This window comes from Rhodothermus marinus, from assembly GCF_009936275.1.
Classification (GTDB): domain Bacteria; phylum Bacteroidota; class Rhodothermia; order Rhodothermales; family Rhodothermaceae; genus Rhodothermus; species Rhodothermus marinus_A.
This window is the reverse complement of the sequence record NZ_AP019797.1, coordinates 111,916-166,681: the sequence shown is the minus strand read 5'-3', so window position 1 is coordinate 166,681 and position 54,766 is coordinate 111,916. Positions and strand designations below refer to the sequence as shown.

At 66.1% G+C, this 54,766-nt stretch carries 57 protein-coding genes (2 of these 57 running past the window's edge); 36 read left to right on the top strand and 21 right to left on the bottom strand.

The genetic code is table 11. The features are described 5' to 3' along the window. Positions 1–909: the 5' portion of a zinc-dependent alcohol dehydrogenase family protein gene (locus GYH26_RS00795; RefSeq protein ID WP_161540086.1), read on the bottom strand. It extends 132 nt beyond the left edge of the window; 909 of the gene's 1,041 nt are visible here — the first part of the coding sequence; the start codon lies at positions 907–909; the stop codon falls past the left edge of the window. Positions 910–1,082: 173 nt separating this feature from the next. Here GYH26_RS00795 and GYH26_RS00790 point away from each other — a divergent pair, with 173 nt between their 5' ends. Further along, entirely contained in the window at positions 1,083–2,006 is a 924-nt protein-coding gene (locus GYH26_RS00790; RefSeq protein ID WP_161540085.1) for an AraC family transcriptional regulator, read from the top strand. Continuing rightward, complete coding sequence (locus tag GYH26_RS00785) at positions 2,003–2,371, top strand: hypothetical protein (protein WP_161540084.1); 369 nt, start codon at positions 2,003–2,005, stop codon at positions 2,369–2,371. The genes GYH26_RS00790 and GYH26_RS00785 overlap by 4 nt, the downstream gene beginning before the upstream one ends. A 3-nt stretch (positions 2,372–2,374) precedes the next feature. Here GYH26_RS00785 and GYH26_RS00780 read toward each other — a convergent pair whose 3' ends face one another. Then, positions 2,375–2,905 carry a Fur family transcriptional regulator gene (locus GYH26_RS00780; protein ID WP_161540083.1) on the bottom strand — a complete coding sequence of 177 codons (531 nt, stop codon included), beginning with the start codon at positions 2,903–2,905 and terminating at the stop codon, positions 2,375–2,377. 18 nt (positions 2,906–2,923) lie between these two features. Continuing rightward, the gene (gene tmk, locus GYH26_RS00775) at positions 2,924–3,586 is read right to left on the bottom strand and encodes a dTMP kinase (protein ID WP_161540082.1); all 663 of its coding nucleotides are present in this window, start codon (positions 3,584–3,586) and stop codon (positions 2,924–2,926) included. A 205-nt stretch (positions 3,587–3,791) separates the two neighbouring features. On the opposite strand from tmk, the gene GYH26_RS00770 reads away from it, so the two are divergent. Beyond that, complete coding sequence (locus GYH26_RS00770) at positions 3,792–5,189, top strand: tetratricopeptide repeat protein (protein ID WP_161540081.1); 1,398 nt, start codon at positions 3,792–3,794, stop codon at positions 5,187–5,189. A 15-nt stretch (positions 5,190–5,204) separates the two neighbouring features. Then, positions 5,205–6,101: a DUF368 domain-containing protein gene (locus GYH26_RS00765; RefSeq protein ID WP_161540080.1), complete on the top strand. Its 897-nt coding sequence runs from the start codon at positions 5,205–5,207 to the stop codon at positions 6,099–6,101. 1 nt (position 6,102) lies between these two features. Here the strand turns inward: GYH26_RS00765 and GYH26_RS15325 are convergent, their stop codons facing one another. Next, on the bottom strand, positions 6,103–6,942 hold the full coding sequence (locus tag GYH26_RS15325; protein ID WP_262886230.1) for a choice-of-anchor B family protein: 840 nt from the start codon (positions 6,940–6,942) through the stop codon (positions 6,103–6,105). A gap of 152 nt (positions 6,943–7,094) precedes the next feature. Then, positions 7,095–7,619: a choice-of-anchor B family protein gene (locus GYH26_RS15320; protein WP_262886185.1), complete on the bottom strand. Its 525-nt coding sequence runs from the start codon at positions 7,617–7,619 to the stop codon at positions 7,095–7,097. Between the two features lie 158 nt (positions 7,620–7,777). Here GYH26_RS15320 and GYH26_RS00755 point away from each other — a divergent pair, with 158 nt between their 5' ends. Together GYH26_RS00755 and GYH26_RS00750 are read left to right on the top strand one after the other, a co-directional pair. Then, complete coding sequence (locus GYH26_RS00755; protein WP_174238456.1) at positions 7,778–8,563, top strand: SDR family oxidoreductase; 786 nt, start codon at positions 7,778–7,780, stop codon at positions 8,561–8,563. Beyond that, positions 8,550–9,185, top strand: a complete 636-nt coding sequence (locus GYH26_RS00750; RefSeq protein ID WP_161540079.1) for an OmpA/MotB family protein — start codon at positions 8,550–8,552, stop codon at positions 9,183–9,185. Before GYH26_RS00755 ends, GYH26_RS00750 begins: the two co-directional genes overlap by 14 nt. A 5-nt stretch (positions 9,186–9,190) precedes the next feature. Here the strand turns inward: GYH26_RS00750 and pgeF are convergent, their stop codons facing one another. Continuing rightward, positions 9,191–9,970: a peptidoglycan editing factor PgeF gene (gene pgeF, locus GYH26_RS00745; RefSeq protein WP_161540078.1), complete on the bottom strand. Its 780-nt coding sequence runs from the start codon at positions 9,968–9,970 to the stop codon at positions 9,191–9,193. A 90-nt stretch (positions 9,971–10,060) separates the two neighbouring features. Here pgeF and tenA point away from each other — a divergent pair, with 90 nt between their 5' ends. From tenA to GYH26_RS00725, 4 genes are all read left to right on the top strand, one after another. Further along, on the top strand, positions 10,061–10,771 hold the full coding sequence (gene tenA, locus GYH26_RS00740) for a thiaminase II (protein WP_161540077.1): 711 nt from the start codon (positions 10,061–10,063) through the stop codon (positions 10,769–10,771). 66 nt (positions 10,772–10,837) lie between these two features. Next, positions 10,838–11,038, top strand: coding sequence for a hypothetical protein (locus GYH26_RS00735; RefSeq protein ID WP_014065871.1), 201 nt, complete (start codon positions 10,838–10,840; stop codon positions 11,036–11,038). A gap of 35 nt (positions 11,039–11,073) precedes the next feature. Continuing rightward, the gene (locus GYH26_RS00730) at positions 11,074–11,847 is read left to right on the top strand and encodes a transporter (RefSeq protein WP_014065870.1); all 774 of its coding nucleotides are present in this window, start codon (positions 11,074–11,076) and stop codon (positions 11,845–11,847) included. Then, complete coding sequence (locus GYH26_RS00725; RefSeq protein ID WP_161540076.1) at positions 11,847–12,740, top strand: shikimate dehydrogenase; 894 nt, start codon at positions 11,847–11,849, stop codon at positions 12,738–12,740. The genes GYH26_RS00730 and GYH26_RS00725 overlap by 1 nt, the downstream gene beginning before the upstream one ends. Here the strand turns inward: GYH26_RS00725 and GYH26_RS00720 are convergent. From GYH26_RS00720 to folP, 3 genes are read right to left on the bottom strand one after another with little or no spacing between them, the layout of a single operon-like run. Next, entirely contained in the window at positions 12,731–13,414 is a 684-nt protein-coding gene (locus tag GYH26_RS00720; protein WP_014065868.1) for a protein-L-isoaspartate(D-aspartate) O-methyltransferase, read from the bottom strand. The genes GYH26_RS00725 and GYH26_RS00720 overlap by 10 nt on opposite strands. After that, positions 13,411–14,220: a diadenylate cyclase CdaA gene (gene cdaA, locus GYH26_RS00715; RefSeq protein ID WP_161540075.1), complete on the bottom strand. Its 810-nt coding sequence runs from the start codon at positions 14,218–14,220 to the stop codon at positions 13,411–13,413. The genes GYH26_RS00720 and cdaA overlap by 4 nt, the downstream gene beginning before the upstream one ends. Before the next feature lie 15 nt (positions 14,221–14,235). Beyond that, positions 14,236–15,171: a dihydropteroate synthase gene (folP, locus tag GYH26_RS00710; protein ID WP_161540074.1), complete on the bottom strand. Its 936-nt coding sequence runs from the start codon at positions 15,169–15,171 to the stop codon at positions 14,236–14,238. A gap of 103 nt (positions 15,172–15,274) precedes the next feature. Between folP and GYH26_RS00705 the strand changes: the two genes are divergently transcribed. Beyond that, positions 15,275–16,843 carry a GH3 family domain-containing protein gene (locus GYH26_RS00705; RefSeq protein WP_161540073.1) on the top strand — a complete coding sequence of 523 codons (1,569 nt, stop codon included), beginning with the start codon at positions 15,275–15,277 and terminating at the stop codon, positions 16,841–16,843. Positions 16,844–17,016: 173 nt separating this feature from the next. Beyond that, positions 17,017–17,856: a sigma-70 family RNA polymerase sigma factor gene (locus GYH26_RS00700; protein ID WP_012842663.1), complete on the top strand. Its 840-nt coding sequence runs from the start codon at positions 17,017–17,019 to the stop codon at positions 17,854–17,856. A gap of 58 nt (positions 17,857–17,914) precedes the next feature. Here the strand turns inward: GYH26_RS00700 and GYH26_RS00695 are convergent, their stop codons facing one another. The 6 genes from GYH26_RS00695 to GYH26_RS00670 form a co-directional block, all read right to left on the bottom strand. Beyond that, positions 17,915–20,812, bottom strand: coding sequence for a hypothetical protein (locus tag GYH26_RS00695; protein WP_242006508.1), 2,898 nt, complete (start codon positions 20,810–20,812; stop codon positions 17,915–17,917). Between the two features lie 11 nt (positions 20,813–20,823). Continuing rightward, complete coding sequence (locus tag GYH26_RS00690) at positions 20,824–21,480, bottom strand: potassium channel family protein (RefSeq protein ID WP_012842659.1); 657 nt, start codon at positions 21,478–21,480, stop codon at positions 20,824–20,826. Then, positions 21,477–22,901, bottom strand: coding sequence for a TrkH family potassium uptake protein (locus GYH26_RS00685; RefSeq protein ID WP_014065862.1), 1,425 nt, complete (start codon positions 22,899–22,901; stop codon positions 21,477–21,479). The genes GYH26_RS00690 and GYH26_RS00685 overlap by 4 nt, the downstream gene beginning before the upstream one ends. Positions 22,902–22,975: 74 nt before the next feature. Further along, a complete protein-coding gene (locus GYH26_RS00680) occupies positions 22,976–24,274 on the bottom strand; it encodes a hypothetical protein (protein ID WP_242006506.1) in 1,299 nt (432 codons plus the stop codon). Between the two features lie 85 nt (positions 24,275–24,359). Next, a complete protein-coding gene (locus GYH26_RS00675) occupies positions 24,360–25,550 on the bottom strand; it encodes a KamA family radical SAM protein (RefSeq protein ID WP_014065860.1) in 1,191 nt (396 codons plus the stop codon). A 34-nt stretch (positions 25,551–25,584) separates the two neighbouring features. Next, on the bottom strand, positions 25,585–26,577 hold the full coding sequence (locus GYH26_RS00670) for a D-alanine--D-alanine ligase family protein (protein ID WP_231465967.1): 993 nt from the start codon (positions 26,575–26,577) through the stop codon (positions 25,585–25,587). 177 nt (positions 26,578–26,754) lie between these two features. On the opposite strand from GYH26_RS00670, the gene GYH26_RS00665 reads away from it, so the two are divergent. The 4 genes from GYH26_RS00665 (at position 26,755) to GYH26_RS00650 (ending at position 31,048) form a co-directional block, all read left to right on the top strand. Further along, positions 26,755–28,170, top strand: a complete 1,416-nt coding sequence (locus GYH26_RS00665) for an OmpP1/FadL family transporter (RefSeq protein WP_161540070.1) — start codon at positions 26,755–26,757, stop codon at positions 28,168–28,170. A gap of 27 nt (positions 28,171–28,197) precedes the next feature. Next, positions 28,198–29,379: an SGNH/GDSL hydrolase family protein gene (locus tag GYH26_RS00660; RefSeq protein WP_161540069.1), complete on the top strand. Its 1,182-nt coding sequence runs from the start codon at positions 28,198–28,200 to the stop codon at positions 29,377–29,379. Positions 29,380–29,536: 157 nt separating this feature from the next. Next, positions 29,537–30,478, top strand: coding sequence for an L-lactate dehydrogenase (locus tag GYH26_RS00655; protein ID WP_161540068.1), 942 nt, complete (start codon positions 29,537–29,539; stop codon positions 30,476–30,478). A 75-nt stretch (positions 30,479–30,553) separates the two neighbouring features. Beyond that, on the top strand, positions 30,554–31,048 hold the full coding sequence (locus GYH26_RS00650) for an LA_3696 family protein (protein WP_161540067.1): 495 nt from the start codon (positions 30,554–30,556) through the stop codon (positions 31,046–31,048). Between the two features lie 3 nt (positions 31,049–31,051). Here the strand turns inward: GYH26_RS00650 and GYH26_RS00645 are convergent, their stop codons facing one another. After that, on the bottom strand, positions 31,052–32,116 hold the full coding sequence (locus tag GYH26_RS00645) for a DUF1028 domain-containing protein (RefSeq protein WP_161540066.1): 1,065 nt from the start codon (positions 32,114–32,116) through the stop codon (positions 31,052–31,054). A 136-nt stretch (positions 32,117–32,252) separates the two neighbouring features. Between GYH26_RS00645 and GYH26_RS00640 the strand changes: the two genes are divergently transcribed. From GYH26_RS00640 to GYH26_RS00605, 8 genes are all read left to right on the top strand, one after another. Beyond that, a complete protein-coding gene (locus GYH26_RS00640; RefSeq protein ID WP_054686054.1) occupies positions 32,253–32,930 on the top strand; it encodes a DUF4159 domain-containing protein in 678 nt (225 codons plus the stop codon). 10 nt (positions 32,931–32,940) lie between these two features. Continuing rightward, positions 32,941–33,267 carry a DUF4359 domain-containing protein gene (locus tag GYH26_RS00635; protein ID WP_012842648.1) on the top strand — a complete coding sequence of 109 codons (327 nt, stop codon included), beginning with the start codon at positions 32,941–32,943 and terminating at the stop codon, positions 33,265–33,267. A 90-nt stretch (positions 33,268–33,357) separates the two neighbouring features. After that, positions 33,358–34,665: a serine hydroxymethyltransferase gene (gene glyA / locus GYH26_RS00630; protein WP_161540065.1), complete on the top strand. Its 1,308-nt coding sequence runs from the start codon at positions 33,358–33,360 to the stop codon at positions 34,663–34,665. An 86-nt stretch (positions 34,666–34,751) separates the two neighbouring features. Continuing rightward, the gene (locus GYH26_RS00625) at positions 34,752–35,360 is read left to right on the top strand and encodes an orotate phosphoribosyltransferase (protein WP_014065851.1); all 609 of its coding nucleotides are present in this window, start codon (positions 34,752–34,754) and stop codon (positions 35,358–35,360) included. Between the two features lie 131 nt (positions 35,361–35,491). Further along, positions 35,492–36,271, top strand: coding sequence for a twin-arginine translocase subunit TatC (gene tatC, locus GYH26_RS00620; protein WP_043760399.1), 780 nt, complete (start codon positions 35,492–35,494; stop codon positions 36,269–36,271). A 6-nt stretch (positions 36,272–36,277) separates the two neighbouring features. Continuing rightward, positions 36,278–37,939 (top strand): S41 family peptidase, encoded by a 1,662-nt coding sequence (locus GYH26_RS00615; RefSeq protein ID WP_161540064.1) that lies wholly within the window; start codon positions 36,278–36,280, stop codon positions 37,937–37,939. After that, positions 37,939–38,769: a sulfite exporter TauE/SafE family protein gene (locus tag GYH26_RS00610; RefSeq protein WP_161540063.1), complete on the top strand. Its 831-nt coding sequence runs from the start codon at positions 37,939–37,941 to the stop codon at positions 38,767–38,769. The genes GYH26_RS00615 and GYH26_RS00610 overlap by 1 nt, the downstream gene beginning before the upstream one ends. Positions 38,770–38,883: 114 nt before the next feature. Next, a complete protein-coding gene (locus GYH26_RS00605) occupies positions 38,884–39,147 on the top strand; it encodes a GlsB/YeaQ/YmgE family stress response membrane protein (protein WP_161540062.1) in 264 nt (87 codons plus the stop codon). Between the two features lie 2 nt (positions 39,148–39,149). On the opposite strand, the gene GYH26_RS00600 is transcribed toward GYH26_RS00605, so the two are convergent. From GYH26_RS00600 to GYH26_RS00590, 3 genes are read right to left on the bottom strand one after another with little or no spacing between them, the layout of a single operon-like run. Continuing rightward, positions 39,150–40,142, bottom strand: coding sequence for a zinc-dependent alcohol dehydrogenase family protein (locus tag GYH26_RS00600; RefSeq protein WP_161542337.1), 993 nt, complete (start codon positions 40,140–40,142; stop codon positions 39,150–39,152). Between the two features lie 32 nt (positions 40,143–40,174). After that, the gene (locus GYH26_RS00595) at positions 40,175–41,764 is read right to left on the bottom strand and encodes a trehalase family glycosidase (protein ID WP_161540061.1); all 1,590 of its coding nucleotides are present in this window, start codon (positions 41,762–41,764) and stop codon (positions 40,175–40,177) included. A 25-nt stretch (positions 41,765–41,789) separates the two neighbouring features. Beyond that, positions 41,790–43,268: a S10 family peptidase gene (locus tag GYH26_RS00590; protein WP_161540060.1), complete on the bottom strand. Its 1,479-nt coding sequence runs from the start codon at positions 43,266–43,268 to the stop codon at positions 41,790–41,792. Between the two features lie 267 nt (positions 43,269–43,535). Here GYH26_RS00590 and GYH26_RS00585 point away from each other — a divergent pair, with 267 nt between their 5' ends. The 3 genes from GYH26_RS00585 (at position 43,536) to GYH26_RS00575 (ending at position 45,154) form a co-directional block, all read left to right on the top strand. Then, entirely contained in the window at positions 43,536–43,766 is a 231-nt protein-coding gene (locus tag GYH26_RS00585) for a cold-shock protein (RefSeq protein ID WP_012842637.1), read from the top strand. Between the two features lie 163 nt (positions 43,767–43,929). Then, positions 43,930–44,616 carry a type 1 glutamine amidotransferase domain-containing protein gene (locus GYH26_RS00580; RefSeq protein WP_161540059.1) on the top strand — a complete coding sequence of 229 codons (687 nt, stop codon included), beginning with the start codon at positions 43,930–43,932 and terminating at the stop codon, positions 44,614–44,616. Between the two features lie 145 nt (positions 44,617–44,761). Next, a complete protein-coding gene (locus tag GYH26_RS00575; RefSeq protein WP_161540058.1) occupies positions 44,762–45,154 on the top strand; it encodes a hypothetical protein in 393 nt (130 codons plus the stop codon). Here GYH26_RS00575 and GYH26_RS00570 read toward each other — a convergent pair. Then, a complete protein-coding gene (locus GYH26_RS00570) occupies positions 45,151–45,579 on the bottom strand; it encodes a septal ring lytic transglycosylase RlpA family protein (RefSeq protein ID WP_161540057.1) in 429 nt (142 codons plus the stop codon). The genes GYH26_RS00575 and GYH26_RS00570 overlap by 4 nt on opposite strands. A 126-nt stretch (positions 45,580–45,705) precedes the next feature. Between GYH26_RS00570 and GYH26_RS00565 the strand changes: the two genes are divergently transcribed. From GYH26_RS00565 to GYH26_RS15105, 4 genes are all read left to right on the top strand, one after another. Next, on the top strand, positions 45,706–46,356 hold the full coding sequence (locus GYH26_RS00565; protein ID WP_161540056.1) for a CBS and ACT domain-containing protein: 651 nt from the start codon (positions 45,706–45,708) through the stop codon (positions 46,354–46,356). Beyond that, positions 46,323–47,459, top strand: a complete 1,137-nt coding sequence (locus GYH26_RS00560; protein WP_161540055.1) for an acetoin utilization protein AcuC — start codon at positions 46,323–46,325, stop codon at positions 47,457–47,459. Before GYH26_RS00565 ends, GYH26_RS00560 begins: the two co-directional genes overlap by 34 nt. A 15-nt stretch (positions 47,460–47,474) precedes the next feature. After that, positions 47,475–48,359: an ROK family protein gene (locus GYH26_RS00555; protein ID WP_161540054.1), complete on the top strand. Its 885-nt coding sequence runs from the start codon at positions 47,475–47,477 to the stop codon at positions 48,357–48,359. Positions 48,360–48,425: 66 nt separating this feature from the next. After that, on the top strand, positions 48,426–48,638 hold the full coding sequence (locus tag GYH26_RS15105) for a hypothetical protein (RefSeq protein WP_206751734.1): 213 nt from the start codon (positions 48,426–48,428) through the stop codon (positions 48,636–48,638). 33 nt (positions 48,639–48,671) lie between these two features. On the opposite strand, the gene GYH26_RS00550 is transcribed toward GYH26_RS15105, so the two are convergent. Beyond that, complete coding sequence (locus GYH26_RS00550) at positions 48,672–49,499, bottom strand: glycoside hydrolase family 16 protein (protein ID WP_161540053.1); 828 nt, start codon at positions 49,497–49,499, stop codon at positions 48,672–48,674. A 110-nt stretch (positions 49,500–49,609) separates the two neighbouring features. Between GYH26_RS00550 and GYH26_RS00545 the strand changes: the two genes are divergently transcribed. The 5 genes in view from GYH26_RS00545 to bioA are tightly spaced (at most 19 nt apart) and all read left to right on the top strand, a layout consistent with a single transcriptional unit that may run on beyond the window. Further along, positions 49,610–50,545, top strand: coding sequence for a biotin--[acetyl-CoA-carboxylase] ligase (locus tag GYH26_RS00545; protein WP_161542336.1), 936 nt, complete (start codon positions 49,610–49,612; stop codon positions 50,543–50,545). 19 nt (positions 50,546–50,564) lie between these two features. After that, entirely contained in the window at positions 50,565–51,599 is a 1,035-nt protein-coding gene (gene bioB / locus GYH26_RS00540; protein ID WP_161540052.1) for a biotin synthase BioB, read from the top strand. Beyond that, positions 51,565–52,743, top strand: a complete 1,179-nt coding sequence (gene bioF / locus GYH26_RS00535; RefSeq protein ID WP_161540051.1) for an 8-amino-7-oxononanoate synthase — start codon at positions 51,565–51,567, stop codon at positions 52,741–52,743. Before bioB ends, bioF begins: the two co-directional genes overlap by 35 nt. Then, positions 52,733–53,764 (top strand): 3-oxoacyl-ACP synthase III family protein, encoded by a 1,032-nt coding sequence (locus GYH26_RS00530; RefSeq protein WP_161540050.1) that lies wholly within the window; start codon positions 52,733–52,735, stop codon positions 53,762–53,764. Before bioF ends, GYH26_RS00530 begins: the two co-directional genes overlap by 11 nt. 14 nt (positions 53,765–53,778) lie before the next feature. Beyond that, positions 53,779–54,766, top strand: partial view of an adenosylmethionine--8-amino-7-oxononanoate transaminase gene (gene bioA / locus GYH26_RS00525; protein ID WP_174238060.1) — the 5' portion only. 401 nt of this gene lie beyond the right edge of the window; the window shows 988 of its 1,389 coding nt (coding positions 1–988); it begins with the start codon at positions 53,779–53,781; its stop codon lies off the right edge, out of view.

The window sequence follows — 54,766 nt, the reverse complement described above, 5'->3', positions numbered from 1 at the left end:
AAGCTCCGGCATGTAGGCGCGCGTGGGGGCCGGCCCGCCGGCCACGATCACGTTCTTGAAAAAGGTGACCCCGGCTGGGATGCCTTCGTGGTGCGGCACGCCCACGCGTCCGATGGCCCCACCCGGCCGCGCAATCCGTACGGCCGTTTCCACCGCTTCCTCCGTACCCACGCACTCCAGCACCGAATGCGCTCCGAAACCGCCGGTGAGTTCCAGCACCCGTTCGACGGCCGCCTCGCCACGCTCGGTCACCACGTCCGTGGCCCCGAAGGCCCGTCCCAGTTCCAGCCGGTCGGGATGATGCCCCAGCAGGATGATGCGCTCGGCGCCCAGGCGTCGGGCCGCCAGCACGCCGCAGAGTCCCACGGCGCCGTCGCCGATCACCGCGGCGATCTTGCCCGGCCCCACCCGCGCCGTCACGGCGGCGTGGTGGCCGGTGCCCATCACATCGGTGAGTGTGAGCAGGTGCGGCAGCAGCTCACGGTCGCCCTCGGAGACGGGCACCCTGTAGAGCGTGCCGTCCGCCAGCGGAATGCGCACCGCCTCGGCCTGCGCCCCGCCCACCCCCGGCGAATAGCCGAAGAAGCCTACGTGGACGCAGGCTGTGGTCAGCCCTTCGTGGCAGAACTCGCAGGAGCCGTCCGAAATGACGAACGGCATGAGCACCACGTCGCCCGGCTTCACCGTGCGCACCTCCTTGCCCACCGCTTCCACCACGCCCACGGCCTCGTGACCCATGGGCCGCCCTTCTTCGGGGACAGGATCGTAGCCCCGGTAAGGCCAGAGGTCCGAGCCGCAGATGCAGGCGACCAGCACCCGGATGATCGCGTCCGTCGGTTCGAGGATCTTCGGATCGGGCACCTGCTCCAGTCGAACGTCTTTCGGTCCATACAGAACGGTTGCACGCATAGTGCTATACCACTGGATTTGGAGGCTTCAGCCTTCTCATCCGCATTTTAAGAAAAACCTGCTCCATCCATTTGAATGATCCTCCGGGATTCTTGGACGATTGTCCACGCTGGAAGCCGCAGGCAGGTTGGTGCGTACAGAGGGGAAACCGGGTATTTCAATCGGAGGCAGCCATGCTGGAGCATGAGCGCGAGGCGCTGCAGGAGCAGGCCTACCGGGAGGAACTCGTCGAACGAATCGGCCGGATCGTGCCGGAAGACGGCGGCCGCGAGCCGATTCCGGGCGTCAGCTTTTTCCGGGCCTCCGCCCCCACTGAGCTGTTTCACCGCGTCTGGGAACCGGCCTTCTGTGTGATCGCTCAGGGCGCCAAGGAAGTGATTGTGGGCCGCCGGACCTATCGTTACGACCCCTATCACTATCTGATCGCCACGATGGAGCTACCGGCGGCCAGCCACGTCGTGGAAGCCTCGCCCGAAGCGCCCTACCTGAGCCTGCGGCTGGCGCTCGATCCCCGCACGATCAGTGCGGTCATGATGGAGGCGGGCTACGTGCCCTCGCCGGAAGGTCCCGAAGTGTCGGCCTTCGACGTGAGCCCGCTCCGGCCGCCCCTGCTGGAAGCCGTCGTGCGCCTGGTCCGGCTGGCCGAAACGCCCGACGAAGCACCCGTGCTGCTTCCGCTCATCACGCGTGAGATCATCTTCCGACTGCTGCAGGACGAACAGGGCGCACGGCTGCGTCATCTGGTGCTGCTCAACGGCCAGTACCATCGCATGGCCCGGGCCATTGCGCTGATTCGCGAACGCTTCGACCGACCGCTGGACATCCAGCGACTGGCACGGGAGCTGGGCCTCAGCACCTCGGCCCTCTACCAGCACTTCAAGGCGGCCACCGGCATGAGTCCGCTCCAGTTTCAGAAGCGATTGCGTCTGCAGGAAGCGCGGCGACTCATGCTCATGGAAGGACTCGACGCCTCCTCGGCCGGCTACCGCGTGGGCTACAACGATCCGGCCCACTTCACCCGGGACTACAAGAGGCTGTTCGGCCGACCGCCCCGGCAGGATGTCCGCCTGCACGCCCGAAGCGTCCCGGCCGTATGATCAGCACGGTGGTGCTGCTGAGCCTGGATCCGCCGGACTTCGTGGTGCTGGACGTGCGGGGGCGCCTGCACAGCACGACGGTGCAGGCAGCGGCCGAGCCGGCCGCCCAACTCCCGGAATTGAACTGCCAGCGCACGGGCCATCAGATCACCTGCACGCTGACGCACCTGCCGGCCACCGTTACGCGGATCGAGGTGACGTCCGGGGTTCGGCGACTCCTTGAGCTGGATGCGCGGACCACTACGTTCACGCTGGCCGAACAGGATCTGGCCGAGGTGCTGGGACAGCGGGAGTTTCGCGTGACGCTTTACGACACGCAGGGACGGCAGCTACGCGAGTTCGTCCGCAACACGGCGTTTCTCTGAGGCCTACGCGGACTCCTTCGCACCGGCACGCGCCTCGGGCTTTCTGGCCGTAGCCAGCGCCTCACGGCCGGCGGCCGGGCGATTCGGGCAGTTCTCGCGGCGGCAGTGGCCGTAGAAGTTCAGGGCGTGATGGCGGATGTCGAACTGATAGATTTCCGCCACCATCTCCTGGATGCTCTGAATGCGCGGATCGCAGAATTCGAACAGCTCGCCACAGTCGAGGCAGATGAGGTGGTCGTGCTGCCAGTAGCTGTAGGCACGCTCGTACTTGGCCTGATTGGTGCCGAACTGGTGCTTGACCACCAGATCGCATTCGAGCAACAGTTCGAGCGTGTTGTAAACGGTGGCCCGGCTCACCCGCGCGCCCTTCTGCTGGAGCCGCAGGTAGAGTTCGTCGGCATCGACGTGGTCACTCGTCGAATAAATCTCCTCGAGCACGGCAAAGCGCTCCGGCGTCTGCCGCTGGCCGCGCTGTTTCAGAAACGCCCGGAAGATGTTTTTGACCTCTTCGAGCTGTTGTTGGGAAACAGACATGATCCGTCCTCCTGAAGCTCAACCGCTACGGTCGGTAGAAGAACCGACGCCAGGAGGGCGTGTTCCGGTTGGCGGCAGCAGCCGCTGCACGTCGTTCCAGATCGTTTCATGAAGCGTCTCGATGCTGGCCGTCGCGTCCAATCGCAGGATGCGGTCGGGTTCCTCGGCGGCCAGTTGGGCATAAGCCGCGCGCACGCGCTCGAAGAACGCCGGGTCTGCCTGTTCCATGCGGTCCGGGTTGCTCTCCTGGTTTCGGCGGGCCAGCGCCACCTCCAGCGGCACGTCCAGCCAGTAGGTGCGGTCGGGGATAAGCCCATCGGTTACCCGCCGATTGAAGTTCCGGAGCCAGGCCAGTTCCGCCACACCGCGGCCGCCGCCTTGATAGGCCGTGGTCGAGTCGTAAAAGCGGTCGCACAGCACGATGTAGCCGGCCTGAAGGGCCGGACGGATCCGTTCCACCACCAGTTGCCGCCGGGCCGCCGAAAACAACAGCAGTTCGGCGAAAGGGTCGATGTCCAGCGCCGGGTCGAGCAGAAGCCCGCGGATGCGCTCCGACAGTTCGGTACCGCCCGGTTCGCGCACCAGCAACGTCCGGTAGCCGGCCGTCTCCAGCCGCTGGGCCAGCAGCCGGGCCTGGGTGCTTTTGCCGCACCCGTCGATGCCTTCGAAGCTGATCAGCATGGGCGCGCGGCTTAGCTTTTGCAGGATTGCAGACGATACTAAAGACCGCTACCGCCCGGCGCGAAGTTCTTGCAAATTGTTTCGATGACGATTAAACTGAAAGTCAGGACCTGCCCTGCGCGAACATTTTCGGGCGGATCGCTTTAATAGCCTGGCCGGGAGATCTCAAGCCGGCAGCCCGGAATTCTCAAAGCCTTTGGCGCCTATGAGCTTCTTTGAATTCGGTTTCGATGACGCCGACGACGCGCTGGATCCCAGCCACATTGAGCAGCTGGTGGCGGCCTACGAAGCGCAGGGTTCGTCGGCGTATTTCGATTCGGATACACTGGAAGAGATTGCCACCTACTACTACGAGCGAGGGCGCTTCGAGGACGCGCTGGGCGTGATCGACCGTCTGCTGGCGCTCCATCCCACGGCCTCGGACGCCTGGATGCGCCGGGGAATTCTGCTCAGCCATCTGGGGCGGCATGAAGAAGCGCTGCAGGCCTACGATCGGGCGCTTTCGCTCAATCCCACCGATACGGAGACGCTCGTCAACTTGGGCATCACGCTGGACAATCTGGGCCGCTTCGAGGAGGCGCTTCAGGCCTACGAGCAGGCCCTGCAGATCGACCCGCTGAACGACGAGATTTACTACAATCTGGGCATCACGCTGGAGCGCATGGATCGCCTGGAAGAGGCGGTCCAGGCCCTGGAGGAGGCGGCCCGGCTCAATCCCGATCATCCCGAAGTCTGGTACGAACTGGGCTTCTGTTACGACCGGCTCGGTGACGACGAGCGCAGCCTAGCCTGTTACGATCGGCACCTGGAGCTGGACCCCTATTCAGCCGATGCCTGGTACAACCGGGGCATCGTGCTCAACCGCATGGGCCGCTACCGGGAGGCCGTCGAATCGTACGACTACGCCATCGCCATTCAGGAGGACTTCGGCTCGGCCTGGTACAACCGGGGCAATGCGCTGACCAATCTCGGAGATCTCCGAGGCGCCATCGAAAGCTACGAAAAGGTTCTGGAAATCGAGGGCGGCGACCCGGCCACCTACTACAATATCGCGCTGGCCTACGAAGAGCTGCAGGAGTACGAGACGGCCATCCGGTACTTCCAGCTTGCTCTGGAAGAAGACCCGGCCTATGCGGAGGCCTGGTACGGGCTGGGCTGCTGCTACGATGCGCTGGAGCGCTTCGAGGAGGCCATCGCCTGCATGGAACGGGCCGTCACGCTGCAGCCGGAGACCAGCGAGTTCTGGTACGCCAAAGCCGACTGTGAATACAACGCCCGGCGCCTGCAGGACGCGCTCCAGTCCTACCACCGGGTGATCGAGCTCGATCCGCAGAACCGCGATGCCTGGCTCGACTACGCCGAGACGCTCCTCGAAGCCGGCTACGTCGAGGAGTCGCTACAGGCCTATCGCCAGGCGCTGACGCTCAACCCGGACGCCCGCGCTTACATCCGCCAGGCCCGGGCGCTGCTGGCACTGGGGCGCTCGGAAGAGGGGATTCGCTCGCTGAAGATGGCGCTCCGGCTGGATCCGTCGGCCAAGGACGAGCTGCCGGAGTTCTACCGGGATGCTTCGATCCGACGGCAGCTCGGTCTGGACGGCTAAACCCGGTCCGGCCGCATGCGTTCGCCCGTGCGCACCGCACTTCGTTCGTTTCTGGCCGGGCTGCTGATGGGCGCGGCCGACGTCGTCCCCGGCGTCAGCGGCGGCACAATGGCGCTGGTGGTGGGCATTTATGAGCAGCTCGTGGCGGCTGTGCACCAGGTCTTTCAGGCGCTCTTGCTGGCCGTCCGTGGACGCCTGGCCGACGCCTGGCAGCTCTTCCGACGCATTCCCTGGGGGTTTCTCGTGCCGCTCGTGCTGGGCATCGGCACGGCCATCCTCAGCACAGCGCGGCTGATTCTGCACCTGCTGGCCGCCTATCCGGTGCAGATGCGGGGGTTGTTCTTCGGGCTGATCACCGGATCGCTTCTGCTTCCCTGGTTGCGCCTTGAGCAACGCACGCTGCGCGAAGGGCTGCTGGCGCTCGGCGGCGCCGTGGTGGCCTTCCTGCTCGTGGGCATTCCGCCCCGCGTGGTGTCCGATCCGGCACTCTGGCAGGTCTTCGGGGCGGCCGCCGTGGCCATCTGCGCCATGATTCTGCCCGGCGTCAGCGGCGCCTTCCTGCTGCTCGTGCTGGGCTTCTACGAACCCACGTTGCAGGCGCTCACCCGACACCACCTGCCCTACCTGCTGGTCTTCGCACTGGGTGCGGCCACCGGACTGGGACTGTTTTCGCGCCTGCTGCACTACCTGATCCGCCACCATCACGACGCCACCATGGCCGTGCTGGTGGGTCTGATGGCCGGCTCGCTCCGGGCGCTCTGGCCCTGGATCGACGAAATGCGCCGTCTCCGGTTGCCCGACGGGTCCGATCCGGTAGGAAGCGTGCTGTTGCTGGCGCTGGGCGGCCTGCTGTTCGTCGGCGCCCTGACCTGGTGGGAGCGGCGGCGCCAGCCCCACTCTGTAGCCCGCTGACTCAGCGCACCCGCACCACCGGACGCACGTCGGTGAATGTTTCGCCCTCGGCCCGGATCAGATACAGTCCGGGTGCCAGCGCGCCCTGCAGTACAAGCCATACCGGCTGCGTCGGCTCCACGACGCCACGATACACCTCCTGCACCGTGCGCCCCAGCAGATCCAGCAACCGCACCCGCACCTGCTGCGGCCGGTCCACTCGGAGCCAGAGCCGCGTGGTCGTCCGCCACGGATGCGGCGTCGGCGCCGAAAGGCCCACGCGTGACGCCTCGGGGATCAGATCAGAGGCCGTGGTCGTCATCGCCGGCCGGAGCACGAACAGTCCTTCTCCGATGCTGCTGACCAGCACGACGTCGTCGGGCAGATATGGGTACACGCCCCAGGCGCCGGCAAACTTGACTGGATCGCCCCAGGGATACGTGTCGAAGAATCCGATCTCCACCGGATGCTCCCGGTCCGAGATGTCCAGCACCCGGAGTCCGGCGGTGTAATTGGCCTGGAAGAGCAGATCGCCCCGCACGAACAGGTTGTGGTCGATGACCGACGTGGCGGCCAGGTATTCGGCCGCCAGACGGGGATGGTCCAGATCGGCCAGATCGAAGATCAGCGTGCGCGTTCGGGGTACCAGCCCTCTTAGTTCGTCCAGCTCATCGCCCAGATAGAAGTAGCGCTGGGCTTCGTCGAGCCACCCCTGATGCGCATAGCCAACGTCCGGGTACCGGATGGCCGCAATCTCCCGCACGTTCGCCTTGTCCGTCACGTCCAGAATGCCCACGCCCGTTTCATCGGCCCCGATGCAGATCTCGCGGCCCTGGTAGTCGGGATCCGGTCCCTGATACACCACGCATTGCGCATCGTGCGTGTAGCCCGGCCCTACCAGCCCTCCCAGCGACGACTTGAAGCACCCGGCAAAGCGCGGATGCAGCGGATCCTACACGTCCACGGCGTGATAGCCGTAGTCGCAGTGCTGCTAGGCGAAGCCGGTCGCTTCGTTCACCACCACGTTGTGGGCGGTACCGAAGCCGTGATAATGCGCCACCGGTCCAGCCGGGCCGGCGTCTGCGAAAGCGTCCGGAGCTGGCGCAGATCGAACACCTGCAGCCCATGGCCCGGGTTGTTGTCGCTCACCACGAGTGCATAGGGGCCATAGGTCTTGATGTCGCGCCAGAGGCTGGCGCCTTCGTGCGCCGTGCGAGCCGGTCGGGTCTTGTGCGCGTGGTCATGGGACGGCTCGGGCAGAAACGCCACCAGGCGCAGCCGCACCGGATCGGTCACCTCCACCACCGCCACCCCGTTGCTCAACCCCACCAGGGCGTAACGGCGGTCGGTTTCCGGGTCCACCCAGCCCCAGATGTCGTTGGCTTCGACCGCCGTCGTATCATCCTGCGAAAAGTCGCCGTCGATGGCGGCCAGCGGCAGAAAAGACAGCAGCGTAACGCTGTTGCAGGAAAAGCCGGCGGCCCGCCCGTCCACGCACGCCACCGCCTGTCCGGTCACGGGTAACAGCGGGCTCTGCACGGTCTGCGCCAAAGCCGCGAGCGGCAACAACAACCCGAGCAGCCCTGTGATCGCTTGACGGCATATGTAGCCAATTTACGAAATTTGCATGGACTTTCTTGCAGAAAAATTCAGGCTTGTTAGCTTTTTGGAAAAACCAGACCGGCACACACAGTATCATGGACTTACGAGACCGCATTGTCTTCATCACAGGGGCTTCTTCTGGCCTCGGCGCGGCCTGCGCCGAGGCGTTTGCGCGGATCGGCGCCCGGTTACTGCTCTGCGCCCGACGGCTGGACCGGCTGGAGCAACTGGCCAAACACCTGCGGCGCACGTACAACGCCGACGTGCACATTTTCGCGGTGGACGTGCGTGATGCGGCGGCCGTTCAGCAGGCCATCGACAACCTTCCCGAAAACTGGCAGGCCATCGAGGTGTTGGTCAACAATGCCGGGCTCGCACGGGCGCTCGATCCGGTCTATGCCAATAAAATCGAAGACATCGACCTGATGGTCGATACGAACGTCAAGGGCCTGCTCAACGTCACGCGGGCCGTGGTGCCGGGCATGCTGGCGCGCGGACGCGGGCACGTGATCAACATCGGATCGATTGCCGGGCACGAGGTCTATCCGGGCGGAACGGTCTACTGCGCCACCAAGCATGCCGTGGGGGCCATTACACGCGGCCTCAAGCTGGATCTGCACGGCACGCCGATCCGCGTCTCGACGGTCGATCCGGGCATGGTGGGCGAGACGGAATTCAGTCTGGTGCGCTTCGACGGCGACGCCGAGCGGGCCGCCCGCGTCTACGAAGGCACCCGACCGCTCACGCCCGCCGACGTGGCCGAGGCCGTGGTCTGGTGCGCCACCCGCCCGCCCCATGTCAACGTTGCCGAGATTATCTTGATGCCCACGGATCAATCCTCGGCCACCCTGATTGCCCGACGCACGCATGAAGCCTCGTAGCTACGGCGTCCTGCTCCTCTGCGGCCTGCTGGTGGGCGGTTGTGCCACGCAACGGGCGCTGGTGGAGCAGCAGGCGGCCCATATCGCGCAACTACAGGATTCGCTGGCCGTACTGCGCGACTCGCTCGCCTTCTACGACTACATCGACTCGGGCCGCTACGACCAGGACATGCGCTCGCTCCGCGAAACGGTGGACCGGCTGCGCTACGAGCTGGCCGTCTGCCGAGACGGCGGCCTGCGCGTGGCCGTCGAGCTGGCCGATGATCTGTTCGCACCCGCCAGTGCCACGCTGACCGAGCGGGGACGCCGGCGTCTGGACGCGCTGGCCGAGCGGCTTGCCCGCTTTCCGGAGCACCGCTTCCGCATCGAAGGCTATACGGACAACGTACCCATCGGCGATCGCCTGAAGGAACGCTTCCCGAGCAACTGGGAGCTGGCGGCCGCGCGGGCTGCCGCCGTGGCCCGGTATTTCATCGAAGCGCACGGTCTCGATCCCGAACGCTTCGAGGTGGTTTCTTACGGTCCCACCCGTCCGATCGGCCCGAACGACACGCCCGAAGGCCGCCGACTCAATCGCCGCGTGGTCATCCGGGCGATTCCTCCGCTCGAAGAGGCGCCGTAGCATCGCTATGCCCGACGTCCGATGAAGCCCAGCATACGGCCGGTCCGTCCGCCTTCGGCCCGGTAGGAGAAAAAGTCGGCCGTGCAGGCGGCCGTGTCGTGCGGCGCCACTTCGATCTGCGTCTCCGGAACGCCTTCCTGCACCAGCCGCCGCACGATGGCCTGCTTCAGATCGACGTGCGGGCGGGGCCACTCCGGCCGCCGGCGTACCACCTCGGGCTCGAACCGGGCGGCCACCTCTTCGCCGACCTCGAAATGCGCCGGCCCGATACAGGGGCTCACGTACACGTGGAGCGCCTCCGGCTGCGCACCCAGCTCCCGCATGGCCGCGATGGTCGTCGCCACGATGCCGCCGACCACCCCCCGCCAGCCGGCATGGCAGGCACCCAGCACCCGACGCTGCGGGTCGCACAGCAGCACGGCGGCACAATCGGCGGCCGTGATACCCAGCACCAGATCGGCGGCCGCCGTCACCAGCCCGTCGTAACCTGGATACAGGCCCGGCGCCTCCACCACACGCACCTTCGCCCCGTGCACCTGGCCGGCCAGCGCCAGCCGCTCCACGTCGAAGCCCACGGCCTCGGCCAGTCGTCGGCGATTTTCCAGCACGTGCTCCGGCCGGTCGCCTGTGCTGAGCCCGAGGTTCAGCGTGGCGAACGGCGGTGCGCTGACCCCGCCGTGACGCAGGCTGAAGCCCGCGATCAGCTCGGGGAACTCTTCCGCAAAAGTCGGCCGAAGCCAGCGAACCGCTTCGGTGGTCTGAATGGTCGATCGTATATCTCCCATAATGTTACCGCCTCGTTTCAGCCGCAGGGTTGCCTCTGCAGCAGCGCGATGGTATAAACACCCGGAGAAGATCCGCATTTTTGAGAAACCATGCCCGACGAAATCAAGCTGCCCGAGTTTCCGCTGGCGCCACCGTCGAGTCTGTTTGCCCGACTGCGCCAGGCCGTGGCCGAAGACTGGCTGGCCTACACGCAACATCCTTTTGTGCAGCAACTGGGCAAAGGGACGCTGCCCGAAGCGGCCTTCCGGCACTACCTGGTTCAGGATTATCGGTTTCTTATTCACTTTGCGCGGGCCTGGGCACTGGCGCTTGTCAAGGCCGACACACTCGAAGACATGCGCCATGCGGCCGATACGATCTCGGCGCTGCTGCACGACGAGATGAAGCTGCATGTGCGCTACTGCGCCCGCTGGGGTCTGAGCGAAGCCGAACTGGAAGACGCGCCCGAAGCGCGGGCCAACCTCGCCTACACGCGCTACGTGCTCGAACGCGGCTTTTCGGGCGATGTGCTCGACCTGCAGGTAGCCCTGGCCCCCTGCATCGTGGGCTATGCCGAGATCGGCCGGGCCCTGCATGCCCAGTTTGCCGAAACGCTGCCGCAGAATCCCTATCGGGACTGGATCGAAACCTACGCCGGTGAGGCCTACCAGCAGGTGGCCCGAAATGCCATCCTGCAACTGGACCGCCTGGCGGCCCGTCGGCTGACCGAGGCGCGCTTCCCTGAGCTGGTCGAGACCTTCCGCCAGGCCACCCGGCTCGAAGTCGCCTTCTGGGACATGGGTCTGACGCAGAGCTTCTGACCCCGCTTGCAAAAAAGTCCGCCTCGACGTATGCTTGCTGCAAGGTCAACCTATCCGGATGAAATCATGGCCGGTTTCGGACAGCTCCTGCGCAACTGGGTGGTTTACACCCTGGTCTTTCTCATTTTCGGCGGCATCGGCGCCGGCGTGACCAACCTGCTCTTCGAGTGGATCGTCGGAAGCTCGTTCGATCCGGTCCTCTACGCCGTGATTTTCGGCGGAACGGGCTGGATCGCCTGCCGCCAGATGGAACGACGCGTATCCTGAGCTGCTAACCCGTCAACCAACGTAGAAGTAAAGCCATGCCGTACCTCAGACTACGTGCATACGGGCTGATTACGGCCCTGCTGTGCCTTGCTGGCTCGGTTCAGGCCCAGACGCCGCCGCTTACCGCGGATCGGCCCGGCATTGGAATCGGAACCGGAGTGGTGCTACCCGAGACCTTCCAGATCGAAGGCGGATTTGCCTACGACCGGGCGCCCCGCTTCAACGGCTATAGCTTCGGCCAGGTGCTGTTGCGCTACGGCCTGAATCCCCTCGTGGAGCTACGAGCGGGACTCCAGTCTTACCGGATCGAAGACTACCCGCGCAACGTGGAACTGAAAGGCTTTCAGGATCCGACGGTGGGCTTCAAAGTGGCGCTCCACGACCGCAGCGGTCTGTACGTGCCCTCGGCGGCGGCGCTGTTCGAGGTGCGCCTGCCCGTAGGCGACCGGGTCTTTCGGGCGGCATCGGTGCAGCCCACCGCCACGCTGGCCCTCGACTGGCCGCTGTTACCGGGCTTCAGCATTTCGGCCAACGGCACGTTCACGAGCTACTGGGTGGACAGTCGGCGTTTCGACGAAGGGCTGATGACCGCCACGCTGAACGTCACGCTCTCGGAGACGCTGCCTTCGGGCGCGTACTTCGGCTACGCGCAGCTGTTCGTGCCGGGCCGCAATCAGCACTATCTGGAAGGCGGCCTGACGCTGCTGCTCACGCCGGACATTCAGTTCGATGTGAACGGCGGGGTTGGTCTGCACGAGCGGGAGACCTATTTTATCGGGGCCGGACTGGTTCGACGCTTCCGCTTCTGATGGCACCGGGCACCGACGTTTCGATCCGGGCAACCACACGCCCTGTGGCCCTGCTGGGCGATCCGGTGGCGCATTCCTTCTCGCCGCTCATTCATAACACGGGATTTCGAACGCAGGGCCTGGACTACGTCTACCTGGCCTGCCGCGTCCCTAAAGACGCTCTGCCCGAAGCGATCGCGGGCCTGCGGGCGCTCGGCTTCGCCGGGGCCAACGTGACGATCCCGCACAAAGAAACCGTGCGGCCGCTGCTGGATCGGCGCACGCCCCGGGCCGAGGCCATCGGCGCCGTCAACACGATCGTCTGCCGCGCGGACGGCTCGGGTGCCGTGGCGCTCATCGGCGACAACACGGACGTGGAAGGCTTTCTGGAGCCGTTGCAGCCACTGGCCGATCGCCTGACGGGTGCGGAGATGGTGGTGCTGGGCGCCGGTGGCGCAGCGCGGGCCGTGGTGTATGCACTGCTCACGGAATTCCGACCGACGCGGCTGACGATCGTTGCGCGCACGCCCGCACGGGGCGAAGCGCTGGCCGCCGACTTTGCCACGTACGACACGCATGGGGCGTTGCAGGTGGCGGCTCCGGACCAGGCGGCACCGGCCATCCGAAGCGCCCGCCTGATCGTCAACGCCACGCCGGTGGGGATGCATCCGCACGTCGCGGCCTCGCCCTGGCCCCACGCCGAAGACTTCGGCCCCGAGCAGATCGTCTACGACCTCGTGTACAATCCCGTGCGGACCCGCCTGCTGCGCGAGGCGGCCACGCGGGGTGCCACCCCGATCGACGGGCTGACCATGCTCATCGGACAGGCGGCGGCCGCCTACCGTCAGTGGACCGGCCATGAACTTCCCCGCGAGGCGGTGCAGGCCGCCCTGAAGCCCCTGTTTCAGGACTGACGCCGCCGCGCCTCGTCGCGCTCGCGCACGAGCGGCACGAACCGGAAGACGTGCAGCGTTTCGGTCTCGTACGTGCCGGGTCCGGTGCAGCGCACGCGCACCATGCGTTGCTGGTGGCTGCCGCCGACCGGAATGACCAGGCGGCCGCCGGGACGATCGCCCTCGGGCACCCGGAGCTGCGCGCACAGAGCCTCCGGGATTTCCGTCGCGCCGGCCGTCACCACGATCCCGTCGAACGGGGCGAAGGCCGGCCAGCCCTGCGAGCCGTCGCCACAGCGGGCCACCACCCGGTAGCCCAACGCCTCCAGGCGGGCAAGGGCCCGCTCCAGCAGCGACCGATGCCGCTCAATCGTGAACACGCGGGCCCCCAGCGCGCACAGGATGGCCGCCTGGTAGCCGCTGCCCGTGCCGATCTCCAGCACGCGATCGCCCGGCCGTACTTCCAGGAGCTGGGTTTGATAGGCTACGGTGAAGGGTTGCGAGATGGTCTGCTTCAGGCCGATCGGCAACGCCACATCGTCGTAGGCACGGGCGCGCAGGGCGGGTTCCACGAACAGATGACGGGGCACCCGGGCGATGGCCTCCAGTACGCGCTCGTCCTGAATGCCCTTCTCCCGCAGCGCCTCCACCAGACGCAGACGCCGCCGTCGGTACAGGGGATCGTCCTCGATCATGACTGCAGGTTCACCGACGTTTCTTCTTCGGCCTCGACGGCCGGACGCGCCTCCAGCGCCTCGATCAGCAGCGTGCGCAACTCGGCGGCCGTCAGGTTGGAGATCAATTCACCCTGCTGGGCCACGGAAATCGTCCCGGTCTCCTCCGACACCACAACCACAAAGGCGTCGGTCTGCTCGGTCAGCCCCACCGCCGCCCGGTGCCGCAGTCCCAGGTGCGGGCTCAACTTCATGCTCGTCGAAACGGGAAGAATGCAGCGGGCCGCCGCAATCACCTGGTTGCGAATGATGACGGCCCCATCGTGCAGCGGGTTTTTGTCGTAGAAAATCGTAAGCAGCAGTTCGCGCGAGATCCGGGCATTCAGGATGGTACCCGTCTCGATGTAATGCCGAAGGCCGGTGGAGCGCTCAAACGCGATCAGCCCCCCGATGCGTAATCGGCTCATCTCGGCCACGGCCGCGCAGACCTCGTTGATCACCTCTTCCCGGACCGGTGCCGCCACAAAACGCCGCAGGAGAGGCGTCTGCGCCACCATGACGAGCAGCCGCCGAATTTCGGGCTGAAACAGGATAATCACCGCCAGCACGGCCACCTCGCTGAGCGCGCTGAAAAAGCGGCGCAGCATGGTCATGTCGAGCGCCGTCACGATCACCTGCAGCAGGTAGATGGCCATGACGCCCAGAAAGATCTGCACGGCCAGCGTGCCGCGCATGAGCTGGTAGAGCTTGTAGAGCACGTAGGCCACCAGGGCGATCTCCAGGAGATCGACCAGGCGAATCGGGATGATCCAGTGAACGAGCGTCACGGCGTGTGCAGGTTTTCAGACGGCGTGCAGTTCAGTACGCGGTTGCGCCAGCGTGGCCGCCAGCAGCCGCAGCATTTCGACGGTGGACCGGACGTCGTGCGCCCGCACCAGCGTGGCCCCGCGCAGCACGGCCACAGCCGTCACACCCAGCGTCCCGTAGAGCCGCCCCTCGGGCGGGACAGGCCGCTCGGGCGTGCCCAGCACCTGACCGATCGTGCTTTTGCGGGAGACGCCCACCAGCACAGGATAGCCCAGACTCAGGAGCACATCGACGTTGTTGATCAACTGCAGGTTTTCGGCCGCCGTCTTGCCGAAGCCAAAGCCCGGATCGAGCACCACCTGACGCACGCCGGCGGCGTGGGCTCGGGCAATCGACGCGGCCAGCGATTGCCGAACTTCGGCCACCACGTCGTCGTAGTGCAACTCGTGCGGCATCTCGCCCGGACGCCCCACCGAGTGCATGAGCACAAGCGGCGCGCCGTAGCGGGCGGCCACCTCGGCCATCTCCGGATAGAGCCGAAGCCCGGTCTGATCGTTGATCAGGTGCGCACCGGCTTCCAGCGCATCACGCGCCACCTCGGGCTTGTAAGTATCGACCGAAATGATCGCCTCGGGAAAACGCTGCGCGATCGCCTCGATCACCGGAAGCACGCGCCGCCGCTCTTCGTCGGGCGAGACCGGCTCGGCACCCCGGCCGTAGGCGCGCCCGCGCGGCCGTGTCGATTCACCCCCCACATCGATGATCGCCGCCCCTTCTTCGAGCATGGTTTCCACCCGTTTCAGGGCGGCATCCACCGTCTGATACCGGCCGCCGTCCCAGAACGAGTCGGGCGTCACGTTCAGAATGCCCATCACATGCGCCCCGCCGGGCAGGCCGGGCCGACAGTCCAGCAGCCGCCCCCGGCAGTTCAGCACGAATCGGTTCGTATCGAAGGCTTCAGGTTGCCACATGTCGCCTCAGCGTTCGGGGAACACGGAATATAGTACGGCGTAGCGCGCCTCGCGCGATTTTTTTCGCGAAAAGTCCGCCGGACGTTCCGACCGGAAGCGCCCCATGTCGCTGGCCCGCCTTCTACCTCGCCTGCTGCTACGCCGTCACCGTCGTTTCCTGCAGGATCCGGCGGGCACGCAGGCCCGACTGCTGCGCCGCCTGCTCGAGCGGGCCGCTCACACCGAATGGGGACGGCGTTACGGCTTTGCCGAACTGGCCCGCGCCCGCGACGTGGTCCGCGCCTATCAGGCACGCGTGCCGCTGCATACCTACGACGACTTTCGGGACGATGTGGCCCGCATGCGGCGCGGCGAAGCGGACATCTGCTGGCCGGGACGCATCCGTCACTTTGCCGTCTCCAGCGGCACCGCCTCCGAGGGCACGCTCACCCCCGTCAGCCGCGAAATGCTCCGGGCCGATCGTCGCTTCAGCATCGAGGTGGGCCTGAACTACCTGCTGCAGTCCGGCCGCCCGGACTTCCTCAAAGGACGTCATCTGACGCTGCCGGGCCGCGCCGACGAAGACCCGCGCCATCCGGGCACCTGGGCTGGCGAGATCAGCGGACTGGTGGCGCGCTATGCGCCATGGTACGTGCGCCTGTGCTACCAGGCCGTGCCCGACCGGGTGCTGATGCTGCCCAACTGGGAAGAAAAGTTGCGGGCCATCGCCCGGCACACCGTGCAGCAGGACATCCGCCTGGTGGTCATGGCGCCCACCTGGGGGCTGGTCCTTTTCAAACTGCTGCTCGAAGAAGCGAGCCGGCAACGGGGCCGTCCGGTGGCGACCGTCCGCGAGGTCTGGCCCAACCTGCAGGTGTTCATTTCGGGCGGCGTGGCGCTCAGCTCCTACCGCACGCTGCTGGAGGAACTGATCGGCGAGCCCGCGCCGGACTTCGTCGAGACCTACGGCGCCTCGGAAGGCTTCTTTGCCTTTCAGTCGACGCTCGACGATCCGGCCATGCTGCTGCACCTGGACAACGGGATCTTCTACGAATTCGTCCCGCTGGAAGCACGCCACCGGCCCGATCCGCCCCGCCACACGATCGCGACCGTCGAGCCCGGCGTGCGCTACGCGCTCTACGTGACCACGTGCAGCGGGCTCTGGAGCTACGCCATGCGCGACGTGGTGCGCTTTACACAGACCGATCCGCCCAAGCTGGTGGTGGCCGGACGCACCGGCGAAATGCTCGATCTGTACGGCGAGGCCGTTTTCGGCGACGAAGCCCGCGCCGCCCTCGAAGAAGCCTGCCGACAGACCGGCGCCCGCGTGCGCGACTACCACATCGCTCCGCGCCCGGCCACGCGCGACCGGCTCCCGACGCACCAGTGGCTGATCGAGTTCGAGCAACCGCCCGCCGACCTGTCGGCCTTTGCGGCGGCCATCGACGCCCACCTGCAACGCATCAACCGACACTACCAGATTCGTCGCGAGGCCCGGGCGTTCGACCGGCCGGAAATCGTCGCACTGCCCGCCGGCGCCTTCCTCGAATGGATGCGGCGGCATCGGAAGCGGCTCAGCGGCCAGAGCAAGATCCCGCGCATGCGGCCGGATCGGCATCTGGCCGATGCGCTTCTGGGGCAATGTGCGAATTTTGCGTCTTCGGCGGAAACCTTGCCGGATTCTTCCGCATAAGGATAGGCGCTTTGCAAAAGGCAAATAACCCGATCACAATGGATTGGGAACAAGCGGTTGGCGCCTGCGTGAAGGGGCTGCTGTGTGGACGGAGGGGTGCCTGCCGTCATGCATACAGCCTTCCACCAACCGGCCACTCGTAAAGACCTGTCACCAAACCCAGGAGAAGGGCTATGTACGTCCCGCGCCAGCAACGCATGCTGGATCAGTACCTCCAGGAGATCGGGAAAATCCCGTTATTGACGCCCGAGGAGGAGGTCGAACTGGCACGGCGCATCAAGCAGGGCGACGAAGAAGCGTTGCACAAGCTCACCCGTGCCAACCTGCGCTTCGTCGTCTCCGTCGCCAAGAAGTACCAGGGACAGGGCCTGAGCCTGGCCGACCTGATCAACGAGGGCAACTACGGCCTGATCAAGGCGGCCCAGCGCTTCGACGAGACGCGCGGCTTCAAGTTCATTTCCTACGCGGTCTGGTGGATTCGCCAGGCCATCCTGCAAGCCCTGGCCGAGCAGAGCCGCGTGGTGCGCCTGCCGCTGAACCGCATCGGCACGATCTCCAAGATCCGCAAGGTCAGCGCGCGGCTGGCGCAGGAACATGAGCGCGCCCCCAGCGCCGAAGAGCTCGCCGAAGAGCTCAACATCGACGTCGAAAAAATCCGCGAGGCGCTGCAGCACACGGGCCGTGCCCTTTCAATGGACGCGCCCTTCACCGACGACGACGACAACAGCCTGCTCGACGTCCTGCCCAACGAGGAAGACACCTCGCCGGACGAAGGGCTCATGGAGGAGTCGCTCAAGATCGACATCGAGCGGGCTCTTTCCACGCTGCATCCGCGCGAGGCCGAAATCATCCGCCTGTATTTCGGCATCGGCCGCGAGCATCCGCTCACGCTGGAAGAAATCGGCCAGCGTTTCGGCCTGACGCGCGAGCGGGTGCGTCAGATCAAGGAAAAGGCGCTCCGCAAACTCCGCCAGAAACACCGCCGCGAAGAGCTGCAGATTCACGTGGGCTGAGCTTTTCGCGATCTCGCATCCAGAAAGGCGTCCGGTGTGGACGCCTTTTTTGTTGGCGTCAGAAAGGCACGGCGGCACGGATGCGGTAGTAAAGCTCGCGGCGGGCGCCGGGCTCGTCGGGGCGAAGCGGGTGGGCCCATCCCAGCGCGTGCGTGAGCACCAGCGGTCCAAGGTGCAGCGCATTTTTCAGTTCGATGCCCGTGCCCAGTCGCTCCGTGTTCATCCCCTCGCGCACGATCGCGCCGTCGGCAAAGGCGGCCAGTGCCGTCGCGCCCAGTCGCACCAGCCCCAGAATCCGGGTCTGCAGGTCCGGCATCAGCGGCATGCGGTACTCGACCGACCCGAACAGCACGGTGCGGCCGGCCGCCAGGCGTCGGTAGCCGCGCACGCGCTCATGGAAGGCCGGTGCAAATACCTCGGGCTCGATGCCCGGCAGGAGCAGATGCACCGCGTCGGTGCGAGAAAGGCCAAGGTAGTCCTGGGGCAGACTACGGCCACGTTGGAGTTGCAGGCGCCCGTAGGTCAGCAGCCGGTGCCGCCCCATCACCGGCCAGAGGCGATAGGCGGCCACGTCCAGCCGCGCGAACTGCAGATCGGCCCCGAGAACGGGCACGGCGCCCAGCAGCCGGAAGCGCACGCCTTCGCCGTCGAGCGGGTGCACGGCGTTGTAGCGATAGGGCCGCCGTCGTTCCAGACGGAGCTTGAGCGTCACGTCCAGTTGCCGACCGGACGCCGGAGGCGGCAGCAGTCCACGCAATCGCTCAGGATGGCGCGGCCAGAGCGGCCGCCGATCCCGATAGCGCAGGCGCAGACTCCCCCATTGCCGACCATACGGCGGAGCCGAGAACGCTCGTCCGAGTACCAGCTCCCCTCCCGTCTGCACCTCCACGAGGGTCCCGTTATCGTAGGGCACCGCGGCACCGGGTAGCCGATAGACGGCCCCGCCCACCGTTCCCCAACCACGCCGCGACAGATAGCTCACGCTCCCGAAGCTGTAACGGGGTTGCGTGGCCGAAAGCATTCCGCCCGCCGCGATCGCGTGGTACCCGAGCGGCTCCAGCCAGAGCGTGAAGCCTCCCACGCCAGCACCCATCGGCCCCAGGTAGTAGGGCAGCGCCAGCGAGGCCACGTGCGTCAGGTTGGCCCACGACCGATAGGGCTCCGGAGACGACACCGGGACCGAACGCACCGCCAGCGTGTCGAGCATCCGACGCGAAGGGGCCACGTACGCCATCCATGCCCGATAGGGCTCGGGCACCTCGACGGGCCGCTCTACCGCCCGCCGCCGGGCGTCCACCAGCCGCACCGCCTCGCCGTACTTCGAAAGCGTGACGACCACGGCCAGCCGCCCCTCCGGAAAGCCAGGCGAAGGCGGCAGCCAGTCGAGCACGCGCGCCCCGGTCACCAGCCGTGTAACGCGCACCACCTTCCCCGAGGCCGTGTCCAGCACGAACACGTTCGGCACGCCATCCCGCAACGACGTGAAGGCCAGGTGGCGCCCCTCGGGGCTCCAGACCGGCCCCCGGTCATCGTGTCGGCCGTCGGTCAGCACAACCAGGCTGTCCGTCTCGGGATACCACAGCACCAGATCCCGGCGTCTTCCCTCGACAAAACGATCCAAGACGAGCGCCCGGCCGTCGGGACGCCACCACACCGTACCGATCCGCACCGAAGCCGGGAAGGCTTTCGTCCACCGAACCGTCCCCGCCTCAAGATCCAGCACCTGCAGGTGCGCGGTGCCGTCGGCGACCGCCACAAAGGCCAGACGCCGGCCGTCCGGCGCGAACGTCGGCGCGAAAGCCCGCGCGCCCCGGGTAAGCTGCTGGTGCGTGCGCCCGTCGGCCGATGCCAGCCAGAGGTCGTACACGACCCCACCCTTCGGACCCCGTTCCCGCCGGGCAAAGGCAAGCCACCGGCCGTCCGGACTCCAGGCGACGGGCGGACGGATGTCGCCCTCGGCCACGGCGCGCCAGCGCCCCGGGCGCCCCACGTAGAGCGTGCGCACGGGGCGTTCCATGGACGGCAGGCCCAGTACGGCCCAGTGCGTCGTGTCGGGACTCAGCGCCAGGTCGTCCACGTAAGCGACAGGCACCGCCAGCGTATCGCCCCGGAGCGAGTCGGGCGTCTCCATCTGGGCGGCCATCGTATTGTAGAGCACGTTCACGTGCCGCCGCCAGCGTTCGTAGAACGAGCGGTACGAAGTGCCCGTGACGTCGCGAAACGCCGTGTAAAAATCATGGACGGGCAGCAGGCCGAGCCGTCGGGAGCGATGCGTCAGGATGCGGCGCAGCGTCGAATCGCCCTGTTGCCAGGCCAGCCAGCGCGTCTGGGCGTGCCCCACGGCGTACATCAGGCGACCGTTCCAGCGGGAGCGGCCGTCCTCATACGAGAGCGCGTCGTCCAGTACAGCCGTGCGCAGCCAGCGCTCGCCCCGCTGGGCGTCCCAGGTTTCCGTCGTGTACTGGGCCAGCCCTTCGGTCCAGAAGCGCGGCAGCGGCCGTCCGAGCAGCAGGTTCAGCCACGCAGGCCGGGTGCGCACGGCCTGGTAGTGAAACAGATGGGCCAGCTCGTGCGGCACCACCCGCTCAAGCCAGGGCGTGGTGCCCGTCCAGGCGTCCACGTCGTGCCCGTAGACCCAGATGCAACTGTAGCCCGCGCCCAGCGGTACGGCTAGGCCGTTGGCGATGTCGTCGGCGTCGGAAAGGTACAGCCGGGGCTTGCCCTGCAGCGCGAACCCGAACCAGGCCGCCAGTGCCGCATGGCTCGCCTCGGCAATGGCGGCCACCCGCAGGGCTACCGAGTCCAGCGGGGCCGGATAGACGATGCGGAAATGCGCGCTTTCGAGCTGGCGCCAGGTGTGCCCGCCCGGTCCGCCGCCCAGCAGCTCGAAGCATTGCGCCCGCACCGTTCCGGCCAGCAGGCCGAGCAGCAAACAGACGCTGAGGCGACGGACCATCGCGCAGGTGTTCATTTCAGGCGGGCCACCCGCTCCAGGTCTTCTTCCTTGCCGGCCACGAAGAGCGTGTCGGTGTCGCGCAGCGGCACGTCGGGATCCGGTGGAATGTGAATCTGATCGCTGAGCACATCGCGCACGGCCACGACCGACAACCCGTAGCGCTGGCGCAGTTCGAGCTGGCGCAGCGTCTTGCCCTCCCATTCGTCGGGCACAGCCATCTCCTGAATGCCGAAGCCCGTTCCGATACGGAAGTAGTTGAGCAGTGCCCGGCCGGAAAGGCGGCTGGCCAGGTTCAGCGCCGACTCGCGCTCCGGAAAGATCGTCTCGGTCACGCCCAGACGGTTCATCACGCGGGCGTGGTCACGCGAGATCACCTTCACGTAGATCTCCCCGACGCCCAGATCGCGCAGCACGAGCGTCGAGAGCACGCTGGCCGTGATGTCGTCGCCCGTCGAGATAATGCCCACGTCCACTTCACGAACGCCCAGCCGCTCGAGCGTCTCCAGATCGCGGCCGTCGCAGACCACCGCCCGCGTCACATGCGGGGCGATGCGATCGACCGCCCGCTCGTCCAGATCGATGGCCAGCACCTCGTTTCCCTCGGCGTAGAGCGCCTCGGCCACACTGGCGCCGAAGTTGCCGAGTCCGATGACGACAAAGCGTTTCATCCGACCACCACGTCTTCGTAAGCGTACCGAAACTGAGGCGTGCGGTGCCGCCGGATCGTCAACGCCGCGGCGAACGTCAGCGGTCCCACCCGCCCGATGAACATCAGCAGGATGATGATCCAGCGCCCGGCCGTCGAAAGCGACGGCGTCACGCCCATGGAAAGCCCCACCGTTCCGAAGGCGCTGTAGGCTTCGAACAGGTATTTCAGAAAGCCACCCGGCGCCGTCACGCCGTGTTCGATCTCGGTGGCCGTCAGCACGAAGCTGCCCAGCATGAGCACGGCCACGGCCACCACGAACAGCCCGACCGCCCGCTGCACGACCTCGTGCGGCACCGAGCGGCTCCAGCAGCTCGGGATCTCCTGTCCCCGAAGTCTGGAGATGGCCAGCAGCACGAGCAGCGCAATCGTGGTCGTCTTGATGCCACCGGCCGTCGAACCCGGCGAGCCCCCTACGAACATCAGCAGAATGGTCAGAAAACTGGTCTGCTCGGTGGCCGCGCCATAGTCGATCGTGTTGAAGCCGGCCGTGCGTGCCGTCACGCTCATGAACAGACCGTTGAGCAGTTTCGCCGGCAGGGGCAACGCGGCCAGCGTGGCCTTCCACTCGAAGAACACGAAAAACACCCACCCCACGCCGAGCAGCAGGGCCGTCGTGGTCAGCACAAGGCGCGAGTGCAGCGACAGCCGGAAGCGCCGCCACTCCCGGATCGACCGCCGCCACAGGTACAGCTCTTCGAGCGTCAGAAAGCCCACCCCCCCGACCACGATCAGCACCATGACGACCACCAGCACGACGGGATTCGTACGAAAGCCGACGAGCGAATCGGAAAACGTCGAAAAGCCCGCGTTGCAGAACGCGCTGATCGCATGAAAAACCGCCGGCCAGAAGGCGCCACGCCAGCCCAGCTCGGGCAGGAAACCCAGGTAGAGCAGCAGCGCACCCGCTGCTTCGATCAGAAACGTGAAGCGCACCACGTCGCGGGCCAGTTGCCGGTAATCGACGTGCGGCGCGGCCTCGACGGCACTGGCGGCCAGCGCCTGCTGGCGCAGCGACAGCCGCCGCCCCAGCGCCACGATGAGCACCGTAGTGAACGTGATGATGCCCAGCCCGCCGAGCTGAATAAGCAGCAGGATGAAGGCCTGGCCCCAGACCGTGAAGTACGTGGCCGTATCGACCACGATCAGCCCCGTCACGCAGACAGCACTGGTAGCCGTGAACAGGGCATCCAGCCACGAAAGTGGCGCACCGGTATAGAGGCCAGGCAGCGTTTTGAGACCCAGCGTGCCCAGCAGGATCAGCAGCAGAAACGATCCGACGAACAACTGCGGAGGCGAAAGGCGACGCCAGAAGCTTTCACGCGGGGGGTGTTTCGCCAGCAGGGCGGACGAATGCCGGGCCGACCACTTCAGACCGAACATGGATGTTTTTCTGTCGGATCAGGCTTGCCCCAGGGCGAACCGGAAAGCCACACACCGGAATCCGCCATGATGCGCTACTCCAGAATGGTACAGGTGCCCGTCTCGTAGGCTTCGCGGAGCGCTTCGGTGGCGTCGGCCCGGAACTGCTCGGGGCTCTGGTGGCGCTCCTGCAGCACGGCCACGCCGATGCTCACGCCACCTTCGAGCCAGCCGCCGGCCTCGGCCAGCTGCGCCTGCAGTCGGGCCGCCCAGGCCTCGACCTCGGGCACCGGCGCCCGGTAAAACACGCCGTAGGTCAGTTCGCCGAACCGTTCCACACGCTGGTCCGGGGCGCTCTCCTGAATGGCCGCCTTCAGGGCCTGCTCGGCGGCCGCCAGCGCGACCGGTCCCTCGGCGGCAATCGCATCGGCCCGGTTCAGGTGCACCAGGGCCAGCGCCAGCGGCTCGCCCCGACTCCGCGCCCAGCTCATCTCCTCGGCAATGATCTCGCGGCGCGGACGGTAGGCCCGCGCTTTGGCCGCCTTGCGCGGCTGCTGGAGTTCCAGGATGGTAGCCAGCAGGCGCCCGAACTCCAGCAGGAGCGTCGAGGCCGAAAGCCGATCGAACCGTCCCGGCTCCGGCGCATCGGCCACCAGGAAGTAGAGTGCGCCTTCCCGCGTGAAGGGAATGGGCGAAAGCGCCACCTCCGCCACACGTGGCGGTGTCTTGGTGTAGTAGCCGAGCGCTTCGTACAGCTCGCCGGTAACCTCTCGCACCGTGACGGGCCGGTCCACCATGCTGGGCGCCAGCAGCGGCACCGGTGCCGTGAATGTCCAGCTGGGCGGCACCCCGCCCATCTCGCTGCTGATTCCCAGCACCCGGTATTCGAGCGAGACGTCCTCCTGCACCAGCAGCGCCACGGTCTGCGCCTCCAGAGCCGCCCGCAATGCGTCCAGACAGGGCGTCAGCACCGGATCGCGCACCTCTTCGGAAACCGGCGGCTCCGACTGCTCGGATTGCGATGCCGCCTCCGCCGACGGCGCCTTTGCCGCAGTTTCCGGGGGTTCAGAAACCCCCGCCTCGGATTCGGCCGACGCTGAAACGGCGGCTTCCGAGGTCGTCGGGGCAGCGGGTGTTTCAGAGGGACGGGTTCGCGGCCGCGGACGAATCTCCAGAATACCCAGCGATTGCAGTTCCTCTTCAGGCGAAGAAGGGGGTGGCGGGATGACCACCGGTGGGCGTTTCCGACGACGGCGACGCAGCCAGCCCACCAGCGCAATCGCCAGCAACACCAGCAGCAGGGCCGCTCCGGCCACGTAGAGCCACGGCTGGGACAGCGTAAATCCCAGCAGCAATTCGACAATGGAAAGCAGCCAGAGCATTGCCCGAATCATCGTTACACGCCCTTCTGAAGGCGACATAAAGGAAAATACAACAGTCGCTACAAATTATGCAATTTATTTCTACCAATCCCCACGGTCAATGTGCCCCGGTATGCAGCGGCTGCTCCACGTCGATCGTATCGACTGCATCCGGCCAGGGGATTTCGGGCAGACGAAACGGCAGCGCTTCGTTCGGCGGAATCGGGTTGGGTTCGGCCCAGAGCACCCCGCGCGGCGTTTCGACGATTACGTAGTCGCCGGCCCGTCCGCGCACGTACGAACCGTCGAGCGGCACCTTGCCGTAAGGGGTGTCGAGCACGTACTTCGGGATGGCAAAGCCCGTCGTGCGTCCCTGCAGCGCCCGCATGATGGCCATGCCCTTTTCGATGGGCGTGCGGAAGTGGGCGGTGCCGCCGATGAGCTGCGCCTGGTAGAGGTAGTAAGGCCGCACCCGCATGCGGACCAGCCCCTCGCAGAGCGCCTTCATCGTGGCGACGTCGTCGTTGATCCCGCGCAGCAGCACGGTCTGATTGCCCACCGGAATCCCGGCGCGTAGCAGGCGATCGATCGCCTCGGCGGCATCGGGCGTCAGTTCTTTCGGATGGTTGAAATGCGTGTTGATCCACAGCGGATGATAGCGTTCCAGCAGGCGACACAGCTCGGGCGTAATCCGATAGGGCAGCTTGACCGGCATCCGGGTGCCGATGCGGATGATCTCGACGTGGGGAATCGCCCGGAGCCGATCCAGAATCCAGGCCAGGTGCGTCTCGCTCAGCGTCAGCGGATCGCCCCCCGTCAGCAACACGTCCCGGATTTCCGGATGCGCCGCAATGTAGTCGATGGCCGCCTGCAGCTCCGCCTTCCGCATCATGAAGGTGGCATCGCCCACCATGCGCTTGCGCAGGCAGTAGCGGCAGTAGATGGCGCATTCGCTGGTGACGCAGAAGGCCACCCGGTCCCGGTAGTTGTGGATCAGGTTCTTGACGGGCGAGTGGGCCACCTCTTCGAGCGGATCCATCACGCCGATCAGGTCCGGCGCCAGCTCCTCCAGGCGGGGCACCACCTGGCGCCGGACGGGACAGTTCGGATCCTCCGGATCCATCAGGCTGGCATAGTAAGGCGTGATGTTCCAGCGAAAGACGCCGCGTGTGGCTTCGATCGCCCGGCGCTCTTCGTCGGTGAGATGGATCCAACGGGACAGTTCCTCGGCCGTATGGATGCGATGGCGCATCTGCCACCGCCAGTCGCGCCACTCGGGGTGGGAGGAATCAAAAGGAGGACAGGCCATACGTGATCGTCCCCGCAGTTTCGATGCCGTGTCTTCAGGCCAGGCCCAGACGCCGGAGCCCGCGTTGCAGGATCTCGGCCAGAAAGTCCACGTAGGGCCGCTGCATCAATTCCGCAAGGATGGCAAACGTTCCGTCGGGCGCAAACGTCGGGAGCGGATTGATCTCCAGAAACCACGGTTTGCCCTCGCGATCGACGCGGAAGTCCAGTCGGGCAAAGTCGCGGCACTGGAGCTTTTCGTAGACGCGCACGGCCAGTTGTTGCAGGCAGCGCTCCAGCTCGTCGGTCAACGGCACGTAGGGCGCCGCTTCGAGCGCGGCCGCCGGCTTCATGCCGCGATGCTCCAGCGCGTGCAGCCCGATGCCCGTGGTGGCCTCCACCGCCCGCTGCAGCACCGGCAGCGGTTCGGGCGGATTGTTGCCGATGACGGCCACGGTAAACTCGCTCCCTTCGATGAACGGCTCCACAATCACCTCCTGGCGGTAGGTCGCCGTCAGCCGGGCCACCTGCTCGCGCAGCGCCTCCAGCGAATGCACCTTGGAGGCGGCCGTGATCCCCTTCGAGGAGCCTTCGTACCGGGGTTTCACGAACAACGGAAACGGCCCGGGCAGATCGTGCGGATCGATGGCCTCGGGGCCGGCATAGGTCCGGTACGGCGGCGTGGGCACCCCGGCGGCCGCGACCAGATCTTTGGTCCAGGCCTTGTCGAGGCTGAGCGAGAGCGTCAGCGGATCGGAGCCGATGTAGGGGATCCCGGCCATTTCGAACAGCATGGGCGCGTAGGCTTCGCGGTTGCGGCCACGGGCCCCTTCGGCGATGCTGATGCCACAGTCGATCCGCAGATCCGGTAGTTCGACCAGCAGATCGTAAGCCGTACCGATCCGGACGGGCCTGTGTCCCAGTTTGCGGATGGCCGCCGCCAGCACATCGACCGTCTCCGGCGGCTCGTTTTCGGCGTCGGCGTCTGGCGGCTCGCCGACCTCCCAGGGATAGTCGTCGAACAGATCGTAGACGATACCGATCCGCATGAGCCCGTTGGAATGCATGGTCTGTGTATTCAAAAACGCCACACTACGCCCCGGTTGATTTTTGGCTCCCGACCGATGGGGGATAAAATTGCACCGTTCGCCCTCTCCCCTTTGAATTCTTTGCAGGAATTTTTTATTGTTAGCACTAAACAAACGTTCACCTGCTCTGAAAGCACCATGCGCATCGCAACAGGGGCTGTGCTTCCGCGTCTTCGGAAGCGTTTTCTCGTCGGACTCTGCAGTCTGCTGCTGAGCCTGCCCGCGCTGGGACAGGGCTTTTCGCTGAATCCGCCGGGCACCTGCACGCTCGGGCGCGGCGGCACCGGCGTGGCTCAGCCATGTACGGACGGCTCGGCCGTGGCGCTCAATCCGGCCGGGCTGGCGCTGGTCAACCGGCTGGCCGTGGCCTCCGGTGCCACGCTCTATCTGAGCCACGGCAGCTTCACGGACGACTACACCGAGCAAGAAACGCGCCTGGAAGAGCACCCGGTGCTGGTGCCACACCTGTTTGCGGCCGTGCAGGCCGCGCCGGGTCTGTCCGTGGGCTTCGGCGCCTACATGCCCTACGGAATGGAACTCCGGTGGCCGCGCACCTTCGAAGGGAGCTTCGTCAGCTACCGGACGCGCGTGCAGACCACCTACCTGCAGCCCACGCTGGCCTACCGGTTCTCCGACCGGGTCATGGTAGGCGCCGGACCGGTGCTGGCCGTCAGTACCGTCGCGCTCTGGCAACAACTCGATCTGTCTCAGCAGGAAGCGTTGCCCGGCGTGCCCTTCGCCGCGCTGGGCATTCCGGTCGGGACCTCGTTCGCCAACGTGAAGATGGAAAGCGACGAGGCATACGGCCTCGGCGGACACGTCGGAATGCTCCTTCAGGTGACCGAGCAGTTCCGGATCGGGCTCCGCTATCTGAGCGCCATCAAGCTGAACTACACGGGCACGATCCGCTTCAGCCCGCTTTCGACCGGGATCATCATTCCGGCGACGGTCGAGCTGAGCGGCCAGACGATCCCGGCCGGTACGCCGCTCGACGTGGTGCTGGCCAGCCTGGGCCTTTTTGGACCGCAGGGCCCGCTGGCCGACCTTGACGCGGAAACCGAACTCACCATGCCGGCCCAGTTCGCCGCCGGCTTCAGCTGGCAGGCCACGCCGGACCTGACGCTCCTGTTCGACTACCAGTGGACGGGCTGGGGCGAATTCGAACGCCTTGTGATTGAACCGGAAGGAAGCGATCCGATCGTACGGATCCAGGACTACCGGAACACCCACACGCTCCGGACCGGCCTGCTCTTTCAGGCCAGTTCGATCCTGGAGGTGCGTCTGGGCTACACCCATGCTCAGGGCGCCGCGCCGTCGAAGACGGTCACGCCGCTGCTGCCCGATGCCAACCGCAACCTGGTCACGCTGGGCACGGGCTGGCGACTGGGTCGCGGCGTGATGCTGGACCTGGCCTACCAGTACGTCCGGCAGGACGACCGGCGCGGCCGCGTCGTCGATCCCGCGCCGGGCACCGAGCCCACACCGGCGCTCAACAGCGGTCTCTACCAGATTCGCGCCCATGTGGCTTCGGTGACCGTCAGCGTTTCGCTTTAACCCCGGACCATTCAGGAAACCATCACCATGAATCGCAACCGCTGGCATATGACGCTTCGACCGCTGCGCTGGGGGCTGCTCGGCCTGCTGCTGCTCGCCCTCGGCTGTCATGACGAAGGGCTGCTGCCCCCCGAACCCACCGGTGGCGCGCTGTTCGCCCGCTATGTGGCCATCGGCAACAGCATCACGGCCGGCTACCAGTCCGGCGGCATCAACGCCACGCTCCAGCAGCAGGCCTATCCTGTATTGCTGGCAAAGGCGATGGGCACGCCCTTCAACCTGCCGCTGCTCCGGGATCCGGGCTGCCCGCCCCCGCTGGTCAACATCCTGACGGGCGAGCGTCTGGGCGGCCTGCCCGGTGACTTCTGCGCCTACCGACAGGTGCCACCGCCGCGCATCATCAACAACGTGGCCGTGCCCGGGGCCAAGGTGATCGACGTGCTGACCAACCTGGGCGAGGGGACTTCAGCCAACACACTGACCCTGCTTCTGCTGGGCGGCCGCACCCAGCTCGAGGCTGCCGCCGAGGCGCGCCCGACCTTCGTTTCGGTCTGGATCGGCAACAACGACGTACTCGGTGCGGCTATTGCCGGTAACCCGGCGCTTATCACGCCGGTCAACACCTTCCAGCAGCGCTACACGCAGATGCTGAACGAGCTCCAGGCGATGGGCGTGCAGGGCGGCCTGCTCATCGGCGTGGCGAACGTGACGGTCATTCCGCACCTCTCGCCGGGCATCGCCTACGCGCAGGCCGAGCAGGCCGGCGCCTTTCCGCCTACGTTCGACGTGGCCGACAACTGCGCCACCACGGGGGCGACAGCCCTGGTGCCCTTCTCGTACGCCTTCGGCGAACTGCTGGCCGCTGCCATGCAGGGCCAGGCCGTTACGCTCGACTGTGTGAACGACCCGCGAATGCTCTCGCCCGAAGAGACGGCCACCATCGTCCAGACCGTTGAGCAGTACAACAACTTTATCAGACAGCAGGCCGACCAGCTGGGCTGGGCCTACCTGGATCCGAACGTCAAACTGCTCGAACTCAAAAACCAGGGGCAGATTCCGATCTTTCCGAACGTGAACAGCAGCGAGCCGTTCGGTCCCTACTTCAGCCTGGACGGCGTGCACCCGAGCTCAGCCGCCCACCGGCTGGTGGCGCAGGAGGCTGCCGCAGCCATCAACGCCGTCTACGGCACCAATCTGCAGGTGCAGTAAGGACAGCAAGCCGGACGCGTGGGAATTCCCCCGGTCTCCAGTGAGGCCGGGGGTTTTGTTTACGGTAGCGGTTCTTCAACTGGAGCGTTTCAATTGACGAAAGGGCACGTCCGTAACTTGAAGGCGAACGACTTTCGAAAAGCAACCTGTTGTTGCCATGCTGCAGCGTCGCGTTGTCGGCCTTGTCGGTACCGGTCACGTCGGGGTGGCCGCTGCCTATGCGCTGTTCATCAAAGGACTGGCCAGCGAGTTGATCCTGATCGACAAAGACACCCGCCGCGCCGAGGGCGAGGCAATGGACCTGATGCACGGCCAGTCGCTCGTGGGAAGCATGACCGTACGGGCGGGCACCTATGCCGATCTGAAAGAAGCCCAGATCGTGATCATCAGTGCAGGGGTGGCGCAGCGCCCCGGCGAAAGTCGCCTGGCCCTGCTCAACCGCAACGCCGAGGTCTTCCGCGAAATCATCGGCGAGCTGGACCGCCACGCGCCAAATGCCATTCTGATCGTGGCCACCAACCCGGTGGACATCCTCACCTACGTGGCCCAGGAACTCAGCCGGCGCCCCGCCGAGCACATCATCGGGACGGGCACGCTGCTCGATACGGCCCGCTTCCGGGCGCTGCTGGGCCAGTACTACGGCGTCGATCCGCGCTCGGTCCATGCCTACATTCTGGGCGAGCACGGCGACTCGGAGGTGGCCATCTGGAGCCAGGTGGCTATCGGCGGCCAGCGCATTCTGGATCGCACCGTGCTGGGACGCCCCTTCGATCGGGAGCGCATGCAGCAGATCTTCGAGGAGGCCCGCCGCGCGGCCTACGCCATCATCGAGCGTAAGGGGTACACGAACACGGCCATCGGCGTGGTCATCGCTCGCCTGGTCGAGGCGATCCTGGACGACGAAAAAAGCGTGCTGCCCGTGAGCGTGCGTCTGAACGGCGAGTACGGCATTCGGGACGTGTGCCTGAGCATTCCCTGCGTGATCGGCCTGCAGGGCATCGAAGGCCGGGTGCTCCCCGAGCTGGCTCCGGACGAACTGGAAGGCCTGCGCCGCTCGGCCGAAATCCTCCAGCAGTCGCTGCGTGCGCTTTCGCTGTAGCGGTCCACCGCAAACTGGGAACCTTCGAAGAAAAGCGCGAATTTTTGAAAAAGCAATCCACGCCGTCATGAACGCATGGCGATTCTGACCATACCGAAAGTTCTGCGCGAAAAACTCGGCGACGACGGCGTCGAGGCGCTCATCACGCTTTTGAACGAAGCGGCCCATCACGAACGCAACAACCTGCTGGGCATTCTGGAAGAACGTTTTGAACGGCGGGTGACCGAGGAAGGCAAACGGCTGGACAATCGGATCACAGAGGAGACAGCGAAGCTGGATCACCGGATTACGGAAGAAATTGCAAAGCTGGATAGCCGGATCACGGAGGAGACGTCTCGGCTGAAGTTGTTAATTGCCGAGACGGAAAAACGGCTGGATCAACGCATCACCGAAGAAGTAGCCAAACTCCAGCAGCAGATCGCGGCCGTAGACAACCGTATCACCTCAGAAATGGCAAAGATGGGAGAACGCATTGCGGGCGTCCGGGCGGACCTGATCCGGTGGATGTTCATCTTCTGGGTCGGTCAGATCGGCACCCTCATCGCCCTTCTGTTCGCCTTTCTCAGGTAAGCCCTACTGGCGACGGGGCACCCAGCGGCCCTCGCGGTAGACCTTCCGGATGTGCTCCAGCATGACGCGGTCGATCTTGAGCGTGTCGCCGGCCGCCAGGTCCACGGCTTCGACGGCCGGAATGCGCATGTCGTAGTTCTCCCACCCCATGAAATCGATCAGAATGCGCTGGAAGGTGGTATCGACCACGCCGTTGATAGGGCCGTCGTAGAAGCCCCGATCCTTCCAGATCTGCTGGAGCTCCCGGGCGATTTCCGGCGTGACGGGGATCAGGTCCTCAGGTCGCCCGGGCGTAAAGTACAGCTTGTTCAGTTCGTAGAGCCGGATCAGTTCGTCGATGGGCCGGGGGTGGTCGTAGACGGAGATGTCGATGTAGTTGTCGAGGCCGTCGTAGCCGGCCCCTTCGCGCACGACAAGCAGCGCGGCGCTCTGCTGTCCGCGCCGATCGCCACCGGCTTCCTGGCCGGCCTTGAGGGCGGCCAGCAGGCGCTCGGCCAGCGGTCCTTCCGTTTCCTCGAAAGCCCGCGCCATGGCCACCACCGTCTCTTCCGAGACCAGGATGTTGCCCTGGGCCGTGTAGCCGTAGCCCGTCACCACGTGGCCGGGCGTGGCGGCGGCCGGTTCGCCCGTGCGCTGGCCGACACGTCCGCCGGCCCACGGGAAGCACTCGGTGCCCGTCCAGCTGGCCGCGTTTCCGTGCGCGTCCACGATCCCCACCTGTCGGAGCTGGCGCCCTTCATCCTGGCGAAGCACGATGCGCAATGCCTCCTCGGCCGTGGCGCCGTTCGCCATAAGTTCAAGTCCTTTCAGCGCATAATCCAGCTCTGCGTAGCTCTGCGTGGCCACGGCCCCGACGCCCGCCCGCGCCCACGGTACGATCGGCCGTACGTTGGGAAACTTCGACTGCACGGCCACGCCCAGTTCGCCCGTGGCCGGATCGTACCCGACGATGGAAAATGTGGCCACCAGAGGCGTCCGATCTCCGGCCGAATGCATCGGTACGAAAATCAACGCAAGGCCGCCCAGCAACACCCCAAGGGCGCGCAGACCGCTCAGTTTTCGCATCATGGCGCTATTTTTGCTTTAAAAACAGGGTGTTAGGCGATCGCCCTGAAAAGATCGTGGTTCGGCCGCAAAAAGTCCAGCCCCAAACTTTGGCGGCGCCGTCGCGTTCGTGCCGTGAACACAAATCCTGACAGATGCCATGACGCGCACGCTGTTGTTGCTGGGATTTCTGCTCGGTCTGGCGCTGCCCCTTCGGGCACAGGAGGACTATACGTTCCGCATTGCGGCCGTCAAGTACGGAGGCGGGGGCGACTGGTATCAGGCTGTCTCGCCGCTACCCAACCTGCTGCGCTTTGTGCGCGAGCACACGAACATCGACGTGGCCCCGCAGGCCGACGTGGTCGAACTGAGCAGTGATCGCATCTTCAGCTACCCCTTCCTGTTTCTGACCGGTCATGGCAACATCGTGCTCACCGACGACGAGGCCCGACGGCTCCGCCGCTATCTGGAAAACGGCGGCTTTCTTTACATCGACGACGACTACGGGCTCGATCCCTACATCCGGCGCGAGATGAAGAAAGTCTTTCCCGAGCAGGAATTTGTCGAGCTGCCCTTCAGCCATCCCATCTACCACATCCACTTTGATTTCCCCAACGGCCTGCCCAAGATTCACGAGCACGACGGCAAGCCGCCGCAGGGGTTCGGTCTGTTCCACAATGGACAACTGGTCGTCTTTTACACCTACGAAACGAACATCAGCGACGGCTGGGAGGCGCCCTCGGTGCACGGTGACCCCCCCGAAAAGCGTGAGGCGGCCCTGCGCATGGGCACGAACATCCTGGTCTATGCGCTGACGCGAATCAAACCACCAACCTGAGGAGGCGGCTATGCGGATCGGACTGGTGTTGCTGCTGACGGTGGCCGGGGTGCTGTACCTGTACAACCCGAAGCCCCGGGCGTTTGAGGAATACGTGCGGAATCGGGCGGCCGAGCACCTGCAGCAGGAGCTGGGAAGCTCGGCCGTCGGCCGGGCCTTTGCCGACGCGGGCGCCGATCTGGCCGCCGTGCTGGCCCGAAAGGCTGCCCGACGCGACAACTACTACCTGTGGAGCATCTACACGGTCGATCCCGACGGCGACGACGGCGAAAAGGACTACTGGCGCTTTCTGGGGATCGGCGGCCAGTTCTTCCTGATCGAGCGCCCTGTACGCTGACATAACTTTTCGCACAGCGCCTGTCAAACCGGCCCGGTGTTTTTTCGTATTTTGCCGGAGGACACTCTGGACGATTTAACAAAACAAGCCATGTCGGTACTGGAAATTCAGGATCCGGAGGTCTTTCAGGCCATTCAGAAGGAAGTCGAGCGCCAGAACAACGGGCTGGAGCTGATCGCTTCGGAAAACTTCGTCTCGCGGGCCGTGCTGGAGGCGATGGGTTCGCCGCTGACGAACAAGTACGCCGAGGGGCTACCCGGTAAGCGTTACTACGGCGGCTGCGAATACGTGGACATCGTCGAGGAGCTGGCTCGCGAGCGGGCGCGCAAGCTGTTTCGCTGCGAATGGGTCAACGTGCAACCGCACTCGGGCGCGCAGGCCAACGCGGCCGTGTACCTGGCCACGCTCAAGCCCGGCGACACGTTTCTGGGACTCGACCTGGCACACGGCGGCCACCTGACGCACGGAAGCCCGGTCAACTTCTCGGGCATCCTCTACCATGCCGAATACTACGGCGTGGAAAAGGACGGTCCGCTGGCCGGCCGCATCGACATGGACAAGGTGCGCGACAAAGCGCGCAAAGTCCGGCCCAAGCTGATCTCGATCGGCGCAAGCGCCTACCCGCGTGACTTCGACTACAAGGCTTTTCGGGAGATCGCCGACGAGGTGGGCGCCCTGCTGTGGATGGACATGGCGCACACGGCCGGCCTGATCGCGGCAGGGGTATTGAACGATCCGATGCCCTATGCGCACATCGTCACCACCACCACGCACAAGACGCTGCGCGGGCCGCGTGGCGGCATGATCCTGATCGGCCGCGACTTCGACAACCCCTTCGGCATCACGGCGCCCAAGAGCGGCCGTATCAAAAAAATGAGCGAACTGCTCGACTCGGCCGTCTTTCCCGGCACGCAGGGCGGCCCGCTCATGCACGTGATCGCGGCAAAGGCGGTGGCCTTCGGCGAGGCGCTCAAGCCGGAGTTCAAGGAATACGCCCGGCAGGTGGTGCGCAACGCCAAGGCGATGGCCGAAGCTTTTCTGGAGCGCGGCTACAACCTGGTCTCCGGCGGCACCGACAACCACCTGGTGCTGATCGACCTGCGCAACAAGGGTCTGACCGGCAAGGAAGCCGAAGCGCTGCTGGGCGAGGCGGGCATCACGGTGAACAAAAATATGGTGCCCTACGACGACAAGAGCCCCTTCGTCACCAGCGGCATCCGGATCGGCACGCCGGCCATGACCACGCGCGGCTTCAAGGAGGAAGAGTTTCGCCAGGTGGTGGACTGGATCGATCAAGTGCTCTCGCATCCCGGCGATGAGGCCCTGCGTCGCCGCATTCGTCAGGAAGTGGAAGCCCTGTGCCGCCAGTTCCCGCTGTACGACTTCGTGGTGGCCTGAGCAGGAACGCGCCGGCCGGTTTGTGGTTTTCAGCGTGATCAAATGGTTTGAGACGGGCCCGGCAGGGCCCCGATTCCATCACGGCCATGGCAGAGCGTACCCTGAGCCCGTCGGCCTATGCCGACCTGGTCGATCTCGGACGCCGGCTCTACGCGCGGGCGCTGGTGCGTCGTGAGCAGGAGCCCATCACCGATCCGCGCGGCCAGCCTATCGGATGGCTGCTGGACACCCGGATCCCGATGCTGGAAGGCGACACGTTCCGGGAAGTCGGCCGGGTGCTGGCCGAACGGGTGCGCGCGCGGGGCGTCCGCCAGGTTGCCGGCTTCGGCTTCGGCGCTTACGCGCTGGTCTGCGCCATCCTGTCGGCGCCGCCCCCGCCCGGTGCGCCGGAGTTGCGGGGCGGCTTCATCCGCGAGCAGCGCAAGCCCTACGGCCGCCACCGGCTGGTCGAAGGCCCGCTGAGCCGCGAGGAGCCCGTCGTACTGGTGGACGACATCCTGAACAGCGGCCGCAGTGCCGCCCGGGCCGTGGCGTTGCTGCGGAACGACGGCTTCGAGGTGTGCGGCGTGCTGACGCTGTTCAACTTCACCTGGAGCAGCGGCCGGAGTCGCCTGGAGGCCGAAGGGCTCTGGGTCGATTCGCTGCTGGACCTGAATCTGCGGGACGGACCCCGAAGCGCATCGGACTCGCTGTAGGTCCGCTGCGCGCTGTGCTGGAGTAAGCCATGAAACTGTTCGGATCGCGTAGTTCATCGCCAGCCACTACTTCTCCCCTGCCCCCTGCTCAGGGTGACGGTGCGCCCGCGGGGGCTGCACCGGAGGCCGACATGGCCGAAATGTCCTTTCTGGATCATCTGGAGGAGCTGCGCTGGCGGCTGATCAAAGGGCTGGCGGGTGTGCTGGCCTCGACGATCCTCTGCAGTTTCTTCAGCAAGTGGATCATCGACAACATTCTGCTGGGACCCACTCGCCCCGACTTTTTCATGTACCGGGTGTTTCACCTGGACGCCAAGCCGCTGGAACTGCTCAACCGCACGATCACCGGCCAGTTCTTTGCCCACATCGGTACCATTCTGTTCGTGGGCGTCATCATCGGCTCGCCCGTGCTCATCTATCAGATCTGGAAGTTCATCGAGCCCGGCCTGTATCCGCACGAAAAGCAGGGCATGCGCTTCGCCGCCGCCTTCGCCACGGGCTTTTTCATCCTGGGCGTGCTGTTCGGCTACCTGGTCATCACCCCCCTGGCCCTGCAGTTCTTCGCCAACTACACGATCTCCGAGCAGATCGTCAACCAGTTCGACATCACGAAGTACTTCAACATGGTCACGATATGGGCCTTCGGAGTGGGCCTGCTGTTCGAGTTGCCGGTAATCGTGTACTTCCTGGCTAAAATGGGCCTGATCACGGGCGATATGCTTCGCAAGGGCCGCCGCTACGCGCTGATCATCGCCCTGGTACTGGGTGCCCTGTTTACCCCGCCCGATCCGATTTCGCAGGTGCTTGTCGCCGTTCCGCTTTTGTTACTTTATGAATTGTCGATACATATAGCGACGATCGTAACCCGGCGCCGGGAAGAAGAACTGCGCCGTGCCCTGTACGGACCCTGAACCGCCATGAAGACGCCGCGACACAACCTGACGCCCCTGCTGCTGGTCCTGCTTCTGGGGCTGGGCATCGGGTTTGTTGCGCCTCGTAGCGACACATTTTTTGCGCTGCAGAAGCACTTCCGGATCTTCGGCGCACTCTACGAGACGCTGGTCACCGACTACATCGATCCGATCGATCCCGGCCGCCTCATGCGCAAGGGAATCGATGCCATGCTGGCCGAACTGGACCCGTACACCACGTTTTTCGACGAGGCGGATCGGGGTGAGATCGAACTGCTGACACGCGGTCGCTACGGCGGCGTCGGGCTGAACGTGGGTATTCGCAACGGCCGGCTCACGGTGCTGGCTCCCATCGAAGGAACGGCGGGTTATCGCCAGGGCATTCGCACGGGCGACATCATCACGCACATCGACGGCCAGCCCACCGACGGCCTGTCGCTGGAGACGGTGCGCCAGATGCTGCGCGGCCAGCCGGGCACCACGGTCACGCTGACCGTCGAGCGCGAAGGGGAGCCGCTGCCGCTCCAGTTCGTGCTGACGCGCGAAGAGGTCCAGCTCAAAAACGTCACGTACGTCGGTTTTCTGAACGACGACACGACGGAAGGACTGGGCTACATCCGGCTGGAACGGTTCGCGCTGGGCGCCGGCGACGAGGTGCGCCGGGCCATCGAACAGCTTCAGGCGGCGGGTCCGCTACGTGGTCTGGTGCTGGACCTGCGGGACAACCCCGGCGGCCTGCTGGAGGCGGCCGTCGAAGTGGCCGGGCTGTTCGTGCCGCAGGGCGCGCCGATCGTCTCGACGCGGGGCCGCACGCCGGACCGCACGCGGGTCTATCGCAACGAGTCGGCGCCGCTCTATCCCGATCTGCCGCTGGTGGTGCTGGTCAATGAGTTCAGCGCTTCGGCCAGTGAAATCGTAGCCGGCGCCATCCAGGATCTGGACCGTGGTCTGATCGTCGGGACGAACACCTACGGCAAGGGGCTCGTGCAGATCATCCGTCCGCTTCCGTACAACACGGCGCTCAAGCTGACCACCGCCGCCTACTACACGCCCAGTGGCCGTAGCATCCAGGCCATCGACTACAGCCGACACGACGGCCATGGCCAGCTCGTGCCCGACTCGCTGCGGCGCACCTACTACACGCGCAACGGCCGCGTCGTGCGCGACGGCCACGGCATCGAGCCCGACGTGGTGGTCGCACCACCGGAGCCCGGTCCGCTCGAAGCCGCGTTGCGTCGCCAGGCTGCCTTCTTCTTCTTTGCCAACTACTACGTGGCCCGGCATCCGGAGCCGCCCACGCCGGACGTCCGGGTGGACGATCGCATCCTGCAGGAATTCCGGGCCTGGCTGCACAGCCGGAACTTCGACTACCAGATCGCCGCCGAACACACGCTGGCCTCGCTGCAGACGCAACTGGAAGCGGCCGACTACATGCAGGCACTGGCGGCGTTGCAGAACGTCCGTGACGCGCTGACACAGGCAAAAAAGGCAGCGTTCGAGCGCGAAGTCGAAGCGTTGCGTCGCCAGATTCGCCAGGAGCTGCTGGCCCGCTACCTCTCGCCGGAGCAACGCACGCGCTACCTGCTGGCCGACGATCCGGTCGTGCAGCGGGCGGCCGAACTGCTTCGTGACACCCGGACCTACGCGGCCCTGCTGTCCCCGAACTGATGCAACCCACCTACCTGTTGCTTCTGCTGGGCATCGGGCTGCTGGGCGGCTTCCTGGCGGGCCTGATCGGCGTCGGCGGCGGGATCGTCTTTGCCCCTGTACTTTTCTTTTACTTCCAGGCCGTCGGCGTCCCGGCGTCGGTGGTCACCCCGTTGACGCTGGGTACCAGTCTGTTCTGCACGCTGCTGGCCTCGCTCAGCAGCGCCTGGTTTCAGTACCGGCGACAGGCCGTCGTCCCCGCCGTGGCGCTCGGCGCCGGGCTGTTCAGCGCGCTGGCCATTACGCTCACCACGCGCTACGTCACCACCCAGCCCTGGTACAACGGAACGGCCTTCCGGCTGGTCTTCGGACTCGTACTGCTGGCGGTCGCGCTGCGTATGCTGCGCGGTGAGGCGCAAAATCCGGGCACCACGACCACCTTTCGTCTGCGCTGGCCTGTGCTGGCGGGCGCCGGGACGGTGGCCGGCGCCGTGGCTGCTGCGGCCGGCGTGGGTGGCGGCATCATCCTCGTGCCCCTCTATCATCGGCTGCTGGGCCTTCCCATGCACCGGGCGGTCGGCACCTCCAGCGCCACGATCGTGCTGATCTCGCTGGTGGGGATTTTCAGCTATGCACTCGCCTCACCTGCTGCCCCGATCGGCATGCCCACGCTGGGCCATGTGGATGTGCTGCACGGGCTGCTGCTGGCCGTGCCTGCCACCATCAGCGCCCGCTTCGGCGTGCAGACCGCCCATCGTCTCCGCACCGTCTGGCTCCGCCGCATCTTCGCCGTGCTGGCCATCTTCATCGCCGGCCGCCTGCTGCTGCAGGCTTTGAGCCAGATCTGGTAAGCCATCTTCTGGCGCTGCGCCAGAACTAACTACTGGAAAATCCAATGCTGCTACCTGCTTCCCAGCCTTTCCGGCTAATCTTAAAGCAGGTTTCACCTTCACGTCGAAATTCCGATGGGCATTTTATCCTGGATTGTGATGGGATTGCTGGCGGGCGCGCTGGCGCAATGGATCATGCCGGGCAAAGACCCGGGCGGCATCATCGTAACCATTCTCATTGGCATTGTCGGGGCCCTGATCGGCGGCTTCCTGGCCGGGCTGCTGGGTATCGGAGAAGGACGTGCCGTCGATTTCGACCTGGGTAGTCTGATTCTGGCCGTAATCGGAGCGTTGATTTTGCTCTGGCTTTATCGCAAGGTTGCAGGCCGTCCCGCCTGACCCTATCCCATCACCAGCACGGCGGCGCCCTGGAGCTGGCCTTCGCGGAGTCGCCGAAGCGCCTCGTTGGCCTCCTCCAGCGGGAAGCAGGTCACCTCGGTACGTACGGGAATGGTGGGCGCCAGCTTCAGGAATTCCTCGCCATCCTGGCGCGTCAGGTTGGCCACCGAGCGAATAACGCGCTCCTCCCAGAGGAGCCGATAGGGAAACGAGGGGATGTCGCTCATGTGGATCCCGCCGCACACCACCACGCCGCCCTTATCCACCGAGCGCAACGCCTCGACCACCAGCGCCCCTACCGGTGCGAAGATCAACGCGGCATCGAGTGGTTCCGGCGGACGCTCCGTCGAGGCACCGGCCCAGACGGCTCCCAGTTTTCGGGCAAAATCCTGCGCGGCCGTGTCGCCGGGCCGGGTGAAGGCGTAGACCTGCTGGCCGCGGGCCACGGCCACCTGGATGATCAGATGCGCGGCCGCGCCAAAGCCGTACAGACCCAGGCGCTCGACGTGCGGTCCGGCCAGCCGATAGGTGCGGTAGCCGATCAGTCCGGCACACAGCAGCGGTGCCGCGTGCGGCGCGTCGTACACGTCGTCGGGGAGTGGATAGCAGTAGTCGGCAAGAGCCGTGGTGAACTCGGCAAAGCCACCGTCGCGCGTGTAGCCGGTGAAGCGGGCATTCGGACACAGGTTCTCCTGGCCGCGACGGCAGTAGCGGCACGTTCCGCATGTTTCGGCCAGCCAGGGCACGCCCACGCGGTCGCCCTCCCGAAAGCGGGTCACGCCTTCCCCCAATCGCACCACCCGCCCCACAATCTGGTGGCCCGGGATCAGCGGCAGCTTGGGCTCGGGCAACTCGCCATCCACGATGTGCAGATCGGTGCGGCACACGCCGCACGCTTCCACCCGAAGCAACACTTCGCCCGGGCCGGGTGCGGGCACGGGCAGTTCGCGAAGCACGAGCGGGCGTCCGGGGGCCTCCAGCACCATGGCCCGCATGGTAGCAGGCAGCGCACGCGTCATGACCGTCCTCAATCCATCTGGGCCAGCAGTTCTGCAAAGACGGCGTTTGTCCAGCCGAAGCCGATCTCGTTCGACGTATAGCCGTAGCGCAACGCCACGTCGGAGCGGCGCTGCACCACGTCGTACTTCTCCAGGATCACGCCGGTTCGCTCGAAGTCTTCCACCACCATCAAAACGAACTTGGCCGTGAGCCGATCGGCCGCTTCGTCGTAGCCATAGCGACGGAGGCCTTCGACGGCAATCAGGTAGAGCGGGGCCCAGCCGTAGGGCGCATCCCACTGGCTCCCGCTGATGTGCGTGCTGGTGAGCAGGCCGCCGGGCGCCTCCAGCAAATACAGGTTGGCCGCCACGCGGGCCGCCTGCTCGGGCGAGGCCATGCCCACCCAGAGCGGATAGAACGTGGTGGCAAACACGTAATCGCTGCGACGCCCCGTCCGGAAGTTGTAGTCGAAGTACAGGCCGCGCTCGGGGTCCCACAGGTAGCGATCGACCCGTTCGCGCCGCACCTCGGCCCGGGCACGCCATGCGGCGGCGGCCGCCGTGTCGTCCAGGATTTCGTGAATGCGGGCCAGGTCCGTCTCCATCCGGTACAGCAGGGCGTTCAGCCCCACCGGCGCATAGTGGATGATGTCCACACTGAACGGGCCGAAGCGATTGGACGGATCGAAGCCCGACTCGCGCATCGAGCGGTCGCCCTTGTAGAAAAGCGGCGTCAGCGAATCGGCCTCGGCCACGTAGTAGAGCGATTCGTCGTAGGCCGTTACCTCGTGCGTGCGGTAGTATTCGCGGACGCGGTCGTAGTGCGTGCGCCCCTGCGCGTCGCGCTCGCCGGCCACCACTTCGGGTGCCGGCCCTTCGCCCAGATCGTAGTAGCGGGAAAGTCCCGTCTCGCCGGCCAGATGGGGCGGCGTGGTCCAGTAGGCGTAGTAGCGCTCGATGAGCGGGGCGGCCGCGGCCAGCCAGTCGCGGTCCTGCGTGTGTTCGTAAACGGCCAGCACCATGGCGCTCAGGAACGGCGGCTGTGAGCGCGTCAGGTAGTAGGTACGGTTGGCGTTGAGCACCTTGCCGTAGTGGCGCACCTGATAGAGATGGTTGTCCGTCATGGCCTTCGCCAGGTCGATGCGCCCGTCACGCAACAACCCCACCACGATGAAATAGCTGTCCCAGCCGTACATCTCGTTGAAACGGCCGCCCGGCACCACGTACGGTTCCGGCAGATAGAGCAAGCCGTGCGGGTGGATTTCATCCAGATGGGCCACCGGATCCTCGGGCAACACGCGCAGCACGATCTGCTGCAGCACCGAGTCGGGCAATTCCTGCTGAAGCCGATGCCACACCGCCGCCGAGTCTTCCGTGGCGGCGATATAGAGCGGCCAGGGCGTGCCGGGTTCGTGTTCGATCTTGGGATCCTGCACGGCCGCCAGCAGGTCACGGTGCGAGCGCGTCAACACGTCCCAGCTCTGGCGGATGTAAGCACGCACCGCTTCGATGCGCTCGGACGATGGCAGCGGCACATGGCAGGCGGCTCGGTCCTGCGCCCGAAGCGTCGGGATCAGGCCGAGTAGCAGAACGGGTAGCCAGACGGCTCGAAATCGCATGGCTTGCTCCGGATTGGTTTGCGCCTCAGTAACGCGCCGGCGTCCGGGCGGCCTCCAGGGCTTTCTGGATGAAGGCGCGCAGGTCGTCGTTGGCCGTAGCCAGATCTTCGTCGCGCAGGTACATCATGTGACCGCTGCGGTAGCCCTTGAAGAAGAGCCGGTCGCGCAGTTTGCCGCTCGGATCGAGCTGCCACAGCGTGTACCTGGCCGAGAAGTAGTCGGTCCCCCCGTCGAAGTAGCCGGCCTGCACCAGCACGTGCAGATAAGGGTTCTGTGCCATGGCGCGTCGGAGCTGCTCGCCGGTTTCGTCGCCCTCCCGGTTCCAGGGGCGCACCGGCCCGAAGATCCAGTATTCCAGGTCGGTGCGGAAGCCCAGCACCTCACGCAGGTAGTAGTTGATGGCCGGCGTGAAGGCGTGATTCCAGGCGCTGAGCGCCGGATCATGGTCGAAGCGCTCGCCACCGGCCTGGCGATCGATGCCCCGGTAGCGCGAGTCCAGCCGGCCGATGGTGAGCCCTTCGTCGCGTAGCAGTTCCTTCCAGAAGACGTTGCGCGGCACGGCCAGGTTGTACTGGAGCACCACCGCCTCGGAAAGGCCCGCGTAGGTAGCCACGCGACGGGCGATCTCACGCCGACGTTCCGGTTCCAGAAAGCCGCCCCGCACCAGCGCGGGCAGGTACTCCTCCACGGTGAACGTCTCCACCTCCGGAAGCAGGTCTTCCAGGTCACGCTGCTGGAGCTCGGGTACCAGCTTCCGGTGATACCAGGCAGCCGCGGCGTAGTACGGCAGAAGCAACGCCTGGCCTACCGGACCGTCCCGCTCGATGCCCAGACCGGTGGGCGAGACCAGAATGACGCCGTTCAGGTACATCCAGTGGCGTTCCTGCAACGCGCCGGCCAGCCCGGCCACGCGGGTCGTGCCATAGCTTTCGCCGATCAGGAACTTGGGCGAGCGCCAGCGCCCGTGCCGACTCACCCAGGCGGCAATCCAGTCGGCCAGGTAGGTGACGTCTTCGTTGACCCCGAAGAATTGCCGCCGGTCCACCGTGTCACTCAGAATGCGCGAAAAGCCTGTGTTGACGGGGTCCACATAGACGATGTCGGCCACATCCAGAATGGAATACGGGTTTTCCTCAATGCCGTAAGGCTGAATCGGGAAGCCCTCCGGGTCGATGCGCACGCGGCGCGGACCGGTGTAGCCGATGTGCATCCAGACCGAAGCCGAGCCGGGTCCGCCGTTGAACGAGAAGATCAGAGGCCTTCGGGAGCGGTCCTGCACGTCCTCCCGCTCGTAATACACGTAGAACATCGTGGCGATCGGCCGCCCCCATGCGTCCCATACCGGTTGCATGCCGGCCTCGGCCCGATAGGGAATGCGCTGGCCCTTCACGGTGACCGTGTGGCGGGTAACCACGGTGGTATCGATCGGCGGTCGCCGGAGCTGCGCCTCGGCCGCCACGGCTACCAGCCATCCTATCAGAATAAAAATGGCTATGCGCTGCATGGTCTCTGGACTTTGCTCGTGTGATGCCGACAATATCCAGCGCCTGAATTTTTCCTGCAATGCGCTGGCCGGGAAAATCCCTGTCACATTCGCCTGCAATTTTTTTTGCTCATCCCGGAACCCCCGCTTCGGCCATCCGTTGAGGCTATCGTTAACGTTACTTTACACGACGTCACCTCCTGCGGTCTGGCCGCTTCCGGGTTGCTCTTCACGGGTACTGCGGGTTTCGGTTTGCGCTGCGCGAGGCGACACAACACCAAAGGTATCATGGCTCAACGAGGACGCGTCAAGTGGTTCAACATCGACAAAGGCTACGGCTTTATCGAACCCAATGACGGCAGCAAGGACGTATTCGTCCACCGCAACAACGTGCCCGGCCTTGGCTGGGACGAAGGGCTTCGCGAAGGCGAAGAGGTTTCCTACGAGGTCGAGCGCACGCCCAAAGGGCTCAGCGCGATGAACGTCGAACGTCTCTCGCGGTCGTCCGAACTGTTCTAACCACGCCATCAACGCGTGACGATAAACGCCCGGTCTGCACAGGCCGGGCGTTTTTTTGTTCAGACCGATCTGTTGCAGGTTCGTCAAAAACCCGTCCGAACCTGTGCCCGCCTCCCCCATTGATGTACCATGCATGGTTGAACAAATAAAACGGGAGGCAATTATGGGACGCGTTCTGTTCGTCGTCACGAATCATAGCGAACTGGGTAACACAGGGCAGAAGACGGGCTATTATCTGTCGGAGGTGGCCCACCCGTTCCACGTGCTGCACGAGGCCGGCTATGAGATCGACTTCGTCAGCCCGAAGGGCGGCAAGGCCCCCATGGACCCGAAGAGCTACAAGCTGGACGACCCGATCAACAAGGCCTTCTGGGAAATGCACGGCAAGCGGCTGGATGAGACGCTGGCGCCCGAGCAGGTCGATCCGTCCCGTTACGTGGCAATCTTCTACGCGGGCGGCCACGGCACGATGTGGGATTTTCCCGAAAGTGAAGCGATCGCCCGTATTGCCGCCAGCATCTACGAGCGGGGCGGCGCCATCGGGGCCGTGTGCCACGGGCCGTCCGGCCTGATCCCGATCAAGCTGTCCAACGGGCGGCCGCTCGTCGAAGGACGCCGGATCAACTCGTTCACGAACGAAGAGGAGCAGGCCGTACAGCTGGACAAGGTCGTGCCCTTCCTGCTGGAGACGCGTCTGAAGGAGCTGGGGGCCATCCACGTGTCGGTGAAGAACTTCGCCGCCCACGTGGAGGTGGACGATCGGATCGTGACGGGCCAGAACCCGGCCTCGGCCGAAGGGGTGGGCCGCGCGCTTGTCGAGGTCCTGAATCGCCTGAGCGTGCCGGCCTGAGGGCCGCACGCCTGACCCGGCAGCCGGCCGGATGTCCCGCCGGGGCATCCGGCCTTTTTGATTAAAAGCCGGGCAAGGCGAATCCCGCGACCGGGGCCGGCGTTCGCCTACCGCAACGCTTTAGAAAAAAACCGCACCGCCGGCCATGGAAGGTCCTGCGTTCGTGCCTGCCTACAACCGTCCGAAAAAGCCGGGCATCTGGATGAACTTCGACGACACGGTGTCCATCTACTACGTGGTGGGCCCTGACGATACGTTCGAAGACGCCGCGCAGGCGCTCTTCCGGCTGCTGCGCGAAGCCCAGGAGCGCTTTCCCGACTGGCCGCGCCTGCTCTTTCTGGACATCGTCGGGCACGAAGGCGACCGGGCCGGCTTCGACGACGACTTTTTCGAGTTTCAGCAGGACTTTCTGTTCTCGACACTGGCGCCGTTCGTGACCGCGCTCGACACGCCGCTGACCGGTCCGCTGCTCAATCCGGCCCCTCAGCGCAACGACCTCCCGGACCGCCTCGTCATCCGCACCCCGGGAGCGAATTAATCCACGGCCGTCTCCGGCAACCACTCGATCCGCACGGGCACCGTCCCACTGCGCACCATCCCCAGGGCACGGGCGGCGGCATACGACACGTCAATAATCCGACCCGGGACGTGCGGTCCCCGATCGTTGATGCGCACCACCACAGAGCGGCCATTTCGGAGATTGGTCACGCGCACGCGTGCGCCAAAAGGCAACGTGGGATGCGCGGCCGTCAGCGCCTCGGGATCAAACGCCTCGCCACTGGCCGTTCGCTGCCCGGCCCATCGCGCACCATAGTAACTGGCCCGACCTTCTGCCACGTAAAGCGCTACCTGCAGCGTATCCGGTCCCGGCCCGCGCCGCGCTTCCGGAGTCGGCACGCGTCCGGCCACCAGCGCCAGCAAGCCGATCCAGAGTCCCCAGAAAAGCAGCCGTCCGTGCTGCATAGCGCTCCGCCGTGCTTAGCGTTTCGAGCGTCCTACGTCGTGCCGACTTTCAGGATTCAGGCTTGCGCTTCCGCGTCGCAGGTCGTAAGCTTGGGTGCCGGCCTTCTGCTTTTGCCTGAACGAGCCATGCTGGTGCAGGACGTCATGCAGCGTCCGGTGCAGACCATCGCACCGGACGCCACGCTCGCGGCCGCCTATCGGCTGATGCAGGAGCGTGCCATCCGCCACCTGCCCGTCGTCGACGAAGGGCGTCTGGTGGGCATCGTCACCGACCGGGATCTGCGCCTGGCCACCAGTGCGCTGCACCCCCATCCGTTTCCACCGGATGCCCGGGTCGCCTCGGTCATGCAGCGCCGCGTGGTCACCGCCGCGCCGCTCGATCCGGTGGAAGAAGCGGCCCGTCTGATGCGCATGCGCCGCATCGGTTGCCTGCCCGTACTCGACGGCGACGAACTGGTGGGCATCGTTACCGTAACCGACCTGCTCGAGGCGCTTTTGCGCCTGAGCGGCGCCGACCGCCCCAGCGGCCGGATCGAAGTGCGCCTGGCACACACGCCCGGTCGCCTGGCCGCCCTGGCCTCGGCCGTGGCCGCCCACCACGTGAACATCCTTTCCATTCTCTCCTACCCGGAATCTTCCGAATGGCTGCGCGTGGTGCTGCGCGTCGATACGAACCGGACACACCCGCTGGCCGACACGCTCCGACAGGAAGGCTTCGAAGTCATCTGGCCCCCGCACAAACCGTGGTCTCCGTCGTCTATCACCCGGACTACCTGACCTACTGCTTCGGCCCGGAGCACCCGTTCAGCCCGGTGCGTCTGGAAATGCTCTGGACGCTCCTGGAGGCGCTGGGCTGCGCGCCGACGCCGATCCGACCGCCGGAGGCTACCCGCGAAGAGGTACTCCGCGTGCACGCCGAGGACTACGTGGCGCGCGTCGAGGCGGCCTCGCGCGGCGAATACGTGCCCGATGCCGAGGCGTTCGGCCTCGACACACCCGACGTGCCCGTGTTTCCCGACATGGACCGGGCCGCCCGTGTGCTGGTAGGCGGCACGCTGCACGGCGCCCGCCTGATCGCCGACGGCCGGGCCACTACCGTGCTCCAGCTCGGCGGTGGCTTTCACCACGCCCACCCGGCCCGCGCCTCGGGCTTCTGCGTCTACAACGACCTGTCCATCGCCATCCGGGCGCTGACCGACGCCGGACTGCGCGTGGCCTACATCGACATCGACGTCCACCACGGCGACGGCGTGCAGGCCATCCACTACCGGGAAGACACGGTGCTGACGATCAGCCTGCACGAAACCGGCCAGTACCTGTTTCCGGGCACGGGATTCATCGACGAGATCGGCGAGGGCCGCGGCCAGGGCTTTTCGCTGAACGTACCGCTTCAGCCGTTCACTGACGACGAAAGCTACCTGGAAGTCTTCGAGCGCGTCGTGCCCCACGCGCTCGTGATGTTTCGGCCCGACGTGCTCGTCGTCCAGTGCGGCGCCGACGCCCACTTTCAGGACCCGCTGGCCGACCTGCTGCTCTCGACGCGCGCCTACGAGCAGCTCTTCCGACGCCTGAAGGCGCTGGCCGACGAACATACCGGCGGCCGTGCACTCTTTACGCTGGGCGGCGGCTACGACTTCGACGCCACGGTACGCGTCTGGGCCCTGCTGTATCTGGTCCTGCAGGACCGACCGCTTCCGGAGCGGCTTCCTCTTAGCTGGCGCATCGAATGGGAACAGCGCCTGGAGCGTCCCCTTTCACCCACGCTGCACGACACGGCCCGGCCGCTCACGCTCACGCCCGAACGCCGCCGCCAGATCGCCCAGCAAAACCTGCACACGGCTCGACGCCTCATGGACACCCTCGCCTATTACTGGTACTGAAAAACGCAACCCGCCATGGCCGAACGTCCACTCCTGGGAGGCCTCGAAGCCGGCGGCACCAAGTTCGTCTGCGCCGTCGGGACCGGCCCGGACGACATCCGGGCGCTCGAACGCTTTCCCACCACGACGCCCGAGGAAACGCTCGGCCGCGTGATCGACTTCTTCCGGCGCCAGCCCGAGCCGATTGCGGCACTGGGCATTGGCTCGTTCGGCCCCGTCGATCCCGATCCGGGCTCGCCCACCTACGGCTACATCACGACCACGCCGAAGCCCGGCTGGGCGCACACCGACGTGGCGGGCACGCTGCGCCGCGCGCTGAACGTGCCCGTGGCGTTCGACACCGATGTGAACGCCGCCGCCCTGGGCGAGCAGCGCTGGGGGGCCGGGCGCGGCCTGCACACGTTCGTTTACCTGACGATCGGCACGGGCATCGGCGGCGGGGTCATCGTCAACGGCCGGCGCCACCACGGCCACCAGCATCCCGAGATCGGCCACCTGTTCGTGCCCCGCCTGCCCGGCGACGATCGCCCCGGCCACTGCCCCTTCCACGGCGACTGCCTCGAGGGACTGGCCTCCGGACCGGCCATCGCGGCCCGGTGGGGCCGACCGGCTCCGGAACTTCCTCCCGAGCATCCGGCCTGGGACGAAGTGGCCCATTACCTGGCCTTCGGGCTGGCCAACCTGATCCTGACGCTCTCGCCCCAGCGCCTCATCCTGGGGGGCGGCGTCATGCACCAGACGCACCTGTTTCCGCGCATCCGCCACCACGTGGCCGCCTGCATCAACGGCTATGTAGCGCTGCCCGACCTCGACACGTTCATCGTCCCGCCGGCGCTTGGCGACCGCGCCGGCGTGCTGGGTGCCCTCGCCCTGGCCGAAGAAGTGGTGCCCTGGCCTTAAGTATGGAATCCTCTGAATCGCTACGTGGTAAGCAGAAAAAAAACAACACCCCGTCTTTTAGAAGCTATGGATGTGCTTGGCTCGGCAAAGGTGAATCGGAGGGTCTTTGAAGTTACATCGCTTTTCGAGCAGACCGATGAAAAGCGTTTCTGGCTGACACGTACTCCTGCGGAACGACTGCAGGCGGTTGAACTTATGCGCCAGGTTCTCTATGGCTACGATCCATCTACCGTCCGACTTCAAAGAGTTCTTGAGATTACTCAACGCGGCTCAGGTTGAGCGTCTTCACTACCGCCATTGACGCCGCACTTCTCACTCCACCCATCGGTACACGCGCACGTAGTCGACCACGAGCTGGGCCGGGAAGGCCTCCGGATCGACGCCCTGCTGGCCGCCCCAGGTGCCACCAACGGCGATGTTCATGATCAGGTGGAACGGCTGATCGAAGGGCCAGTGGCGCCAGTCGGCATCGGGGTTGGTCAGGCGCTCGTTCGGAAAGCGATAGTAGAGCGAATCGTCCACAAACCAGCGAATCTCCTCGGGCGTCCACTCGATCGCATAAACGTGGAAGTCCGTGCGTGCGGTGGGTACCCGGATGCTTCCGCCCCGCTGCGTACCCAGCAGGTGGTTATAGGCCTTCGTGTGAACGGTACCGTGCACCACATCGGGATTGAAGCCGACGTGCTCCATGATGTCGATCTCGCCGTTGTCGGGCCAGTAGGCGCTGCCGTAGGTCTGGCGATCCGGAAGCATCCAGATGGCCGGCCAGGTGCCCCGTCCCGAAGGAAGCCGCGCTCGAATCTCGAAGCGCCCGTAGGTCCACGAGGCCTTTCCGCGCGTCACCAGCCGGGCCGACGTATACTCACGCCCCTCGTAGGGCTCATGCCGCGCCTCGATGATGAGCACACCCCCGCCCACGCGGGCGTTTTCGATCCGCGCCCGCGTGTAGTACTGCAACTCCTGGTTACCCCAGCCGTGACCGCCCACGTCGTAATCCCATTTTTCCGGATCCGGAAGTCCGCTGTAATCGAACTCGTCGGACCAGACCAGCTCCCAGTGGGGCGCTTTGTCCGATCTGTCGCTTCCCAGCATCGAGCACCCGATCAGGACGCTCAGCAGAAATGCAACCTGGCGCATCATTTTCTTCAATTTGATCAGAGGCATGGTACACATCAAAACGTCTCCGGTCAAGCCCGCAAGCTCCATCTCGATGTTGCATTCGTTAACCGATCTGTCCTATCTTGGTTAACATGAAGGAAGTGGCGTTGCTGGCCTGTCTGGACGAGACGTTCACGAGCGGAGCGCTGCTGGCGCGGCGGCTGGGACTGAGCCGCGTGGCCGTCTGGAAGCAGGCCCACCGGTTGCAGGAAGCCGGCTACCCGATCGAAGTCGTGCAGGGCCGGGGCTATCGGCTACGACCGGGGAGTCCCGCCCCGCACCTGCTGCAACCGCTCCTGCAGGGACGCTTTGGCCGGGCCTACCGTTATCTGGGCCGCACCACAAGCACCCAGGACGAGCTGCGGGCCTGGGCCGAGGCGGGCGCGCCTGAAGGGGCCATCGTGCTGGCCGAGCAGCAGACCGGGGGCCGGGGCCGGCGCGGCCGCCGGTGGGTCAGTCCACCGGGCGCCGGCCTGTACTTTTCGGTGCTGCTGCGCCCCCGCCTGCCGCTGACCGATCTGCTGCGGCTGTCGCTGGCGGCCGGCGTGGCGCTGGCCGAAACGGCCGAAGTGGGCGGCCTGAAATGGCCCAACGACCTGCTGGCCCCCGACGGCCGCAAGCTGGCGGGCGTCCTGGTCGAAGCCGACCTGCGCGGCGAGGAAGTGCGCTACCTGCTGCTGGGCATCGGCCTGAACGTGCACGAAGCCCCGCTGCCGCCCGAGGCCGCCTGCCTCGAGACCTACCGGCCCGGCCTGCGGCGTGTGGACCTGCTGGCGCGGCTGCTGGCCCGCCTGGAGCACTGGTACGACCGCCTGACCGACGCCGGGGCCGTGCTCGACGCCTGGCGTCGTTTCAGCTACACGCTGGGCCGCCCGGTACGCATCGAGACCCCGACCGGACCGGTGGAAGGGCTCGCCGAAGATGTCGAGCCTTCCGGAGCGCTCCGCGTGCGTCTGCCCGACGGCACCCGCCGAACGGTCTCGGCCGGCGACGTCGCCCTCCTGCAACCCGTTGCTACCAACCCCTGACCAACCCGTAGACGACACCATGGAAATCGCCTGGGATCGACTGGTGGCCGACGCGCTCGAAGACCGGCCGCCCACACGCGACGTGGCCCGCGCGCTGTTGCAGCTGCCCGACGAAGACACGCTGCGGCTTGTCGAGGCGGCCTGGCGCGTGCGTCGGCATTTTTTCGGTAACCGCGTCAAGGTCAACGTACTGCTCAACGCCCAGAGCGGCATCTGTCCGGAAGACTGTCACTACTGCTCCCAGTCGCGCATCTCGAAGGCGCCGATTCCACGCTACCGCATGCTGTCGGTCGAAGAAATCCTCGACCGCGCGCGCAAAGCCCATGCGGCCGGCGCCCAGCGCTTCTGCATCGTGACCTCGGGCCGTGGACCGCACCGGCGCGAACTGGAAGCCGTACTCGAAGCCACGCGCCGCATCAAGGCCGAACTACCGCTGGAAATCTGCGCCTGCATGGGCATCCTGGACGAAGAGCAGGCACGTCAGCTCAGAGAAGCCGGCGTGGACGCCTACAACCACAACCTGAACACGAGCCCGCGCCACTACGCGCGCATCTGCTCGACGCACACCTTCGAGGACCGCATCCGAACCGTGCAGACCGCCCTGAAAGCGGGGCTGCAGACCTGCACGGGCGTCATCCTGGGCATGGGAGAAACCGACGAAGACGTGCTCGACATGGCCTACGCGCTGCGTGAGGCCGGCGCCACGTCGATCCCGGTCAACTTTCTGATTCCGATCAAGGGCACCCCGCTGGGCGACGGACAGACCGTCCGCCACCTGACGCCCTGGGCCTGCCTGCGCTACCTGTCGGTGTTCCGGTTCGTCAACCCGAAGGCGGAGATCCGGGCCTCGGCCGGGCGTGAGCTGCACCTGCGGAGCCTCCAGCCGCTGGCGCTCATGGTGGCCAACAGCCTGTTTCTGGGCGACTACCTGACCGAAAAAGGTCAGGCGGCCGAGGCCGACTGGCAGATGATCGAAGACCTGGGTTTCGTGCCCGAAACGCCCCAACCGGCCCGCCCCCATGGAGTGGCTCACCCGGCAACTCCGGCAGCTTGAGGCGAAAGGACTGCGCCGCACGCTCCGGCCGCTTGCGGCCGGTCCGTACGTGGAACGTGACGGCCGCCGCCTGCTGAACCTGGCCTCGAACGACTACCTGGGGCTGAGCACGGATCCGCGCCTGACGGCGGCCGCCCGCGAAGCGCTGGAGCGCTGGGGCGTCGGCGCCGGAGCCGCCCGGCTGGTGGTGGGCGACCGCCCCGTGCACGAAGCGCTCGAGGCGGCCCTGGCCGCCCTCAAGGAAACCGAAGCCGCCCTGGTGTTTCCGAGCGGCTACGCGGCCAACGTGGGCGTGCTCTCGGCGCTGGCGGGTCCGCGCGACCAGATCTTTGCGGACGCGCTCAACCACGCCAGCCTGAACGACGGCGCCCGGCTCAGCCGCGCCCACTTCCGCTACTACCGCCACCGCGACCTGGAGCAACTCGAGCGGCTCCTGCAGGGGCCCGGACCGGCCCCGGGCGGCCGCCGCTTCATTGTGACGGATGCCATCTTCAGCATGGACGGCACGGTGGCGCCGCTTCCGGAGCTGGCCGAACTGGCCGCCCGCTACGACGCCGTGCTCGTCGTGGACGACGCGCACGGCACCGGGATCGTGGGCCCCGAAGGCCGGGGCACCGCCCATCATCTGGGCGTGGCCGATCGGATTCCCGTGCAGGTGGCCACGCTCTCGAAGGCGCTGGGCGTGCAGGGCGGCGCCGCGCTGGGATCGCGGACGCTCGTCGACTACCTGCTGCACCGCGCCCGCGCCTTCATCTACAGCACGGGGATTTCGCCCGTGCTGGCCGCCGCGGCGCTGGAGGCCGTCCGTCTGGTGCAGTCCGACGAAGGCGCGCGGCGGCGACACCGGCAACAGGCGCACGTCGCCCGTCTGAAGGCCGGGCTCGAAGCCCTGGGCTACACGGTCCGGCACGAACCACCGGCGCCCATGCTGGCCGTGCTGGTAGGGACGCCCGAGGCGGCGCTGCGCCTGTCGACGCTGCTGGAAACGCGCGGCGTGCTCGCCCCGGCCATCCGGCCGCCGACGGTGCCGCCCGGCACCAGCCGGATCCGACTGGCCCCCATGGCCACGCACACCGACGACGACATCGAGGCGGCCCTGGCCGCCTTTCCCGAAGCCGAAGCGATCCAGCCCCATGTTGCCTGAACAGTCCCTGACCACACCGCTCCCTGCAACAACCACCGCCGCACCGGCGCGGCGAGCGGCCGTGCTGGGCGTGGGCGCGGCGCTTCCGGCCCACCGCGAGCCGAGCACCGAAACCGAGCGCCGCCTGGGCCTGCCGCCGGGCTGGATCGCCCGGCGCACGGGCATCCGGGAGCGTCCGCTCGTGGGCCCCGACGAAGCCACGAGCGATCTGGCCGTCCGTGCCGGGGCGGCCGCGCTGGCACAGGCCGAGCTGTCCCCCGAGCGCATCGGCCTGCTGCTGCTGGCCACGAGCACGCCCGACCACCTGCTGCCACCGACGGCGCCCGTCGTGACCCATCGCCTGGGGCTGAAGCGGGCGGGCGCCGTCGATCTGGCCGGCGCCTGCAGCGGCTTCCTGTATGCGCTGGCGCTGGCCGACGGCTATGTGCGCCTGCAGCGTACCTGCGTGCTCGTGATCGGCGCCAACGTGCTCAGCCGCCGCACCAACCCCGACGACCCGAAAACCTCGGCGCTTTTTGCCGACGGGGCCGGCGCCGTCGTACTCGGTCCCTCGGAGGGCCCGCGCGGCATCGTGGCCTGCTGGCTGGGCGCCGACGGCTCCTGCTGGGACGACCTCTACATCCCGGCCGGTGGAAGCCGCCGACCGCTCACGCCCGAACGCGTGGCCCGCGGCGAACACCTCATGTATATGAAAGACGGCCGCGCGCTCTTCCGACGGGCCGCCACCGGCATGGCCGAAGCCGGGCGACGCGTGCTCCAGCAGGCCGGCCTCGACCTCGACGACGTCGCCTGGTGGATTCCGCACCAGGCCAACCTCCGGCTGATCGAAGAAGCCCGCCGGCAACTGGGCATGCCCGAAGCGCGCACCGTCAACCTCGTCGATCGGATCGGCAACAGCTCGGCCGCCACGATTCCGCTGGCGCTGGCGCTCGAAGCGCATCGCTTCGCCCCCGGCGACCTGCTGCTGCTCACGGCCGTGGGCGCCGGACTGCTTTCGGCCGCCGTGCTGATCCAATGGTAAATCGTCGATCTACGATGAAAGAAACCCGCACGATCATCGACGCGCTCGACGAGCTGGCCCCCGAAACGCTCGTCACCTGGGACAAGACCTACGTCTGGCATCCCTTCACGCCCATGAAGCAGTACATGGCCGGAGATCCGGTCATCATCCGGCGCGGCCGGGGCGTGAAGCTCGAAGACATTCACGGCAACTGGTACTACGACGGCACCTCGTCGATCTGGCTGAACGTGCACGGCCACAACGTGCCCGAACTGAACGCGGCCATCGAGGCGCAACTCCGGCGCGTGGCACACGCGACCATGCTGGGCCAGGCGAACGTGCCCGCCGTCGCGCTCGCCAAACGGCTGATCGATGTGGCCCCGAAGGGTCTGCAGCGCGTCTTCTACTCCGACAGCGGCGCCACGGCCGTCGAGATCGCGCTCAAGATGGCCGTGCAGTTCTGGGCCAACCAGGGCCGGCGCACGAAGCGCTACGTGCTCGGTTTTCTGAACAACTACCACGGCGACACGCTGGGGGCCGTGGGCGTGGCGCCCGACCCGCTCTTTCACTGGCCGTTTCTGGACCTGCTGCCCGGCCACCCACGCGTGCCCTACCCCTACCCGCACGATCGACTGGCCGAAAGCCTCGAAGCCGTCGAAGACGTGCTGCGCACGCGCCGGGACGAGCTGGCGGCTGTGATCGTCGAGCCCGTCGAAGGCGCCGGAGGCATCCTGCCCGCTCCGCCGGGCTTTCTGCGGGAGCTGCGCACGCTGTGCGACCGCTACGACGTACTGCTGATCGTCGACGAAGTGGCGACCGGCTTCGGGCGCACGGGCCGGCTCTTTGCCTGCGAGGCCGACGGCATCACGCCCGACCTGCTCTGTCTGGGCAAAGGGCTGACCGGCGGCTACCTGCCGCTGGCCGCCACACTCACGACCGAACGGGTCTTCGAGGCGTTTCTGGGCGAAGTCGAGGAGCGCAAGACGTTCTTCCACGGCCACTCCTACACGGGCAATCCGCTGG

Coding starts and splice junctions, on each gene's coding strand:
- GYH26_RS00790 (WP_161540085.1), top strand. CDS start 1,083: ATGCTGGAGCATGAGCGCGAGGCGCTGCAGGAGCAGGCCTACCGGGAG.
- GYH26_RS00785 (WP_161540084.1), top strand. CDS start 2,003: ATGATCAGCACGGTGGTGCTGCTGAGCCTGGATCCGCCGGACTTCGTG.
- GYH26_RS00780 (WP_161540083.1), bottom strand. CDS start 2,905: ATGTCTGTTTCCCAACAACAGCTCGAAGAGGTCAAAAACATCTTCCGG.
- tmk (WP_161540082.1), bottom strand. CDS start 3,586: ATGCTGATCAGCTTCGAAGGCATCGACGGGTGCGGCAAAAGCACCCAG.
- GYH26_RS00770 (WP_161540081.1), top strand. CDS start 3,792: ATGAGCTTCTTTGAATTCGGTTTCGATGACGCCGACGACGCGCTGGAT.
- GYH26_RS00765 (WP_161540080.1), top strand. CDS start 5,205: ATGCGTTCGCCCGTGCGCACCGCACTTCGTTCGTTTCTGGCCGGGCTG.
- GYH26_RS00755 (WP_174238456.1), top strand. CDS start 7,778: ATGGACTTACGAGACCGCATTGTCTTCATCACAGGGGCTTCTTCTGGC.
- GYH26_RS00750 (WP_161540079.1), top strand. CDS start 8,550: ATGAAGCCTCGTAGCTACGGCGTCCTGCTCCTCTGCGGCCTGCTGGTG.
- pgeF (WP_161540078.1), bottom strand. CDS start 9,970: ATGGGAGATATACGATCGACCATTCAGACCACCGAAGCGGTTCGCTGG.
- tenA (WP_161540077.1), top strand. CDS start 10,061: ATGCCCGACGAAATCAAGCTGCCCGAGTTTCCGCTGGCGCCACCGTCG.
- GYH26_RS00735 (WP_014065871.1), top strand. CDS start 10,838: ATGGCCGGTTTCGGACAGCTCCTGCGCAACTGGGTGGTTTACACCCTG.
- GYH26_RS00730 (WP_014065870.1), top strand. CDS start 11,074: ATGCCGTACCTCAGACTACGTGCATACGGGCTGATTACGGCCCTGCTG.
- GYH26_RS00725 (WP_161540076.1), top strand. CDS start 11,847: ATGGCACCGGGCACCGACGTTTCGATCCGGGCAACCACACGCCCTGTG.
- GYH26_RS00720 (WP_014065868.1), bottom strand. CDS start 13,414: ATGATCGAGGACGATCCCCTGTACCGACGGCGGCGTCTGCGTCTGGTG.
- folP (WP_161540074.1), bottom strand. CDS start 15,171: ATGTGGCAACCTGAAGCCTTCGATACGAACCGATTCGTGCTGAACTGC.
- GYH26_RS00705 (WP_161540073.1), top strand. CDS start 15,275: ATGTCGCTGGCCCGCCTTCTACCTCGCCTGCTGCTACGCCGTCACCGT.
- GYH26_RS00700 (WP_012842663.1), top strand. CDS start 17,017: ATGTACGTCCCGCGCCAGCAACGCATGCTGGATCAGTACCTCCAGGAG.
- GYH26_RS00695 (WP_242006508.1), bottom strand. CDS start 20,812: ATGGTCCGTCGCCTCAGCGTCTGTTTGCTGCTCGGCCTGCTGGCCGGA.
- GYH26_RS00690 (WP_012842659.1), bottom strand. CDS start 21,480: ATGAAACGCTTTGTCGTCATCGGACTCGGCAACTTCGGCGCCAGTGTG.
- GYH26_RS00685 (WP_014065862.1), bottom strand. CDS start 22,901: ATGTTCGGTCTGAAGTGGTCGGCCCGGCATTCGTCCGCCCTGCTGGCG.
- GYH26_RS00680 (WP_242006506.1), bottom strand. CDS start 24,274: ATGATTCGGGCAATGCTCTGGCTGCTTTCCATTGTCGAATTGCTGCTG.
- GYH26_RS00675 (WP_014065860.1), bottom strand. CDS start 25,550: ATGGCCTGTCCTCCTTTTGATTCCTCCCACCCCGAGTGGCGCGACTGG.
- GYH26_RS00670 (WP_231465967.1), bottom strand. CDS start 26,577: ATGCGGATCGGTATCGTCTACGATCTGTTCGACGACTATCCCTGGGAG.
- GYH26_RS00665 (WP_161540070.1), top strand. CDS start 26,755: ATGCGCATCGCAACAGGGGCTGTGCTTCCGCGTCTTCGGAAGCGTTTT.
- GYH26_RS00660 (WP_161540069.1), top strand. CDS start 28,198: ATGAATCGCAACCGCTGGCATATGACGCTTCGACCGCTGCGCTGGGGG.
- GYH26_RS00655 (WP_161540068.1), top strand. CDS start 29,537: ATGCTGCAGCGTCGCGTTGTCGGCCTTGTCGGTACCGGTCACGTCGGG.
- GYH26_RS00650 (WP_161540067.1), top strand. CDS start 30,554: ATGGCGATTCTGACCATACCGAAAGTTCTGCGCGAAAAACTCGGCGAC.
- GYH26_RS00645 (WP_161540066.1), bottom strand. CDS start 32,116: ATGATGCGAAAACTGAGCGGTCTGCGCGCCCTTGGGGTGTTGCTGGGC.
- GYH26_RS00640 (WP_054686054.1), top strand. CDS start 32,253: ATGACGCGCACGCTGTTGTTGCTGGGATTTCTGCTCGGTCTGGCGCTG.
- GYH26_RS00635 (WP_012842648.1), top strand. CDS start 32,941: ATGCGGATCGGACTGGTGTTGCTGCTGACGGTGGCCGGGGTGCTGTAC.
- glyA (WP_161540065.1), top strand. CDS start 33,358: ATGTCGGTACTGGAAATTCAGGATCCGGAGGTCTTTCAGGCCATTCAG.
- GYH26_RS00625 (WP_014065851.1), top strand. CDS start 34,752: ATGGCAGAGCGTACCCTGAGCCCGTCGGCCTATGCCGACCTGGTCGAT.
- tatC (WP_043760399.1), top strand. CDS start 35,492: ATGGCCGAAATGTCCTTTCTGGATCATCTGGAGGAGCTGCGCTGGCGG.
- GYH26_RS00615 (WP_161540064.1), top strand. CDS start 36,278: ATGAAGACGCCGCGACACAACCTGACGCCCCTGCTGCTGGTCCTGCTT.
- GYH26_RS00610 (WP_161540063.1), top strand. CDS start 37,939: ATGCAACCCACCTACCTGTTGCTTCTGCTGGGCATCGGGCTGCTGGGC.
- GYH26_RS00605 (WP_161540062.1), top strand. CDS start 38,884: ATGGGCATTTTATCCTGGATTGTGATGGGATTGCTGGCGGGCGCGCTG.
- GYH26_RS00600 (WP_161542337.1), bottom strand. CDS start 40,142: ATGCGGGCCATGGTGCTGGAGGCCCCCGGACGCCCGCTCGTGCTTCGC.
- GYH26_RS00595 (WP_161540061.1), bottom strand. CDS start 41,764: ATGCGATTTCGAGCCGTCTGGCTACCCGTTCTGCTACTCGGCCTGATC.
- GYH26_RS00590 (WP_161540060.1), bottom strand. CDS start 43,268: ATGCAGCGCATAGCCATTTTTATTCTGATAGGATGGCTGGTAGCCGTG.
- GYH26_RS00585 (WP_012842637.1), top strand. CDS start 43,536: ATGGCTCAACGAGGACGCGTCAAGTGGTTCAACATCGACAAAGGCTAC.
- GYH26_RS00580 (WP_161540059.1), top strand. CDS start 43,930: ATGGGACGCGTTCTGTTCGTCGTCACGAATCATAGCGAACTGGGTAAC.
- GYH26_RS00575 (WP_161540058.1), top strand. CDS start 44,762: ATGGAAGGTCCTGCGTTCGTGCCTGCCTACAACCGTCCGAAAAAGCCG.
- GYH26_RS00570 (WP_161540057.1), bottom strand. CDS start 45,579: ATGCAGCACGGACGGCTGCTTTTCTGGGGACTCTGGATCGGCTTGCTG.
- GYH26_RS00565 (WP_161540056.1), top strand. CDS start 45,706: ATGCTGGTGCAGGACGTCATGCAGCGTCCGGTGCAGACCATCGCACCG.
- GYH26_RS00555 (WP_161540054.1), top strand. CDS start 47,475: ATGGCCGAACGTCCACTCCTGGGAGGCCTCGAAGCCGGCGGCACCAAG.
- GYH26_RS15105 (WP_206751734.1), top strand. CDS start 48,426: ATGGATGTGCTTGGCTCGGCAAAGGTGAATCGGAGGGTCTTTGAAGTT.
- GYH26_RS00550 (WP_161540053.1), bottom strand. CDS start 49,499: ATGATGCGCCAGGTTGCATTTCTGCTGAGCGTCCTGATCGGGTGCTCG.
- GYH26_RS00545 (WP_161542336.1), top strand. CDS start 49,610: ATGAAGGAAGTGGCGTTGCTGGCCTGTCTGGACGAGACGTTCACGAGC.
- bioB (WP_161540052.1), top strand. CDS start 50,565: ATGGAAATCGCCTGGGATCGACTGGTGGCCGACGCGCTCGAAGACCGG.
- bioF (WP_161540051.1), top strand. CDS start 51,565: ATGGAGTGGCTCACCCGGCAACTCCGGCAGCTTGAGGCGAAAGGACTG.
- GYH26_RS00530 (WP_161540050.1), top strand. CDS start 52,733: ATGTTGCCTGAACAGTCCCTGACCACACCGCTCCCTGCAACAACCACC.